Consider the following 43300-nt stretch of genomic DNA (forward strand, 5'->3'; position numbering starts at 1 on the left):
TGGCCGAGGTCGCGCTCAAGATCCCGTACCTCCAGATGCTGCTGAAGGAGTACGGCGTCTCCGACGAGGAGGCCGAGGCCTTCGTACAACTGGCGTAGGACGCCAACCGGCCCGGCTGGTGGCAGCGCTTCCACGACATCCTGCCCGGCTGGTTCTCGATGTACGTCAGCCTGGAGGGTGCGGCCTCCCTCATCCGCAGCTACGAACCCCACTTCGTCCCCGGACTGCTCCAGACCGAGGACTACGCACGCGGCGTGCTGCGCTCCGGGGCCATCGGGCAGACCCGGCCCGAGGACATGGAGCGCCACGTCGACCTGCGCATGCAACGGCAGGAACTGCTCACCCGCAAGGACGCGCCCCGGATGTGGGTCGTGATGGACGAGACCGTGCTCCGCCGCCCGGTCGGCGGCCCGGAGGTGATGCGTGCACAGATCGACAAGTTGCTCGAGGCCACGAAGCTGCCCAATGTGACGCTGCAGATCGCCACGTTCGCCGGTGGGCCCCATCCCGGCACGTACGGGCCGTTCGTGCTGTTCCGATTCGCCATGCCCGAACTGCCGGACATGGTCTACAGCGAGTACCTGACCGGCGCCGTCTACCTGGACGCGCGCGAAGAGGTGGCGACCCACCTCGAGGTCATGGACCGCATGGCGGCGCAGGCCGCTACGGCACATCGCACGAAGGAGATCCTCCGGGATCTCCGCAAGGAGCTGTGAATGGAACTCATGGAGCCCCTGAACCCCCTGAAGTCCCCGCCCCGCCCGCGGGTGCGCACCGGAAGGATCTACAACGGCATGCCCGCGCGGGAACTGGGCAGCGAGGGCTGGCACAAGCCGTGGAGCGGCGGCAACGGAGGGAACTGCCTGGAGGCGATGAAGCTCGAGGACGGCCGGATCGCCGTACGCCAGTCCACCGACCCGGACGGGCCGGCGCTCATCTACACCTCCGCCGAGATGACGGCCTTCATCGAGGGAGCGAAGGCGGGAGAGGCGGATTTCCTCCTGTCCTGAGACCTGTTGCCCGCTCTACCTTTGTTTTCCCCTTCCGGCTTGGCACTGACTTGATCACTAACAGTTGCAATTGCAGTTGCAGAGACTTATGGAGTCCTTCATGACCGGGCAGCACCCCGTGGAGATCGACACGAGCAGGCCGCACCCCGCGCGGATGTACGACTGGTACCTCGGAGGCAAGGACAACTACCCGGTCGACGAGGCCATGGGGAAGCAGATGCTCGCCCTCGACCCGCGGGTGCCGGTGATGGCGCGGGTGAACCGCGCGTTCATGCAGCGGGCCACGCGCTGGCTGGCCGGGCAGGGCGTACGGCAGTTCCTCGACGTCGGCACCGGCATCCCCACCGAGCCCAACCTGCACCAGGTGGCGCAGAGGACCGCGCCCGACGCCCGCGTCGTGTACTGCGACAACGACCCCATCGTGCTGGCCCACGCGGCGGCCCTGCTGCGCGGTACGGACGAGGGGGTGACCGAGTACCTCCAGGCCGATGTGCGCGATCCGGACGTCATCCTGGAGGGCGCGCGGAAGATCCTCGACTTCGACGAGCCGATCGCGCTGTCGCTCATCGCGCTGCTGCACTTCGTCTCCGACGAGGACGGGGCGCACGAGCTGGTCGGGCGGCTGCTGGACGCGCTGCCCTCAGGCAGCTACCTGGTCGTCACCCACGCGACGTCCGACTTCACCCCGGAGGAGTCGAAGGCGGCCACGGAGAAGCTCAAGGCGGCGGGCGTCACCCTGGCGCTCCGCTCCCGCGAGGAGTTCACCCGCTTCTTCGACGGCCTGACCCTCGTCGAACCGGGCGTCCAGGTCCCCCACCACTGGCACCCCGAACTGGGCGACCCGATCCCCGGCCAGGACGACGACATCATCCCCGGCTACGGCGCGGTGGCCCACAAGCCATAACCCCGGCACCGGCGGCCCGCTGCGTTGTGTGCAGCGGGCCACCGCTGCCGCCGCCCTCCGCGGGCAGTCGTGCCGCTGGGGCGGCACGGGTGGGCGCGACGGCACCCCGGCAGCGCCGGGCCGCGCAACCCCACCCCCGGCCCACACCCACGCCGGGCGCCCCGCAAGCGCCGGGCCGCGCAGCCCACCCCGGTCGGCGCCAACCCCCGCATGACGCCTGGCCGGCCCTCCCCGGACACACAACCCGCAGGGACCGGTTCACGCGGTCATCGGACGGTCATAGGGACCGATCGGTGCCGGCAGCCGACTCACCTCACCCGTCAGACAGCGATCGACCGCCGCAGCCACCGCCCGCCCCTCGGCGATCGCCCACACGATCAGCGACTGCCCCCGCGCCGCATCCCCCGCCGCGAAAACCCCCGGCACATTCGTACCGAAGCCCGCATCCCGCGCGACCGTGCCACGAGGCGACAACTCCACCCCGAGCTGGGCGAGGAGCCCATCCCTCTGTTCCGGCCCGGAGAACCCCAGCGCGAGCAGCACAAGATCCACCGGCAGCATCCGCTCGCTCCCCGGCACAGGCCGACGCCCCGCGTCCACCCCCACCAGGTGCAGCGCACACACCCGCCCATCCCCGTCCCCGGCAAAGCGCAGCGTGGACGCCGCGAACAACCGCGCATCCGCGTCCACCACCGGCGCCGTCCGCAACACCCCGGCCTCCTCGTGCGCCGCAGACAACCGGTACAACTTCGGATACGTCGGCCACGGTTCGGCATCCTCGTCACGCTCGTCCCCCGGCCGGCCGTAGATGTCGAGCTGGGTGACCGACGCGGCTCCCTCCCGCACCGCCGTCCCCAGACAGTCCGCCCCCGTGTCACCACCACCGACGATGACGACATGCCGCCCCGCGGCCGACAACGGTGACGACTCCAGATCCCCCTCACGCACCCGGTTCGCGAGCGGCAGGTACTCCATCGCCTGGTGAATCCCCGCCAGTTCACGCCCCGGCACGGCAAGCTCCCGCCACGCCGTCGCCCCCGTCGCGATCACCACCGCGTCATACCGCGCCCGCAACTCCGCCGCGTCCACATCCCGCCCGACCGTCGTGGACGTACGGAACTTCGTCCCCTCGGCCCGCATCTGCTCCACCCGCCGCTCCAGATACCGCTTCTCCATCTTGAACTCGGGGATGCCGTACCGCATCAGCCCACCGACCCGGTCGTCCCGCTCGTAGACGGCGACCGTGTGCCCCGCCCGGGTCAGCTGCTGGGCCGCGGCCAGCCCGGTCGGGCCCGAACCGATGACCGCGACCGTCCGGCCGGAGAGTCGCTCCGGCGGCGCCGGCGGGGCGAAACCCTCCTCCCAGGCCCGGTCGGCGATGGCACACTCGACGTTCTTGATGGTGACCGCCGGCTGGTTGATGGCGAGCACACATCCCGCCTCGCAGGGCGCCGGACACAACCGGCCGGTGAACTCCGGGAAGTTGTTGGTGGCGTGCAACCGCTCCGCCGCCGCCCGCCAGTCCTCCCGCGAGACCAGCTCGTTCCACTCGGGGATGAGATTGCCGAGCGGGCAGGCCTGGTGGCAGAACGGCACACCGCAGTCCATGCAGCGGTCGGCCTGTGCACTGACGATGGGCAGCAGCGCCCCCGGCACGTACACCTCGTTCCAGTCGCGGACCCGTTCCTCGACGGGCCGGCGCGGCCACTCCTCGCGGGGCGTGGTCAGGAAACCCTTGGGATCGGCCATGGCCGTGTTCCTTGCGTGCGCGGGTGACAGGCCGTGCGTCGTCGGGCAGCACTCCTCCGGCCACGATACGTCCGCTCACCCGCCCCCGCAGAGCGCCGGGACAGCGCTTTCCCGGAAACCCGCCGACCGCTCGCCGGCCGCCCGCCGACCGGGTCCCTCAGACGAGGGCCAGGAGGTACGCCACCGCCGCCCCGGCCGAGGCGAACGCGCGGACGTGGTTCCACATCGTCCACTCGCGCACATAGACCGGCCAGTACGCGACCGCCTCCGGGCCACCCGGTTCGAGCCGGTCCAGCGCCTCGTTGCGCGGTATGTTCGCGACCACGGTCAGCCCGAACGAGCCGACCAGGTACAGGACACCACCCACCAGCAGTTCGACCGTCCCCTCGTCCGGCCACAGCACGAACGTCACCACCGTGACCACCGCGCACAGCATCGCCGTACCGAGGAACAGCAGCATGAAGGCCGGCCGCACCGCCGCCACGTTGACCGCCCGCATCGCGGCCGCCCCCTGCGCCGGCGGCAGCGCCGCGAGCCCTCTCATCACGAACGTCGAGAAGGCGCAGAAGACCCCGGCCACCAGCCCGGTCCCGAGCACACCCAGCACCGTCAGCACGAAGTACGGCCCGCCGATCATGTCGTCATCCCCGTTCCCGGCCGGGCCCCTTCCCGGCCACCACCGTCATCACCAGTGAAAGCGCCCCTTGGCACCCCGGCCATGGCCCAGGAGCGCGGACGCATGCGCGAACGTCCAAGGACGTCGAACGCCCCGGGCGTCACCCCTCCCTCCAGGCGGCCGGGCACCGGGCGCCGAACCCGTACAACCGGGAGACCCGGACAGCCGGGAGACCCGCGCGGCCGGACGGGCCGCAGGCGCATCATGGCCCTGTGCGACTTGAAGCGATCACCTGGGACCGGCTCGGCGACCTCCTCGCCGAGCGCCTGCTGGAGCTGAGGACGGCCGACGGCGGACCCTGGCCGCGGGTCGCCCTCGACGGCGCCCCCGCCGCGCGTCCGGGAGACCTCGCCGAGCGGGTCGCCGAGGCGCTGCGGATACGTGGCCGGCCCTCCCTGGTCGTCGGCACCGAGGGCTTCCTGCGACCCGCCTCCGTCCGGCTCGAATACGGCCACCGGGACCTGGAGTCCTACTACGGCGGCTGGTACGACACCGGCGCCCTCTGGCGCGAGGTGTTCGGACCCCTCGAACCCGGCGGGAGCGGACGCGTCCTGCCCGACCTGTGGGACCCCGTCACCGACCGCGCCACCCGCAGCCCCTATGTCCGACTCCCTCCCGGCGGCGTGCTGTTGCTGCACGGCCCCCTCCTCCTGCGCCACTGGTTCCCCTTCGACCTGAGCGTCCACGTCCTCCTCTCCCCGGGCGCCCTGCGCCGCCGTACCGCCGAGGACGGGCACTGGACCCTCCCCGCCTTCGAGCGCTACGAGCAGGAGACCGACCCCGCCGGCACGGCCGACGTACTGGTACGGGCCGACGACCCCCGCCATCCGGCCTGGCGCGGCTGACCCCGTCTCCCCGCCGGGGGTGCAGAGCAGCGGGTCTCAGAGCCAGCGGCTGCGCCGGAACGCCCGGTACAGCAGCAGGCACGCCACGGATATCACCCCGATGACCATGCCGTAGCCGTACCGCCAGTGCAGCTCCGGCATGTGGTCGAAGTTCATGCCGTACATCCCGCAGACCATCGTCGGCACCGCCACGATCGCCGCCCAAGCGGTGATCTTGCGCATGTCCTCGTTCTGCGCGACCGTGACCTGCGCCAGATGCGCCTGGAGAATGGAGTTCAGCAGCTCGTCGAAGGCCGCTATCTGCTCCTTCGCCCGCAGCAGATGGTCGGAGACGTCACGGAAGTACGCCTGTGTCTCCGGGGCGACCACCCGGATCGGCCGGGTGGCGAGCTCCTCCAGCGGCCGGCCCAGCGGCACCACCGCCCGCTTCAGTTCGAGGAGTTCACGCTTGAGCTGGTAGATGCGGCCCGGATCGACCCGCGCGCCGTGCTCCGCGAACACATCCGTCTCGACCTGGTCGATGTCATGCTGGACCGAGTCGATGACGGTCAGATAGTCGTCGACCACATGGTCCGCGATCGCGTGCAGCACCGTGGACGGGCCCTGGGCGAGCTGCTCGGGATCGGACTCCAGCCCCTCGCGCAGCGGACCCAGCGAGCCGTGCCGGCCGTGCCGCACCGTGACCACGAAGTCCTTGCCGAGGAACACCATGATCTCGCCGGTGTCCACCACCTCGCTGTTCGCGGTGAGTTCCTCGTGCTCGACGTAACAGACCGTCTTGAACACGGCGAACAGCGTCTCCCCGTACCGCTCCAGCTTGGGCCGCTGGTGGGCCTCGACCGCGTCCTCCACCGCCAGCGGATGCAGGTCGAACAGCTCCGCGATGCCGGCGAACTCCCGGGTGGTCGGCTCGTGCAGCCCCAGCCAGACGAAACCCTCCCCGCTCTTGCGCACCTGCCTCACCGCGTCCACCAGGTCCCCGCGCGCGCCGGTGCGGTGGCCGTCCCTGTACGTCACGCAGTTGACCACCGAGGAGCCCAGCGGGGAGCGGGCCGGATGACTCAGGTCCACACGGGGCCGCCGCCGCGCCAGCCGCGCCACCCGGCGCAGCCCGCCGACCCTGCCGAGGCCCGTGACCTTCCGCAGATTCCCTGCCATGGACATCCGGTTCTCCTTGCGTGGTTCCCCCGCGCCGTCCTGCTTCCCGCGCTCCGGATCGCCAGTCTGCCAGGCCCGGACGAGTCGTGTGCGAGCCTGTGGGAAGAGGGAATTCCGCTTTGTTCCCGCCTGTGGACAAAGGAAGTTCGCCCATTGCGGCGCCCGTTCGTCAGGCGGGTGCCGGCGGACGGCCCCCTATGTGTTCCACCGCCTGCGCGCCCGCCCGGCAGCCCTCCCGTGCCGCCTGCTCCGGGTCGGCTCCCGCGAGCAGGGCCGCGAGGAACGCGCCCGTGAACGCGTCACCGGCACCCGTGGTGTCCCGTGGCACAGCCGGTACGGCCGGAACGCGGGCGTACACCTCCCCGGACCGCGCGAGCAGCGCGCCCTCGGCACCCTGCTTGGCCACCACCAGCGGAACGTGCCGGCTCAGCCGCGCCGCGGCGTCCGCGACCTCGGACGCCCCCGTGAGCAGGCACGCCTCGTCACGGCTGGGCAGCAGGACGTCCACGTCCTCGACCAGCGACAGGAACCGGTCGACGCCCAGCCGCAAGAGGAACCCCGCCGACGCCGGATCCAGACTCACCGGCACCCCACGGGCCCGCGCCGCCTTCGACGCCACCGCGGCCAAGGCCCTGCTCGGCTCGGTGAACAGCAGATAGCCCGACAGATGCAGCCGCGCCACCCCGTCCAGCAACGCGTCCGACCAGTCGCCGGGGTCCAGCCGCAGCGACGCGCCACTCTCGGTGAGGAACGTCCGCTCGGCCGCCGCGCCCTCGTCGACCAGGCAGATCACCGTCCCCGTCGGCGCCTGTCCGTCCACGACCAGCAGCGGGCGGACCCCGCATGCGGCCAGCTCCCGCTCGTGCCAGTCCGCCGCGTCCTCGCCCACCCGCCCGAGGAGCCGCACCTCCGTACCGTCCCGACACGCCGCCCAGCAGGCCACGTTGGCGCCCGCACCGCCCGGCACCGTCCGGATCGCCGCCGCCGTGTCCGTCCCCGGCGCGAGCGGCGCCCGGTGCCGGGCGACCACATCCGTGATCACATCGCCGACGACCAGCAGCGCCCCGCCCCGCACCGCGTCCGTCACTCCCCGGCGGCCCAGGACGCCGCGACCCGCGCGGCCAGACGTACGTTGCCCCGGACCGCCGCCAGGTTCGCGGCGAGGGAGGCGCCGTCGGTGTGCCGGACCAGGTGGTCGAGCAGGAACGGCGTGACGGCCTGACCGGTGACACCCTCCGCCTCGCACGCGCGCAGTGCCTCGTCGAGCACCCGCGCGTGCAGTCCGGGATCCAACTGCTCCTCCTCGGGGACCGGGTTGGCCACGATCAGCGCCGACTCGGGTCCGCCCAGCGCGTCCTGCGCCCGCATGACCTCCGCGACCTGCGCCGGAGAGTCCAGCCGCCAGTCCACGGGGTGCCCGGAGTCGGACAGGTAGAAGCCGGGGAAGCGGTCCGTGCCGTATCCGGCGACCGCCACCCCCAGCGTCTCCAGCCGCTGCAGGGTCGCGGGCACGTCCAGGATCGACTTCACGCCCGCGCACACCACGGTGATCCGCGTCCGCGCCAGCAGGCCGAGGTCGGCCGACTCGTCCTGGGTCACCGTCCACTGCCGGTGCACGCCACCGAGCCCTCCGGTGGCGAACACCCGTATGCCCGCGAGCGCCGCCAGCAGGGCCGTGGCCGACACCGTGGTCGCCCCGCTCGCCCCGGCGGCCACCGCGAGCGGGAGATCACGATGGCCCAGCTTGCGGATGCCGTCCTCGCCCGCGACCCGCTCCAACTGGTCCTTGTCCAGGCCGACCCGGGGCCGCCCGTCCAGCACGGCGATCGTCGCCGGTACCGCGCCCTCCTGCCGTACGGCCGCCTCCAGTTCCAGCGCCACCCGGAGGTTGCGCGGCCGGGGCAGTCCGTGGGCGATGATCGTGGACTCCAGGGCCACCACCGGGCGGGCCGCGGCGATCGCCTCCCGTACCTCTTCGGACACCATGAGCACCACGTGTCTGCCTCCTGTCTGCCGGTTCTCCCTCATCCCTGGCGAGCCGGGCACCGGGCCAAACCCCCTTGCGCGCGGTCATGGGCGTCGCGGAGGCTGGGAGTCATGACGGACAACACGACTCGCCTCGACCACATCGTCCTGTGGGTGAGCGATCCCATCGCCGCCGCCGGTTTCTACGAGAAGGCCGTGGGCCTGGAGCCCGTCAGGCTCACCGAGTACTCCGTCGGTGAGGCACCGTTTCCCTCGGTGCGGGTCAATGAGGAGACGATCCTCGATCTCATGCCGCGGGCCAAGGCGGAGCGTATGCGGATGCTGCCCGGTGCGGCGGAGAGTTCGGGGCATCCCGTGAACCATGTCTGTCTGTCGCTGACGGCCTCGGACTTCGACGCTTTGCGTAGTCGGCTGGAGGAGGGTTCCGTGCCGGTGTCGGATGTCTCGCGTGACTCCTTCGGGGCGCGGGGGTCGGCGCGGCGCAGCTTCTACTTCCGTGATCCGGATGGCAACGTGTTCGAGGCGCGGCACTACGACTGAGCGGGGGCCGCTGCGCGGCCCGGCGTTTGCGGGGTGCCTCCCTCACTCTCGGCTTCTCCCTCACTCTCGGCTTCGCTCGAGCGGGAGGGACCCCCATGAGCGGGAGGTACCCCCACCGCCCACCCGTGCCGCCCTGCGGCACGACTGCCCGCGGAGAGCGGGGCGGCGGCACGACTGCCCGCAGAGGGCGGAGAGGTGGGTCAGAACAGGGGTTCGGGGAGGATGCCCTCCAAGGCCAGGAGGTGGCGTTTTGTTTTCAGGCCGCCGCCGAAGCCGCCTATGCCGCCGTCGCTCTCCACCACCCGATGGCACGGTACGACCACCGGCAGTGGGTTCGCGCCCATCGCCATGCCCACGGCCTGGGCCGCGCCGGGCCGGCCGACCCGGCGGGCCAGATCGCCGTACCCGACGACCGAGCCGAACGGCACCCCGGTGGCCAGTTCCCGCAGCACCTCGCGGTTGAAGCCCGAGATCAGCGACCAGTCCAGCGGCAGCTCGAAGTCCCGCCGCTCACCCGCGAAGTACGCCTCGACCTGCCGTATCGCCTCGGCCAGCAGCGGGGAGCCGGGCTCCTCGGCGGGCTCGGTGCCGAGCCGCGACGCCAGCCGCTCCAGCGCGCTGCCGCGCACCTCGTCGGTGGCGTGGAACACGACGTTGACCAGGCCCTCACGGGTCGCGGCCAGCAGCAGCGGGCCGATGCCGGTGCCGACGACGGCCCACACCACCCGCTGCTCGTACTGCCCATGGCTGTCCATGCGCACCACCGTACGGCCCGCCACTGACAACGCCCCGGGCGGACGCCTCAGCCGCGTACCGCGTCCCGCACCACGTCGGGCGTGTTGGTGATGATCCCGTCGACCCCGAGCCCGGCGACCCGCCGGGCGGCGGCCGCGTCGTTCACGGTCCAGGTGCACACCTCCAGCGGCTTGCCGCGCGCCCCCTTGAAGGCGTGCACGGCGGCGACGTAACCGGCGGAGAGGGAACCGTACGAGGGATTGATCTGGTCGGTGAAGGCCGCGTACGCGGGCAGGTCCGACACGGGCGGCGTCCCGAGGAAGCCCGTCTTCACCGCGGGCCGCAGATCGTGGACCGTCCGTACGCTGTCCGCGCTGAAGCTCTGCACGACCAGTCGGTTCCGCACATGCCGGCGGTCCAGCCAGCCCTCGTTGCCCAGCACCTCGACGATCTGCCGCTCCATGCCGGGATACAGCTGAGGGTTCTTGATCTCCAGCAGCAGCTTCTGCCGGTGCCGCTCGACGCGGTGCACGAACTGCTCCAGTGTCGGCACGCGCGCGCCCGCGTACGTGGAGCCGAACCAGCTGCCCGCGTCCAGCCGGGCGATCTCCGCGGCGGTGAAGTCCTTCACCTTCCAGGGGGCCCGGTCGGGGAAGACCTCCTCGACGTCGGTGGTGCGCCGCAGGCTGTCGTCGTGCAGGACGACGAGTTCACCGTCCCTGGTGCGCTGGACGTCGTTCTCCACCCAGTCGACGCCGAGCGCGGCGGCCTTGTCGACGGCCTCCAGGGTGTTCTCGGGCGCGTACGCGGACGCGCCCCGGTGGGCTATCACCAGGGGCCGCGCGGAGTTCTCCGCGGCCCGCGCGGGGGAGAGCGGGAGCAGGAGGGCGGCGGTGCCCAGGAGCGCGGTGGCCGAGGCGGTGACAGCGCGTGCGTGCATGCGTACTCCTCACGTCGAACGGTCACGGTCGGTTCAACTGTGACAGCAGAGGGTCGACGCGAGACGAGTACGGGATGGCCGCGGATCGAACGGTGTCGTCCGGACTCCGCACACCGATGCCACACACCTGGGGCAAGGACGTGTTTCTTTGCCGGATAGTCGTTCGACCATTCCGGTGGGGTCATACTCTCTGCGTCATCCCTGGCCGCCGTCACGGCGCCAGGAGGGGGGTTTATCAGGACGTTGCGGGACATACGTGTCGGGAAAGGCAGCCGCGCATGCAAGGCACGGTCGACGGATTCAGCTACGGTCTGGTCACACCGGTGGTGGCCTTCCTCATGTCCTGTCTCGGCGGAGCCCTGGGCCTGCGCTGCACCACCAGGGCCATCAGGATGTCCCGCTCCTGGCGCCCCGGCTGGCTCGCCCTGGGGGCCGCGACCATCGGCTCCGGCATATGGACGATGCACTTCGTCGCGATGACGGGCTTCACCGTCGAGGGCACGCCGATCCACTACGACCGGCTGATCACGTTCGCGAGTCTGGCCGTCGCCGTCGTCATGGTGGGCATCGGGATCTTCATCGTCGGCTACAAGGGAGCCTCCGGAACGGCCCTGTTCACCGGGGGCACCATCACCGGCCTCGGCATCGCCTCGATGCACTATCTCGGCATGGCCGGGATGAGCTTCGACGGATACCTGGAGTACGACGTCCTCACGGTCGCCGCGTCCGTGGCCATCGCCATGGCCGCCGCCAGCGCCGCCCTGTGGGCGGCCGGACAGGTACGGGGCTTCCTGTGGAGCGTGGGCGCCAGCGCCGTCATGGGGCTCGCGGTCACCGGGATGCACTACACCGGCATGGCCGCGCTCGAGGTGCACGTCCACGGCACGGCCGAGCCCGCCACGGGGGAACCGGCGGCCGCCCTGCTCGGACCGATGATGATCGGCCCGCTCGCCTTCCTCGTCCTCGCGGGCGTCGTGGTGATCTTCGACCCGCTGATGGTCGCCGGCGGGCCCGCCACACCCCCCGCCGAGCACAAGCCCGGCGTCCCCGCCCACTCCCCGGCCCACCACTCCCCGGCACGCCCGCGGCTGCGGGCCCGCGGCCCCGTGGAACACCGCTCCCGGACCCCGCAGCGCCGCTGATCCGGACCCGTTGTCAGTGGAGGGCCGTACGGTGGATGGCATGCGGCCCGTTTCCCAGATCGAACGCACGGTGGCGCCCTTCGAGGTCGTCAGTCCCTACCAGCCGAGCGGCGACCAGCCGACGGCCATCGCCGACCTCGCCCGGCGCATCGAAGCAGGTGAGAAGGACGTCGTCCTGCTCGGCGCGACCGGTACCGGCAAGTCCGCCACCACCGCGTGGATGATCGAGAAGCTCCAGCGCCCCACCCTGGTCATGGCGCCGAACAAGACCCTGGCCGCCCAGCTGGCCAACGAGTTCCGCGAGCTGCTGCCGAACAACGCGGTCGAATACTTCGTCTCGTACTACGACTACTACCAGCCCGAGGCGTACGTCCCGCAGTCGGACACCTACATCGAGAAGGACTCCTCGATCAACGAGGAGGTCGAGCGGCTGCGTCACTCCGCGACCAACTCGCTGCTCACCCGCCGCGACGTCGTCGTGGTCGCCTCCGTCTCCTGCATCTACGGCCTGGGCACCCCGCAGGAGTACGTGGACCGCATGGTCCCCCTCCGCGTCGGCGACGAGCTCGACCGGGACGAGCTGCTGCGCCGCTTCGTGGACATCCAGTACACGCGCAACGACATGGCCTTCACCCGCGGCACCTTCCGCGTCCGCGGCGACACCATCGAGATCTTCCCGGTCTACGAGGAGCTCGCCGTCCGCATCGAGATGTTCGGCGACGAGATCGAGGCGCTCTCCACGCTCCACCCGCTCACCGGCGAGATCATCAGCGACGACCAGCAGCTGTACGTCTTCCCGGCCTCCCACTACGTCGCGGGCCCCGAGCGGCTGGAGCGCGCGGTGGGTGACATCGAGAAGGAGCTCGGCGAGCGCCTGACCGAGCTGGAGAAGCAGGGCAAGCTCCTGGAGGCCCAGCGCCTGCGCATGCGCACCACGTACGACATCGAGATGCTCCGCCAGATCGGCTCCTGCTCCGGCGTGGAGAACTACTCGATGCACTTCGACGGCCGCTCGCCCGGCTCCCCGCCGAACACCCTGCTGGACTACTTCCCGGACGACTTCCTCCTCGTCATCGACGAGTCGCACGTCACGGTCCCGCAGATCGGCGCCATGTACGAGGGCGACGCCTCCCGCAAGCGCACCCTCGTCGACCACGGCTTCCGGCTCCCCTCCGCCCTGGACAACCGGCCGCTGAAGTGGGAGGAGTTCCAGGAGCGCATCGGGCAGGCCGTCTACCTGTCGGCCACCCCCGGCCAGTACGAGCTCTCCCGCGCGGACGGCACCGTCGAACAGATCATCCGCCCCACCGGCCTCGTCGACCCCGAGGTCGTGGTCAAGCCCACCGAGGGCCAGATCGACGACCTGGTGCACGAGATCCGCACCCGCGTGGAGAAGGACGAACGCGTCCTGGTCACCACGCTCACCAAGAAGATGGCCGAGGACCTCACCGACTACTTCCTGGAACTCGGCATCCAGGTGCGCTATCTCCACAGCGACGTCGACACCCTGCGCCGGGTCGAGCTGCTGCGTGAGCTGCGCGCCGGCGAGTACGACGTCCTCGTCGGCATCAACCTGCTGCGCGAGGGCCTCGACCTGCCCGAGGTGTCCCTGGTCGCCATCCTCGACGCCGACAAGGAGGGCTTCCTGCGCTCGAGCACCTCCCTGATCCAGACCATCGGCCGCGCGGCGCGCAACGTCTCCGGCCAGGTCCACATGTACGCCGACAAGATCACCCCGGCGATGGAGAAGGCCATCGACGAGACCAACCGCCGCCGGGAGAAGCAGGTCGCGTACAACAAGGCGAACGGCATCGATCCCCAGCCGCTCCGCAAGAAGATCAACGACATCGTCGCGCAGATCGCCCGCGAGGACATCGACACCGAGGAACTGCTCGGCTCGGGCTACCGCCAGGCCAAGAAGGACGGCGGTACCAAGGCGCCCGTGCCCTCCCTGGGCACCAAGGCGGCCAAGGGCGCGAAGAGCGCCAAGAGCGCCAGGGGCAAGGCCGCCGAGACCGTGCCGACCGACCGCCCCGCCGCCGAACTCGCCGAGCAGATCGAGGAGCTCACCACGCGGATGCGGGCCGCCGCGGCCGACCTGCAGTTCGAGATCGCGGCCCGGCTGCGCGACGAGGTCTCCGAGATGAAGAAGGAGTTGCGGCAGATGCAGGAGGCCGGCCTGTCCTGACGGCCGCGTACGCGATGTGTTGCAAGAACGACACAAAGTGCGGTCCCGGGTACGTCGCTGTCAGTGCCCCTGCGTAGGGTTCTGGTCAACCGCGATCGCGCGGTAACAGGGGAAGTTCGAGAGGGGAATCAGCGCGTGACCGTCAACATGACCAAGGGTCAGGCCATCAGTCTGCAGAAGAACGACGGTGGCAGCCTGACTGCGGTGCGCATGGGTCTCGGCTGGCAGGCGGCTCCCCGTCGCGGCCTGTTCGGCTCGCGCACCCGGGAGATCGACCTGGACGCCTCGGCCGTCCTGTTCGCGGACAAGCAGCCGGTCGACGTCGTCTTCTTCCGCCACCTGGTGAGCGACGACGGCTCCGTGCGCCACACCGGTGACAACCTCGTCGGCGGTGTCGGCCAGGGCGGCGACGACGAGGCCATCCTCGTCGACCTCTCGCGCGTCCCGGTCCACATCGACCAGATCGTCTTCACCGTGAACTCCTTCACGGGCCAGACCTTCCAGGAGGTGCAGAACGCGTTCTGCCGCCTCGTCGACGAGACCAACGGCCAGGAGCTCGCCCGCTACACGCTGGCCGGTGGCGGCGCCTACACGGCCCAGCTCATGGCGAAGGTGCACCGCACGGGCTCGGGCTGGACGATGACGGCCCTCGGCAACCCGGCCAACGGCCGCACCTTCCAGGACCTGATGCCGGCGATCCTGCCGGTCCTCTAGGTACCACGGGCGATACGAGCAGCCACCACCGCGACACAGGGGGACGAAGGCGATGACGGCCGAGCTGGTGCGGGGACAGAACCACCCGCTCTCCCAGTCCCGTCTGGAGATCAGGGTCTCGGCCGGCACGCCGGTCGTGGCCGTGGCCGCGCTCGGCGACGAGAACGGCCGGATCCACGGAGTGGAGTGGGTGGCCCACCCGGGCGCCCCCACCCAGCCCGGTCTGGAGGTGTCGCGGCAGGCGGCCGCCGACCACCGTCTCGCGGTGGACCTGGACGCCATGACGGACGCGGTGCACCGCGTCAGTGTGCTGCTCGCCCTGCCCGCCCCGGGCGGTGGCCCGGGACCCGCCCGGTTCGGCGCCGTGGCCGCCCCCTTCGTCGCCGTCACCGGCCTGGACGGCGGCGAGATCGCCAGCTACACCATCACCGGCCTGGAGGCCGAGTCGGCCGTCGTCGCGCTGGAGCTCTACCGGCGGCAGGGTGCCTGGAAGGTGCGCGCCGTCGGCCAGGGCTACGCGGGCGGCCTGGCCGACCTCCTCACCGACCAGGGCCTGCCCGAGGCCGTACCGCTCGCGGGCACCATCAACGAGGCGGTCGCGCGGGGCCTCGCCCGCTCCGTGCAGGCGCCCCCGCCCCGTCCGGCCGACGGTGACCGCTCCCGTCAGCCGGCCGCTCCCGCCCTCGGCCCCGACCAGGGCGGCACCGCACCGCAGGGTGTCCCCGGCCCCGTAGCGCCGTCGTACGGCGGGCAGCCGGCCGGTGGGCCGGGACAGACCGGACCGCAGCCGGCGTACGGCGGAGCCGGTGCCGCGGACCCGTCCGCCGCCACCGGCGGCCCGATCGACTACAGCCACCCCGGCCGCCGGAACTCCGCCCCGCCGCCGCCCCCGCCCACCGCGCCGCCGGCGCAGCCCGGACAGCCCGCGCAGCCCGTCGCGGGGGACGCCACCGGCTGGTCCATGGAGGAGCGGCTCTACAACCAGGTCTGGGGCATGTTCGAGGACCTGGCCCGCACCACCGCCGCCTACCGCAGCGCCGTCGACTTCGCCGAGTCCCGCATGGACAAGGAGCTGGAGCAGACCCTCTCCGACCCGCGCAGCCGGATCGGCGGTCAGGGCGACGCCGCCCGCGAGGCCGCCCGGGCCCGGTACACACACCTCGTCGACCAGGCGCGAGAGGTCCTCGACCGGGACCTCGTCCAGCTCGTCGCCGAGGCCGACGTCGTCGAACCCGCGCTGCCCCCCGCCTTCGCCCGCTGGGACAACCCCGCCTGGCACGCCTACCGGGTGCCGATGGAGATACCCATGGCACTGCGCCTGGGCGACCTGCGGCTGCCCGAGGCCGACCGGATCCGCATCCCGATGCTGCTCCGGCTGCCGCTGGAGCGCGGTCTGTGGATCGACAGCGGACGGGCCGACCCGGTCGACGGGTCGTTCACCGACTCCCACGACATGCGGCGCCTCGCCATGGAGACGGCGGTGGCGCACGCGGCCCGGCTGCTCGCCGTCTACCCGGCGGGCGAGTTCACCGTGCACGTCATCGACCCGGCCGGATCCGGGGCGCAGCCGCTGGCGCCGCTGACGCAGACCGGTGTACTGGCGGCCCCGCCCGCCCAGGGCGCCGCGGGTGTGACGGACGTGCTGGGCCGGCTCACGCAGCGGGTCGACCTGGTGCAGATGGCGCTGCGCGGAGGTGCCCCGGACGCGCTGCCGCCCGGCTTCGACACCTCCCAGCAGTTGCTGATCGTCAACGACTTCCCGCACGGCTTCGACGACCGGGCCGTGAACCAGTTGCGTTACCTCGCCGACGAGGGTCCGGCCGTCGGGGTCCATCTGATGATGGTCGCCGACCGCGAGGAGTCCGCGGGCTACGGTCCGCTCCTCGACCCGTTGTGGCGTTCGCTGCTGCGACTGACCCCCGTGCCCGATGACCATCTGGCCGACCCGTGGGTCGGCCACGCCTGGACGTACGAGCCGCCGCTCGTGCCGCCGGGCAGCCAGGTCCTCCACCAGGTGCTCACCCAGGTGGCGGCGGCCCGCCGCTCATGGGACAGGTGACGTCCCGACACCTTTGACCAAGCTCGCGTAAAGCCCCTTCACCTGGGGCTTTGTATCTTTCTTTACCTGCCCCTTTACCAATCCTTGGTGATTGGGTAATCTTGACCGCACGGAGGGGAGTACTCCCTGTCTGTGCGGCGACCCCGTCAATACGGATCAGGCCAGATCCCGGGGCGTCGGCCCGAAGGACCGTCCGGACGCAGTCAAGCGCCGGAGGCCCGGGTGGAAGAGACCTCCGGCAGCGACGACGCTGACATTTGCCGTGTGACGTATCTGCCGGAGGCGCAGTGGATGTTTCCCTGACCCTATGGGTCCTGACGATCGTGGGCCTGTGCGCCCTCATCGCGGTCGACTTCTTCATCGGCCGCAAACCGCATGACGTATCCATCAAGGAAGCCGGAATCTGGACCATCGTCTGGATCGTCCTGGCCGCGCTCTTCGGACTCGGCCTGCTGATCTGGGGCGGAGGCCAGGCCGGAGGCGAGTTCTTCGCCGGCTACATCACCGAGAAGTCGCTGAGCGTCGACAACCTCTTCGTCTTCGTCCTGATCATGGCGAAGTTCGCGGTGCCGTCGCAGTACCAGCAGCGGGTACTCCTCGTCGGCGTCCTCATAGCCCTGGTGCTGCGCGCGATCTTCATCGCCGCGGGTGCCGCGATCCTCGCCAGCTTCTCGTGGGTGTTCTACATCTTCGGCGCCTTCCTGATCTGGACCGCCTGGAAACTCATCCAGGAGGCCCGGGCCGACGAGGAGGACGAGGAGTACGAGGAGAACAAGCTGCTCAAGGCCGCCGAGCGCCGCTTCGGCGTGGCCGACCGATACCACGGCACCAAGCTGTGGATCGAGCAGAACGGCAAGCGGGTCATGACCCCGATGCTCGTCGTCATGCTCGCCATCGGCACCACGGACATCCTGTTCGCGCTCGACTCCATCCCCGCGATCTTCGGCCTGACCCAGGACCCGTACATCGTGTTCACGGCGAACGCGTTCGCGCTGATGGGCCTGAGGCAGCTGTACTTCCTCATCGGCGGCCTGCTGAAGAAGCTGGTCCACCTGTCCTACGGCCTGTCGATCATCCTCGGCTTCATCGGCGTGAAGCTGGTGCTGCACGCACTGCACGAGTCCGGGGTACACGTCCCCGAGATCAGCATCCCGGTCTCGCTGGGCGTCATCTGCGCGGTCCTGATCGTCACCACGATCACCAGCCTGCGGGCCTCCCGCAAGCAGGCGGAGGCCGAGGCGGCGGCAGGCCGGGGCGAGGACCCCGTGAAGAACAACATCGACGTCTGACCCTGTCGGACACCGGAACGCCGGTACCGGGAGCGGAGGTCAGCACATCGCCGACCACCGCTCCCGGTCCCGTTCGTCCCCACCCCGCGCCGTCCGCCGGCGCCGACCGAACACGACTCGTACGAGGAGGCCATGCGTGACCATGATGACCCCGAGACGATCAGGATCGCGGAGCGGAGGGGCACGCCGTGCGGCGGTGACACCCCCCGCGCCCCCCACGATCGGCCGGTGGTCGGAGGGCTGTGGTGAGGTGCGCCGCCCGTTCACGTCTGCGACGATCGCCCCATGACCGCTCGGCTCAGGTCACTCGCGGCCCAGTGGACGACCCTGGTGCCGGCGTTCGCCGTAGTTCTGCTGATCCTGACCTGGGGACGCGAACTGCCCGGCTGGCTCGTCGTACTGGTGACCGCGGTTCTCGCGGGATCCGTGCTGGCGGCCGTGCACCACGCCGAGGTGGTCGCGCACCGGGTCGGTGAACCCTTCGGCTCCCTGGTTCTCGCGGTCGCCGTCACCGTCATCGAGGTGGCGCTCATCGTCACGCTGATGCTCGACGGCGGGGACAAGAGCGCGACGCTCGCCAGAGACACCGTGTTCGCAGCCGTGATGATCACCGTCAACGGCATTCTCGGACTGAGTCTGCTGGTGGGCTCACTGCGCCACGGCACGGCGGTGTTCAATTCGGAAGGCACCGGCGCGGCCCTCGCCACGGTCGCGACCCTGGCGACCCTCAGCCTCGTGCTGCCGACGTTCACCACGAGCAAGCCGGGCCCGGAGTTCTCCACCGTGCAGCTCACGTTCGCGGCGGTCTCCTCACTGACCCTCTACGCCTTGTTCGTGGCGACCCAGACCGTCAGACACCGCGACTACTTCCTGCCGATCGTCAAGCAGAGCGAAGCGGCAGCCGCCGAGCAGGAGCACGCCGAGGCACCCTCCACGCGCACCGCCCTGATCAGCCTCGGACTGCTGGGCCTGGCCCTGGTCGGAGTGGTCGGGCTGGCCAAAGGGGTCTCGCCCACGATCGAGTCCGGAGTGGACGCCGCCGGGCTGCCCCACTCCGTCGTCGGTGTGATCATCGCCCTGCTGGTCCTGCTCCCGGAGACCATCGCCGCGGTGCGCGCCTCGCGCCGCAATCAGGTGCAGACCAGCATGAACCTCGCGCTCGGCTCGGCGATGGCCAGCATCGGCCTGACCATCCCCGCCGTCGCGCTGGCCTCCCTCTGGCTCCCCGGGCCGCTCGTCCTCGGGCTCGGCAACACCCATATGGTGCTGCTCGCCCTGACCATGGTGGTGGGCGCCCTGACCGTGGTCCCCGGGCGGGCCACACCACTCCAGGGCGGCGTGCACCTGGTGCTGCTCGCGGCCTATCTGGAACTGGCGCTCAACCCCTAGTAGTGCTTCGCCCGGCGGCGCAGGACGCGCTCCCCGGCGCTCATGGGCCGCCCGGAGGCCTGGTTCTCCGGGCGGCCCCTGAAGTAGTGCCGGAAAGGGCCCGGAGCACGACCGTGCTGTCGCCCGGTGCGGGCCGGGGCAGGGCTCAACGGCCGTACGGCGCAGCGTGATAAACCGGTCCGAGCAGCGGTTCCGGCGAGGACCGCCCCACCCCGACGGACCGGAGGAACCGTGCCCCGCAATCTGGCCAACGCCCCCATCATGATCCTCAACGGCCCCAACCTGAACCTGCTGGGACAGCGCCAGCCGGAGATCTACGGCTCCGACACGCTGGCCGACGTGGAGGCGATGTGCGCCAAGGCGGCGGCGGCACGGGGCGGCACGGTGGATCTGCGCCAGTCCAACCACGAGGGCCAGTTGGTGGACTGGATCCACGAGGCGCGGTCGAACCACTGCGGGATCGTCATCAACCCCGGCGCCTACTCGCACACCTCCGTCGCCGTCCTGGACGCCCTCAACGCCTGTGACGGCCTGCCCGTGATGGAGGTCCACATCTCCAACATCCACCGGCGCGAGTCCTTCCGGCACCACTCCTACGTCTCCCTGCGCGCCGACGGGGTCATCGCGGGATGCGGGGTGCAGGGGTACGTGTTCGCGGTGGAGCGGATCGCCGCGCTGGCCGGCCCCGGAGTGGCCGAGGCGTAAGCCCCGTCTCACCAGCCCCGCGCGCGCCACTCCGGCAGGTGCGGGCGTTCCGCGCCCAGGGTGGTGTCGTTGCCGTGCCCGGGATAGACCCAGGTCTCGTCCGGCAGAACCTCGAAGATCTTGGTCTCGACGTCATGGATCAGACTGGCGAACGCCTTCGGATCCTTGTGGGTGTTGCCCACACCGCCCGGGAACAGGCAGTCCCCGGTGAACACATGCGGATGCCCGTGGGGGTCGTCGTAGACGAGGGCGATGGAGCCGGGGGTGTGACCGACCAGACGGCGGGCGGTGAGTTCCACCCGGCCCACGCGGATGGTGTCGCCGTCGTCGACCGGCACGTCGGTCGGCACGGGGATGCCCTCGGCGTCCTCCCGGCCCGCGTGGGTGCGGGCGCCGGTGGCGGCGACGACCTCGGCGAGTGCCTGCCAGTGGTCGCCGTGCCGGTGGGTGGTGACGACGGACGCGATGCCGTCGTCACCGATCGTCCCCAGCAGGGTCCCCGCGTCGTTGGCCGCGTCGATCAGCAACTGCTCGTCGGTGGCCCGGCAACGCAGCAGATAGGCGTTGTTGTCCATGGGGCCGACCGCGACCTTGGTGATCATCAGGTCCTTGAGTTCGTGCACGTCGGCTGGGCCGCCGACCGTCACCCGACCGCTGTACGTCATGGCCGCCAGCCTATAGCGGGAACCCGCGTGGGACAGGTGCTACAGCGGGGGAAGCGACGGGAGATCGCCGCCCTTGACCGTCAGGGCGGCGCCGTCCCGGCGGCCGGCCAGCCAGCCGAGCAGGTCGGCGGCCGTCCCCTCGACCGCGACCGGGCCGCCGTCCGCCCCGCCGCCGGTCGTCCAGGTCCGGCCGTCCACGGCGGCCAGGGCGGTCGACGGCACGTCCGGGTGGCCGGCGAACCGTGCCGCGAGGAAGCCGATCTCCCGCTCCGTGAAGTCCGCCGGCAGGTCCTCCAGCTCGTAGCCGATCCCGAGGTCCACGTGGTGCAGCTCCACCTCGATCCACCGCCGGAACGGCACCCGCTCCGCCCGGTCCGTGACCCCGTTGCGCAGTTCCACCGTGCGCGACGGGTCCGCCGGGGCCGCGCCCACCGCGCGGAAGCGCTCCCCGCTCTCCCGCAGGTCGGCGAGGTGCGCGTCGAGGGGGCGCGGCGCGTCCCGCTCGATGTCGGCGTCCCGGGCCTCGCCGGAGACGTACATGGGCCGGCCCTCGAGGACGTTCGCCAGGGCGTCCGCGTTGCGGGCCAGGTGGGCCAGCACATGACCGCGGGTCCAGCCGGGCAGCCGTGACGACTGGGTCACAGCCGCGTTGTCCAGTGCGGCGACCGCGGTGAGCAGCCGCTCGGTCGCTGCTTGTACAGACGCCAGGTCATCAGCGTGATCAATCATGGTGCTGACCCTAGCTCCGTCACACCAACGGGTGAAGGTGGTGAAGCCGCGCCCTAAATCGAATGCACGTGCTATATGGTCGTGTTCGGCGTCGGGCATGCTGGAGAGCCGGGGTTTGTTGACAACCCGTGAATCCGAACCGGCGTTGTCAGTGGCTCCCCCTAGTCTGAGAAAGACGGGGGCCCCGCCCCTGTCACTTCTCTCAAGAAAGGTGCGGACCGGCGTGGCCGACCGTCTCATCGTCCGTGGAGCGCGCGAGCACAACCTCAAGAACGTCTCGCTCGATCTCCCGCGCGACTCGCTCATCGTCTTCACGGGCCTGTCGGGGTCGGGCAAGTCCTCGCTGGCCTTCGACACGATCTTCGCCGAGGGGCAGCGGCGCTACGTGGAGTCCCTCTCCTCGTACGCCCGGCAGTTCCTCGGCCAGATGGACAAGCCGGACGTCGACTTCATCGAGGGCCTCTCCCCGGCGGTCTCCATCGACCAGAAGTCGACCTCCCGCAACCCGCGCTCCACGGTCGGCACCATCACCGAGGTCTACGACTACCTGCGCCTGCTCTTCGCGCGCATCGGCAAGCCGCACTGCCCCGAGTGCGGCCGCCCGATCGCGCGCCAGTCGCCGCAGGCCATCGTCGACAAGGTCCTGGAACTGCCGGAGGGCAGCCGCTTCCAGGTGCTCTCCCCGCTGGTGCGCGAGCGCAAGGGCGAGTTCGTCGACCTGTTCGCCGACCTCCAGACCAAGGGCTACTCCCGCGCGCGGGTGGACGGCGAGACCGTCCAGCTCTCCAACCCGCCCACGCTGAAGAAGCAGGAGAAGCACACCATCGAGGTGGTCGTCGACCGCCTCACCGTCAAGGACAGCGCCAAGCGCCGCCTCACCGACTCCGTCGAGACCGCCCTCGGCCTGTCCGGCGGCATGGTCGTGCTCGACTTCGTCGACCTCCCCGAGGACGACCCCGAGCGCGAGCGCATGTACTCCGAGCACCTGTACTGCGCGTACGACGACCTGTCCTTCGAGGAGCTGGAGCCCCGCTCCTTCTCCTTCAACTCGCCCTTCGGCGCCTGCCCCGAGTGCACCGGCATCGGCACGCGCATGGAGGTCGACCCCGAGCTGATCGTCCCCGACCCGGACAAGAGCCTCGACGAGGGCGCCATCCACCCGTGGTCGCACGGCCACACCAAGGACTACTTCGGCCGCCTGATCGGCGCCCTCGCGGACGCGCTGGGCTTCCGTACCGACATCCCGTTCGCCGGACTGCCGCAGCGCGCCAAGAAGGCCCTGCTGCACGGCCACAAGACCCAGGTCGAGGTCCGCTACCGCAACCGCTACGGCCGCGAGCGCCGGTACACCACGGCCTTCGAGGGCGCCGTCCCCTTCGTCAAGCGCCGGCACAGCGAGGCCGAGAGCGACGCCAGCCGCGAGCGCTTCGAGGGCTACATGCGCGAGGTGCCCTGCCCCGCCTGTGAGGGCACCCGGCTCAAGCCGGTCGTCCTCGCCGTCACGGTCATGGGCAAGTCCATCGCCGAGGTCTCCGGGATGTCCATCAGCGACTGCGCGGACTTCCTGGGCGAACTGAAGCTCACCGCCCGCGACAAGAAGATCGCCGAGCGCGTGCTCAAGGAGGTCAACGAGCGGCTGCGGTTCCTGGTCGACGTCGGCCTGGACTACCTCTCGCTCAACCGCGCGGCGGGCACCCTCTCCGGCGGCGAGGCCCAGCGCATCCGCCTGGCCACCCAGATCGGCTCCGGACTCGTCGGCGTCCTCTACGTCCTCGACGAGCCCTCCATCGGCCTGCACCAGCGGGACAACCACCGGCTGATCGAGACCCTGGTCCGGCTGCGCGACATGGGCAACACGCTCATCGTCGTGGAGCACGACGAGGACACCATCAAGGTCGCCGACTGGATCGTCGACATCGGCCCCGGCGCCGGCGAGCACGGCGGCAAGGTCGTGCACAGCGGCTCCCTCAAGGAGCTGCTCGCCAACGCAGAGTCGCAGACCGGCCAGTACCTGTCCGGCAAGAAGGCCATCCCGCTGCCCGACGTCCGCCGCCCGCACGACCCGTCGCGCCGGCTCACGGTGCACGGCGCCCGCGAGAACAACCTCCAGGACATCGACGTGTCCTTCCCGCTGGGCGTCTTCACCGCGGTCACCGGTGTGTCCGGATCCGGCAAGTCCACGCTGGTCAACGACATCCTGTACACCCACCTCGCCCGCGAGCTGAACGGCGCGCGCAGCGTCCCCGGCCGGCACACGCGCGTGGACGGCGACGACCTCGTCGACAAGGTCGTCCACGTCGACCAGTCGCCCATCGGCCGCACCCCGCGCTCCAACCCGGCGACGTACACGGGTGTCTTCGACCACGTCCGCAAGCTGTTCGCCGAGACCACCGAGGCGAAGGTCCGCGGCTACATGCCGGGCCGCTTCTCCTTCAACGTCAAGGGCGGCCGCTGCGAGAACTGCGCGGGCGACGGCACCATCAAGATCGAGATGAACTTCCTCCCGGACGTGTACGTCCCGTGCGAGGTCTGCCACGGCGCCCGCTACAACCGGGAGACCCTGGAGGTCCACTACAAGGGCAAGTCCATCGCCGACGTCCTGAACATGCCGATCGAAGAGGCCATGAACTTCTTCGAGGCCGTTCCGGCCATCGCCCGCCACCTGCGGACGCTCAACGACGTCGGTCTCGGCTACGTCCGGCTCGGCCAGTCCGCGACCACCCTGTCCGGCGGTGAGGCACAGCGCGTGAAGCTCGCCAGCGAGCTGCAGAAGCGCTCCACCGGCCGCACTGTCTACGTCCTGGACGAGCCGACCACCGGTCTGCACTTCGAGGACATCAGCAAGCTGCTGAAGGTCCTGTCCGGCCTGGTCGAGAAGGGCAACACGGTCATCGTCATCGAGCACAACCTCGACGTGATCAAGACCGCCGACTGGGTCGTCGACATGGGCCCCGAGGGCGGTTCCGGCGGCGGCCTGGTCGTCGCGGAGGGCACCCCGGAGCAGGTCGCCGGCGTCCCGGCCAGCCACACCGGCAAGTTCCTGAGGGACATCCTGGGGGCGGAGCGGATCAGCGACGCCGCGCAGGCGCCGGCCCCGCGCAAGACGGCGGCGAAGAAGACGGTCGCCGCCAGGGCCACCACCAGGAAGACGGCCACCAAGGCGATCGACGGTACGGCCGAGAAGAAGACGGCCGCCAGGAAGCCGGCCACCAAGGCCGCCGCGAAGAAGACGACGCGGGCGACCAAGGCCTGACCGGCCCGCACTCCCACGCGCCGTGCCGCACGGAAACCCCGTGCCGCACGGCGCGTGCGTGCGTCAGACGGCCTCCGGCTCCAGCTCATGGGCGTACGGCGGTTCCGCGCCCGCGCGTGAGCAGGTGACCGCCGCCGCGCGCGCCGCGAAGCCGAGCAGGCCCGCCCAGCCCTCACCGCCCAGTGCGGCCACCCCCGCGTCACTGAGCGCGTCCCGCACCGCGAGTCCGTGCAGCAGCGCCGCGTTCACCGTGTCACCGGCGCCGATCGTGTCCACCACCTCGACCCGCTCACCCGGCACGGCGTACTCGCCGCCGTCGCGGGTGAACACGGTCAGCCCGTCCCCGCCCCGGGTGACCACGACCGCCGCCGGACCGGCCGCCAGCCACTCCTTCGGCGACCCGCCGAGCCACTCGGCGTCCTCCGCGGACAGCTTCAGCAGCGACACCGATGGCAGCCAGCTCCGGAACCGGGCCCGGTAGGCGTCGGCGTCGGGGATGAGACCCGCCCGGATGTTGGGGTCCAGCGCGGTGAAGACGCCCCGCGCGGAGGCGGTGCGCATCAGCTCCTCGTACGCGCTCGCGCCCGGCTCCAGCACGAGGGAACAGGTCCCGAAGGACACCGCGCGGGTGTCGGCCGGCAAGGTGCCGGGGGCCGTGAACAGGCGGTCCGCGGTCCCCTCCACATAGAAGGAGTACGCCGCCGAGCCGTCCGTGCCGACCGTGGCGACGGCCAGCGTCGTCGGCTCGTCGCCGCGCTGCACCGACGACACGTCCACGCCGGTCTCCCGCAGCCGGTCCAGCAGCGCCGTACCGAAGGCGTCGCGCGACACGCGGGAGCAGAACGCGGTGGGGGAGCCGAGGCGGCCCAGTGCCACCGCCGTGTTGAACGGGCCGCCGCCGAGCGCCGGCGTCAGCGCCGCGAGCGGGCCCGCGCCGCGCGGTACCAGGTCGATCAGTGCCTCACCGGCCACGACGATCACGAAGGGTTCCCTTCTCCGAAGGTCTCCGAAGGTCTCCGAAGGGCCGGGCTCCACGACCCGCCGACTCCGCACAGCCGTGCACCACGTGCCGCTTCTCGGGTGGGGACCGTATCCCATCCGCCGGACGTGCGTAAACGCTTGCGGACGCCTGCCCGGCCCCCCACGACAGCCCCCGCCCACAGCCGGAACGATCACTCCCGGTATCGTCCCCGATGTCCGCCCGCGCACCGCCGTCCCACCCGTGGAGCCCTCATGCCCACCCGCCGACCCGCCGCGACCCGCCGTACCGTCCTGCGAGGCGCGGCCCTGACCCCCGTGGCCGGACTGGGCCTCACCGCGTGCGGAAGCACCGAGAAGGGCGCCGCCCCGCTGACCGGCCCCGTCGAGCTGGGCCCCGAGAGCGAGGTCGCCGAGGACGGCGCGAAGCTGTACCGGGACCACAACGTCGTGGTCAGCCGGAGCGGGGACGGCACCCTCAAGGCGTACAACACCGTCTGCACCCACGCGGGATGCCCCATCAACAAGCTCGAGGGCACGAAGCTGATCTGCCCCTGCCACGGCAGCGAGTTCGACGCCACCACCGGCAAGGTGCTGCGCGAGCCGGCCGTGGCGCCTCTGAAGACGCTGGCCGTCGAGGTGAAGAACGGCACGCTGGTCGTCAGGCCGCAGACCTGACCGGGGTCACTCCCAGTCCCAGGCGATCCCCACGTAACCCGACCGCACGCGCGGTTCCACCAGGTGCACCGAGCGGTGACGCCCGCTGAGCACCAGCTCCTGGTGGCCGCCGCGCGGTGCCGCCGCCGAGTGCTGGGTGAACCGGTGGCAGCGCGCCGGGAGCGTCCCGGAGCCGAAGCACACCTGGAGCGCGTACTGGCCGCCGGGGGACTCCGTCCCGCGCACGTACTCGCGCGAGACACCCGCCGTGCCGTCCTCGACGGCGTAGCGGAAGAGGAAGGTGTCACCGGTCCGCAGCCGGGTGTCGAAGAGCAGTTCGGCCGCGAGCACCCCGGTCTCGTGGTGCCGGAGCACGCGCCCGGTACGGCAGTTCTCCAGCGCCCGCACGGTCATCCGCTCCGGCACGGCACCGGGGTCGCCGTGGTGGACGGCCACATAGCGGTCGACGCCGTCCCGGTAGGCACGCACGATGTGGTGCGACTCGCGCTCCGCCAGTTCGCGGCGCGCTCCGATCCGTATCCGCTCGTGGTGCCCCAGGGTGTGCAGCCCGCTGTCGCGCGGGGCGCCGAATTCGGCCAGCAGCCGTTCCCGTACGCCCGAGGCCTCGACCAGGGAGCGGTAGGACCGTCCGGGGGAGTGGCGGTCCGCCGTGGGCTCGTCCGGCTCGGCGAGCAGCCGGATCAGCGACTCCTCGGGCAGTCGCAGGATCTCCTCCAGCGCCCGTACGGCGCGCAGCGACTCCGGGCGCTGCGGGCGGCGGGCCCCCTGTTGCCAGTAGCTCAGACTGGTGACGCCGACCTTCACGCCGTGGCGCGACAGATGGTGCTGCACCCGTTGCAACGGCAGCCCCCGCGCGGCGATCGCCGCGCGCAGGGCGACGTGGAAGGGGCCGCCTTGCAGGGCCGAGTCCAGTTCCGCGGTGACGAGGTCCGCGTGCGGTGTGGCGTGCGGCATGCAGGGGCCTTTCTGTGAAGTCCGCGACGGCTGGTCGGGCCGTCGCGCGGGCACCCCGGAGCCGCCCCCCGCCGGCGCGGCGGAGTCTTCACATCCGTACGCCGCCGTTCAGGGCCCGGAGTTCCCCCGCATTGAAGCGTGTTGACCAAGTCCCGACAACACCTGACGCCCAACAGCGGCCCACGACGGCGGCACACGCCCTCCCTACGACGTGCCGGCCCCGTCCCCGCCCGCCGGCCGCGCCCGCAGGCGCTTCGCGCGCACGATGTCGGGATCGCGTGGGTCGAGGGAGCCGGCGAGGCCGGACGTCTCGTCCGCGTACCGGCGGGTGCGGGCCGGCCGTCGTGGTTTCTCGATCCGCGTCTGTCGCATCCGACCAGCCCTCCGACTCGTGACCGCCCTCGTGGCCGTCCGCCGATCACCCGAGGGACGGACCCCCCACCTTCCCGCTTCCCGTACGCCGTAACCCATCCGGACCCGGCCGGGGCCCGCCGTCCACAGGCCCGCCGCGGTGTCGGTCCCCGCCAGTAGGGTGTGAGACATGGCCGACCCCTCCAGCTACCGCCCCAAACCGGGTGAGATCCCCGACTCGCCGGGGGTCTACCGGTTCCGCGACGAGCACAGCCGGGTGATCTACGTCGGAAAGGCGAAGAGCCTGCGCCAGCGCCTGGCGAACTACTTCCAGGACCTGGCCGGGCTGCACCCGCGCACCCGCTCCATGGTCACCACGGCCGCCTCCGTGGAGTGGACGGTGGTGTCCACGGAGGTCGAGGCGCTCCAGCTGGAGTACTCCTGGATCAAGGAGTACGACCCCCGGTTCAACGTCAAGTACCGCGACGACAAGAGCTACCCGTACCTCGCGGTGACGATGAACGAGGAGTTCCCGCGCGTCCAGGTGATGCGCGGTCACAAGAAGAAGGGCGTACGGTACTTCGGCCCGTACACGCACGCGTGGGCGATCCGGGACACCGTGGACCTGCTGCTGCGCGTCTTCCCGGTGCGCACCTGCTCGGCCGGGGTCTTCAAGAACGCCGCCCGCACCGGCCGCCCCTGTCTGCTCGGCTACATCGACAAGTGCTCGGCGCCGTGCGTGGACCGCATCTCCGCCGAGGACCACCGCGCGCTGGCCGAGGAGTTCTCCGACTTCATGGCCGGCCGCACGGGCGCCTACCTGCGCCGTCTGGAGCGGCGGATGACGGAGGCGGCCGAGGAGATGGAGTACGAGCGGGCCGCGCGCCTGCGCGACGACATCGGGGCGCTGAAGAAGGCCATGGAGAAGAGCGCGGTCGTGCTCGCCGACGCGACCGACGCCGACCTGATCGCGGTCGCCGAGGACGAGCTGGAGGCCGCCGTCCAGATCTTCCACGTGCGCGGCGGACGCGTGCGCGGCCAGCGCGGCTGGGTCACCGACAAGGTCGAGGAGATCACCACCGGCGCCCTCGTCGAGCACGCGCTGCAGCAGCTCTACGGCGAGGAGACCGGCGACGCGGTCCCCCGGGAGGTCCTGGTCCCCGCCCTGCCCGACCCGGTGGAGCCGGTCCAGCAGTGGCTGACGGAGCGGCGCGGCTCCGGCGTCTCCCTGCGCATTCCGCAGCGCGGCGACAAGAGGGCCCTGATGGAGACCGTGGAGCGCAACGCCCAGCAGGCGCTCGTGCTGCACAAGACCAAGCGCGCCTCCGACCTGACCACGCGCTCGCGCGCGCTGGAGGAGATCACCGACGCCCTGGAGCTGGACAGCGCCCCGCTCAGGATCGAGTGCTACGACATCTCGCACCTCCAGGGCGACGACGTGGTGGCCTCCATGGTCGTCTTCGAGGACGGACTGGCCCGCAAGAGCGAGTACCGCCGCTTCCAGATCAAGGGTCGTGTCGGAGACACGCAGATCTGGCACGGCGCCGGTCAGGACGACGTCCGCTCCATGCACGAGGTGATCACCCGCCGCTTCCGGCGCTACCTCGCGGAGAAGGAGCGCACGGGGGAGTGGACCGACGGCGAGGACCCCGGCGCCGAAGGCCCCCCCGGAGGCCTCGCCGAGCCGCCCGAGAACACCCTCACGGAGGACGACGGCCGCCCCAGACGCTTCGCCTACCCGCCGCAGCTCGTCGTCGTCGACGGCGGCGCGCCGCAGGTCGCGGCGGCCCGGCGGGCGCTGGACGAGCTGGGCATCGACGACATCGCGGTGTGCGGCCTCGCCAAGCGGCTGGAGGAGGTCTGGCTGCCGGGCGAGACCGACCCGGTGGTGCTGCCGCGCACCAGCGAGGGCCTCTACCTGCTCCAGCGGGTCCGCGACGAGGCCCACCGGTTCGCCATCACCTACCAGCGCGTCAAGCGCGCCAAGCGCTTCCGCGCCGGCCCGCTGGACGACGTGCCCGGCCTCGGCGAGACCCGCAAGCAGGCGCTGATCAAGCACTTCGGTTCGGTGAAGAGGCTGCGATCGGCGACAATCGACCAGATCTGCGAGGTTCCGGGCATAGGCCGCAAGACGGCCGAGACGATCGTCGCGGCCCTCGACCGGGCGGCACCCGCCGCCCCCGCCGTGAACACGGCGACGGGCGAGATCATGGATGACACGGAAGAACCCGGGCAGGCGACGGGTTCTCCCGGGGAGCCCGTCACCACGGGCGCCCCGGACGAACGACGGGGGCAGGAGCGATGACCGAGCACGAGACGGGATCCGCGCCGGAGCGGGACCGGACACAGCAGCAGGAGGCGGGCGGGGACGGCACCGACCGGACCGCCCGCCAGGACGACGGAGCACAGGTGAGTACGGGCAAGGAAAAGGCCGGGGTGCCCGAGACGGCCATCCCCGAGCTGGTGATCATCTCCGGCATGTCCGGGGCCGGCCGTTCGACGGCCGCGAAGTGTCTGGAGGACCTCGGCTGGTTCGTCGTGGACAACCTGCCGCCCGCGCTGATCCCCACCATGGTGGAGCTCGGCGCGCGCTCCCAGGGCAACGTGGCGCGGATCGCGGTCGTCGTCGACGTCCGCGGCCGGCGCTTCTTCGACAACCTCCGCGAGTCCCTCGCCGACCTCGACTCGCGGGGCGTCACCCGGCGGACCGTCTTCCTGGAGTCCTCCGACGACGCCCTGGTGCGCCGCTTCGAGTCGGTGCGCCGCCCGCACCCCCTGCAGGGCGACGGCCGCATCGTCGACGGCATCGACGCCGAGCGGGAGCTGCTGCGCGAGCTGCGCGGCGACGCCGACCTGGTGATCGACACCTCCAGTCTCAACGTGCACGAGCTGCGCGCCAAGATGGACGCCCAGTTCGCCGGCGAGGAGGAGCCCGAGCTGCGGGCCACCGTCATGTCCTTCGGCTTCAAGTACGGCCTCCCGGTCGACGCCGACCTGGTCGTGGACATGCGGTTCCTGCCCAACCCGCACTGGGTCCCCGAGCTGCGCCCGTACACCGGCCTCAACGAGGAGGTGGCGTCGTACGTCTTCAACCAGCCCGGCGCCAAGGAGTTCCTCGACCGGTACGCGGAGATGCTGCGGCTGGTCGCCGCGGGCTACCGTCGTGAGGGCAAGCGCTACGTGACCATCGCCGTCGGCTGCACCGGCGGCAAGCACCGGTCGGTCGCCATGTCGGAGAAGCTCGCCGCCCGGCTCGTCGCCGAGGGCGTGGAGACGGTGGTGGTCCACCGGGACATGGGACGGGAATGACACCACGTACTCCGCGGCTGAGCCGGCTGCGCAGGGCGGTCCCCGAGGGGCGCGCGAGCCGGCCGGCCGAGACCCGTGGCGCGAGACCGCGCCGCCGGGGCGCCCAGCCCAAGGTCGTCGCCCTCGGCGGCGGCATGGGCCTGTCCGCCTCGCTCGCCGCGCTGCGCCGGATCACCGGCGACCTCACCGCCGTCGTCACCGTGGCCGACGACGGCGGCTCCAGCGGGCGCCTGCGCGACGAGCTGGGCGTGCTGCCGCCCGGCGACCTGCGCAAGGCCCTGGCCGCGCTGTGCGGCGACGACGACTGGGGCCAGACCTGGGCCCGCGTCATCCAGCACCGCTTCCAGTCCCGGGGCGACCTGCACGAGCACGCGGTCGGCAATCTGCTGATCGTCGCCCTGTGGGAGCAGCTCGGCGACCACGTCCAGGCCCTCGACCTGGTGGGCCGGCTGCTCGGCGCGCACGGGCGGGTGCTGCCCATGTCCGCCGTGCCGCTGGAGCTCCAGGCCCTGGTCAAGGGCCACGACCCGGAGCGGCCCGACGAGGTCGGCACCGTCCGCGGTCAGGCCACCGTCGCGCTCACGCCGGGAGAGGTGCAGTCCGTGCACCTCGTGCCGAACGACCCGCCCGCCGTCCCCGAGGCGGTCGCGGCGGTCCTCGACGCCGACTGGGTGGTGCTCGGTCCCGGCTCCTGGTTCTCCTCGGTCATCCCGCACCTGCTCGTGCCGGAACTGCTGGACGCCCTCATCGAGACCAAGGCGCGCCGGGTACTCTCCCTTAACCTCGCCCCGCAGCCAGGAGAAACCGAGGGCTTCTCCCCGCAGCGTCATTTGGAGGTTTTGGGACGACACGCCCCTAAACTCGCCCTGGACGTGGTGCTGGCCGACGAGGCCGCCGTGCCCGACCGCGACTCCCTGACCGATGCCGCCGAGCGGTTCGGCGCCGCGGTCGAGCTGGCCCCGGTGGCCAGGCCCGACGGAAGCCCCCGGCACGACCCGGAGCTGTTGGCCGCCGCGTACGACCGTATTTTTCGGATGCATGGAAGGATCGGCCCATGGCGATGACGGCAGCGGTGAAGGACGAGATCTCCCGGCTCCCCGTCACCCGTACCTGCTGCAGAAAGGCGGAGGTCTCCGCCATCCTGCGGTTCGCCGGCGGCCTCCACCTGGTGAGCGGGCGCATCGTGATCGAGGCGGAGCTGGACACCGCGATGGCGGCCCGCCGCCTCAAGCGGGACATCCTGGAGATCTTCGGCCACAGCTCCGAACTGATCGTGATGGCCCCGGGCGGACTGCGCCGCGGCTCGCGCTACGTCGTCCGGGTGGTCGCGGGCGGCGACCAGCTCGCCCGCCAGACGGGCCTGGTGGACGGCCGCGGCCGTCCGATCCGCGGTCTGCCCCCGCAGGTGGTCTCCGGGGCCACCTGTGACGCCGAGGCGGCCTGGCGCGGCGCCTTCCTGGCCCACGGTTCCCTCACCGAGCCCGGCCGCTCCTCCTCCCTGGAGGTGACCTGCCCCGGCCCCGAGGCCGCGCTCGCCCTGGTCGGTGCCGCCCGCCGGCTGTCGATCGCCGCCAAGGCGCGCGAGGTGCGCGGCGTGGACCGGGTCGTGGTCCGTGACGGCGACGCGATCGGCGCGCTGCTCACCCGGCTCGGCGCGCACGAGTCGGTGCTGGCCTGGGAGGAGCGCCGGATGCGCCGCGAGGTGCGCGCCACGGCGAACCGGCTGGCCAACTTCGACGACGCCAACCTCCGCCGCTCCGCCCGCGCGGCCGTGGCCGCCGGCGCCCGCGTCCAGCGCGCCCTGGAGATCCTCGCCGACGACGTCCCCGAGCACCTCGCCGCGGCCGGCCGGCTGCGCATGGAGCACAAGCAGGCCTCCCTGGAGGAGCTGGGCGCGCTCGCCGACCCGCCGCTCACCAAGGACGCCGTGGCCGGCCGTATCCGCCGGCTGCTGGCGATGGCCGACAAGCGCGCCTCCGACCTGGGCATCCCGGGCACGGAGGCCGGCATCGGCGAGGAGCTGGACGACAAGCTCATGGTCTGACAGGCGGTCAGTGGACCGGCGCCGGCGCCCACTCGGGTGACCGGCGCCGGTTTTCGCGTGTCGTGGTGGCACCCTTGACTCGATCATGTTGTGTCATGAGCCTGGCATCTGTTCGCTGCTGTGGCGGACCATTTCCAGGGGGGCTCATGAGACACAGAGCGAGATCGATCCTCGCTGTCGGCACGCTCCTGATCGGCGGAGCGAGCTTCGCACCCATCGCCCAGGCACAACCCGGAAACCCCACGGCCTCCGACACCGACGAGGTCAAGGTCTTCCGCGCCGACGTCACCAAGCAGCAGGTGTCCCTGCTGCTCGCGGCGGGGCAGGACGGCCACGAACTCGGTGAGCGGGTGCCCGACAAGGGCACGGCCACCGTGGAGGTCTACCTCACCGAGGGGCAGGCCGAAAAGCTGGAGGAACAGGGCGTCGACCTCACCGAGCACGCGCTCTCCGCCCGCGCGGAGACCCGCGTCGAGGACGCCGCCGAGGGCGTGTTCCGCCCGTACAGCGGAGCGGGCGGCCTGCGGGAGGAGATCCTGCGCACCGCGCGGGAGAACCCCGACCTCACCAAGGTCGTCTCCATCGGAAAGACGGTCAAGGGCCAGGACATCCTCGCCCTGAAGCTCACCAAGAAGGCCAAGAAGACCAAGGACGGCTCCAAGCCCTCGGTCCTCTACATGTCGAACCAGCACGCGCGCGAGTGGATCACGCCGGAGATGACCCGGCGGCTGATGCACCACTACCTGGACTCGTACCGCACGGACAAGCGGATCAAGAAGATCGTGGACACCACGGAACTGTGGTTCGTCCTCTCCGCCAACCCCGACGGCTACGACTACACCTTCGCCGACGACGACAACCGCCTCTGGCGCAAGAACCTGCGGGACGTCAACGGCGACGGCGTCATCAGCACCGGCGACGGCGTCGACCTCAACCGCAACTTCCCCTACAAGTGGGGCTACGACGACGAGGGCTCGTCCCCCAACCCCACCAGCCAGACCTACCGCGGCGCGACCCCGGGCTCCGAGCCCGAGACCAAGGCCGTCGACGCCTTCGAGAAGCGCATCGGCTTCACCTACGGCATCAACTACCACTCCGCGGCCGAACTCCTCCTCTACGGGGTCGGCTGGCAGGTGGCCACGCCGACCCCCGACGACGTCCTCTACGAGGCCCTCGCCGGCACGCCCGACAACTCCGCGATCCCCGGCTACCACCCGCAGCTGTCCTCCGAGCTGTACACCACCAACGGTGAGGCCGACGGCCACGCGGCCAACGTCAACGGCATGGCGATGTTCACCCCCGAGATGTCGACCTGCCAGACCGTCTCCGAAGCCGACCCCGACGACGAGTGGAACGCGAGCGACTGCCAGTCGGGCTTCAACTTCCCCGACGACGAGAAGCTGATCCAGCAGGAGTTCGCGAAGAACATCCCGTTCGCGCTCTCCGTCGCCGAGACCGCCGCCCACCCCGACCGGCCGTCCTCCTCCGTCGGCCTGGAGGCCGCGGACTTCACCCCGGCGGCCTTCGGCACGTCGTACGCGCGCGGCGCCGACCAGGAGGTCTCCGTCGTCGTCCGCAGGGCCGTGCGCGACAAGGAGCTCAAGTACCGCGTCAACGGCGGCCGTACGCACGACGCGGACCTCGAACGGTGGAAGGGCGGCGAGCGGTACGGCGGTGAGGACAACCTCTACTTCGACGAGTACCGGGCCGAGGTGAGGCACGCGGACCCGGGCGACAAGGTCGAGGTGTGGTTCACCGGCGAGGCCCGCGGGGGCCGGGACGTCTCCAGTGAGCACTTCACCTACACCGTCGCCGAACGGCCCCGCGCGGACGTCCTCGTCGTCTCCGAGGAGGGCGCGAAGGCCACCCAGACCCAGAAGTACGTCGACGCGCTGAAGGCCAACGGCCGCCGCGCGGCGGTCTGGGACGTCGCCGAGCAGGGCACCCCTGACGCGCTCGGCGTGCTGAGCCACTTCGACACGGTCGTCCACCACACCGGCGCCGCCACCCCGGGCATCGCCACCCAGCTCCAGCTGCGGGCCTTCCTCAACGAGGGCGGCCGGCTGATCGAGGCGGGCGAGCAGGCCGGCGGCAGCGTCGACCTCGGCGGCGGCACGCTGTCCGACGACTTCAGCCAGTACTACCTGGGCGCCTACTCGCGCACCTCCACCCCGGGGGCCACGGCGTTCACCGGCTCCGGCGGCCTGGGCGGCTTCACCGGCCCGCTCGGCGACGCACCCGGCAACCCGCTGGACAAGGCCGGCACCTACGGCGTCACCTCCGACGAACTGCCCGCCGACACGTACCCGCAGTTCGCGAGCGCCGGCGCCGGACAGTTCCCCGGCACGGTCAACCCGTACGGGCCCTACGCCGGCTCCTCCATGGCCGCCGCCGTGCACACCGACGACGGCTACAAGCGCCTCACCCGCACCATCGACCTCACCGGCACCGCCGCGGCCGACAGGCCCACCCTGCGCACCCAGCTCCTGTGGGACACCGAGCCGGGCTACGACAACGTCATCGTCGAGGCGCACACCACCGGCGCCGACGACTGGACGACCCTGCCCGAGGCCGGCGGCGCGACCCGCACCACCGTGCCGGCCGAGTGCGCGGCCGGGTTCTACATGGGCGAGCACCCCTGGCTGGAGCACTACCTGACCCTGGGCGACGGCAGCTGCGCGGCGACCGGTACCACCGGCGCCTGGAACAGCCTCACCGGCTCCTCCAGCGGCTGGCAGCAGGTGGAGTTCGACCTGAGCGCCTACGCCGGGAAGACGGTCGAGGTCTCCCTCGCCTACGTCACCGACCCGGGCAGCGGCGGCCACGGCGTCCTCGCCGACCAGGCCTCGCTCGTGGTCGGCGGCACCGCGGCCGACACCGAGGGCTTCGAGAGCTCGCTCGGCGCCTGGACGGTCTCCGGACCGCCCGCGGGCAGCCCGGCCGTCCTGAAGGACTGGACGCGCACCGGGGCGCTGTTCCAGACCTACGGAGCGGTCACCACCGGCGACACCGTGCTGCTGGGCTTCGGCCTGGAGCACCTCACCTCCGCGGCCGACCGGACCGCGCTGCTGAGGAAGGCGCTGGCCGCCCTGGACGGGTGACACCTCGCGTCAACGCACACTGACGATCCGTGACGAAATCGAGTGACGGCGGAGCGTCGGACGGGGCGGTCCGCACCCTACTGACGGGTACGGACCGCCCTGCCGGGTATGGGGCAACTCGATGTCACGGCCGGGGCCCCGGAGAGGTAGGGTCGGCAGTGGTCGGGGACATCCCAAATACAGCTCGCCGGCACATCGGGCCGGCGTACCAACGAGGAGATCGGTTCGTGACGATCCGCGTAGGCATCAACGGCTTTGGCCGCATCGGTCGCAACTACTTCCGCGCGCTGCTGGAGCAGGGCGCGGACATCGAGATCGTGGCTGTCAACGACCTGGGTGACACCGCGACCACCGCCCACCTGCTGAAGTACGACACCATCCTGGGCCGCCTCAAGCAGGAGGTCACCCACACCGCCGACACGATCACCGTCGACGGCAAGACGATCAAGGTGCTCTCCGAGCGCAACCCCGCCGACATCCCGTGGGGCGAGCTGGGCGTCGACATCGTCATCGAGTCGACCGGCATCTTCACCAAGAAGGAAGACGCCGAGAAGCACATCACCGGCGGCGCCAAGAAGGTCATCATCTCCGCCCCGGCGAAGAACGAGGACATCACCCTCGTCATGGGCGTCAACCACGAGCAGTACGACGCGGCCAACCACCACGTCATCTCCAACGCCTCCTGCACCACCAACTGTGTGGCGCCGATGGCGAAGGTGCTCGACGAGAACTTCGGCATCGTCAAGGGTCTGATGACCACGGTGCACGCGTACACGAACGACCAGCGCATCCTGGACTTCCCGCACAAGGACCTGCGTCGCGCGCGTGCCGCCGCCGAGAACATCATCCCGACCACCACCGGTGCCGCCAAGGCCACCGCCCTGGTGCTCCCGCAGCTCAAGGGCAAGCTGGACGGCATGGCCATGCGCGTCCCGGTCCCGACCGGCTCGGTCACCGACCTGGTCGTCGAGCTCTCCCGCGAGGTCACCAAGGAAGAGGTCAACGCCGCCTTCCAGAAGGCCGCCGAGGGCGAGCTGAAGGGCTACCTCGAGTACACCGAGGACGAGATCGTCTCCTCCGACATCGTCAACGCCCCGGCGTCCTGCACCTTCGACTCGTCCCTGACCATGGTCCAGGACGGCAAGAGCGTGAAGGTCATCGGCTGGTACGACAACGAGTGGGGCTACAGCAACCGCCTCGTCGACCTGACGGTCTTCGTGGGCAACCAGCTCTGATCGCGGAGCGGGCAGCCTGATATGAGTGCAGGGCTCGGCCGGTGCGGCAACGCGCTGGCCGAGCCCTGACGCACGTATCGGAACGGTCGCCCTCTTTCGATCACGAGCGATCACGAGCGATCACGAGCGAACACGTCGCTGAACATGTCGCTCTAGCCAGGGAGCCCTTATGAAGACGATCGACGAACTCCTCTCCGAAGGCGTCGCGGGCAAGCGGGTCTTCGTCCGCGCCGACCTCAACGTGCCGCTGGACGGCACCACCATCACCGACGACGGCCGTATCCGCGCCGTGCTGCCCACCGTCAAGGCCCTCGCCGAGGCGGGCGCCCGCGTGGTCGTCGCCTCCCACCTGGGCCGCCCCAAGGGCGCCCCGGACCCCGCCTTCTCGCTCGCCCCGGCCGCCGCGCGCCTCGGTGAACTCCTCGGCGCCGACGTCGCGTTCGCGACCGACACCGTCGGCGAGTCCGCGACCGCCACCGTCGCGGGACTGGCCGACGGACAGGCCGCGGTCATCGAGAACCTGCGCTTCAACGCCGGTGAGACCTCCAAGGACGACGCCGAGCGCGGCGCCTTCGCCGATCAGCTCGCCGCCCTCGCCGACCTGTACGTGGGCGACGGCTTCGGCGCGGTGCACCGCAAGCACGCCTCGGTCTTCGACCTCCCGGCGCGGCTGCCGCACTACGCCGGTCACCTCATCGCCACCGAGGTCGGCGTCCTGACGAAGCTCACCGCCGACGTCAAGCGGCCCTACGTCGTCGCCCTCGGCGGCGCCAAGGTCTCCGACAAGCTCGCCGTCATCGACGAGCTGCTCGGCAAGGCCGACCGCATCCTCATCGGCGGCGGCATGGCGTACACCTTCCTCAAGGCCCAGGGCCACGAGATCGGCACGTCCCTGCTGCAGGAGGACCAGATCCCGGCCGTCCTGGAGTACCTGGAGCGCGCCGAGAAGAACGGCGTCGAGCTGCTGCTGCCCGTCGACACGCTGGTCGCCGCGGAGTTCCCCGACATGAAGACCAAGGCGCCGTCCCACCCCACCAACGTCGCCGCGGACGCCATCCCGGCCGGCCACATGGGCCTGGACATCGGTCCGGAGACCCGCAAGCTGTACGCCTCGAAGCTCGCCGACGCCGCCACCGTCTTCTGGAACGGCCCCATGGGCGTCTTCGAGCACCCCGATTACGCCGAGGGCACCAAGGCGGTCGCCCAGGCCCTCATCGACTCCCCGGGCTTCACCGTGGTCGGCGGCGGCGACTCCGCCGCGGCCGTCCGCATCCTGGGCTTCGACGAGCAGGCATTCGGCCACATCTCGACCGGCGGCGGCGCCTCCCTCGAATACCTCGAGGGCAAGACGCTCCCCGGCCTCGCCGCACTGGAGGACTGACCTCAATGACCACCCGCACGCCGCTGATGGCGGGCAACTGGAAGATGAACCTCAACCACCTCGAGGCCATCGCCCACGTCCAGAAGCTCGCCTTCGCCCTCGCCGACAAGGACTACGAGGCCGTCGACGTCGCCGTCCTGCCGCCCTTCACCGACCTGCGCTCCGTGCAGACCCTGGTCGACGGCGACAAGCTGAAGATCACGTACGGCGCCCAGGACATCTCGGCGCACGACGGCGGCGCCTACACCGGCGAGATCTCCGGCCCGATGCTGGCCAAGCTGAAGTGCACGTACGTCGCCGTCGGGCACTCCGAGCGCCGGCAGTACCACGCCGAGACCGACGAGATCGTGAACGCCAAGGTGAAGGCCGCCTACAAGCACGGCATCACCCCCATCCTCTGCGTCGGCGAGGAGCTGGAGGTCCGCGAGGCGGGCAACCACGTCTCCCACACCCTCGCCCAGGTCGAGGGCGGTCTGAAGGACCTCCCGGCCGAGCAGGCCGAGACGGTCGTGATCGCCTACGAGCCGGTGTGGGCCATCGGTACCGGCAAGGTCTGCGGCGCCGAGGACGCCCAGGAGGTCTGCGCGGCCATCCGGGGCAAGCTCGCCGAGCTGTACAGCCAGGAGCTGGCCGACAAGGTCCGCATCCAGTACGGCGGCTCCGTCAAGTCCGGCAACGTCGCCGAGATCATGGCGCAGGCCGACATCGACGGCGCCCTGGTCGGCGGTGCCTCGCTGGACTCCGACGAGTTCGTCAAGATCGTTCGTTTCCGCGACCAGTGAGTATGCGCTAGCAGCGATCCGTCGTACCCTTGCGGGGTCCAGCACTGCGCTGGGCCCCGCGTCGTCCATCCGAATCCGAGGAAGTTGGTCCAGCCGTGGTTATGGGGTTCTCCATCGCCCTGATCGTCTTCAGCCTGCTGCTGATGCTGCTGGTGCTGATGCACAAGGGGAAGGGCGGCGGCCTCTCCGACATGTTCGGTGGTGGCATGCAGTCCTCCGTCGGCGGCTCCTCGGTCGCCGAGCGCAACCTCGACCGGATCACCCTCGTGGTCGGTCTGCTCTGGTTCGCGTGCATCGTCGTGCTGGGCATCACCATGAAGGTCAGCAACTGACCCGAGGGCGCGTCAGGCACCCATTCCCCAAGCATTCCGCACGTAAGGCCCCATGTTCGGTACGCGCAGCAGAGCGCGGCCTATCATGGGGCCTGCGTCTGGATACGGGGGCGGTAACTCCCCACACTGGACGTGCGTTGGGCCTTACGTAGACTGAGGCGCTCGCAGCGAAGCGGCACGCCGACTCGCTTCGCGGCACCATCACGCAGGGAGTTACGACCGTGGCAAGTGGCAACGCGATCCGGGGAAGCCGGGTCGGGGCGGGCCCGATGGGCGAGGCCGAGCGCGGCGAGTCCGCGCCCCGGCTGCGCATCTCCTTCTGGTGCTCCAACGGGCACGAGACGCAGCCGAGCTTCGCGAGCGACGCGCAGGTGCCCGATACCTGGGACTGCCCCCGCTGCGGATTCCCGGCCGGCCAGGACCGCGACAACCCGCCGGACCCGCCGCGCACCGAGCCCTACAAGACGCACCTCGCCTATGTGCGGGAGCGGCGCAGCGACGCGGACGGCGAGGCGATCCTCGCGGAAGCCCTCGCAAAGCTGCGAGGCGAGATCTGAGCGCTCCGCGGGGCAGTACGGCGTCTGCGGCGCCGTCGTGGCCGGTCGCGCCCACGCGGTGGTAGCCGCACGTCGGTACGGTCCCGCGCCCCTTCGGGGCGCTTCCGAACCGTAGCGATTTCCTTTCGTCTTCTCCTTCCGTTCTGTTCATTCCTGATCAATTAGGTTGGACACAGCGGGGCCACCCAAGGAAGAAGGCTGAAGTCCGAGATGAACGCAGACGGTCGTACCAGGCTCAACCAGATGCCCGAGTGGACCGCACTGGCCAAGCACCGTGAGGAGCTCGGCGAGGTGCGGCTGCGCGAGCTGTTCGCCGCCGACCCCGACCGCGGCACCGGGTACACCCTCCGGGTCGGCGACCTGTACGTCGACCACTCCAAGCACCTGGTCACCGACGAGACGCTGCGGCTGCTGCGCGAGTTGGCCGTCGCCACCGATGTGTTCGGGCTGCGCGACGCCATGTTCCGCGGCGAGAAGATCAACACCACCGAGGACCGGGCCGTCCTGCACACCGCCCTGCGCGCCCCTCGGGACGCGGTGGTCGAGGTGGACGGGGAGAACGTCGTCCCGGCCGTGCACGCCGTGCTCGACCGGATGGCCGACTTCGCCGGCCGCGTCCGCTCCGGCGAGTGGACCGGTCACACCGGCAAGCGCATCCGCAACGTCGTCAACGTCGGCATCGGCGGCTCCGACCTGGGCCCCGCCATGGCGTACGAGGCGCTGCGCGCCTTCACCGACCGCTCGCTGACCTTCCGGTTCGTGTCCAACGTGGACGGCGCCGACCTGCACGAGGCGACCCGCGACCTGGACCCGGCGGAGACGCTGTTCATCGTCGCCTCCAAGACCTTCACCACCATCGAGACGGTCACCAACGCCACCTCCGCGCGGACCTGGCTGCTGAACGCCCTCAAGGACGAGGCCGCCGTCGCCAGGCACTTCGTCGCCCTGTCGACGAACGCTGGGAAGGTCGCCGACTTCGGCATCGACACGGCGAACATGTTCGAGTTCTGGGACTGGGTCGGCGGACGCTACTCCTTCGACTCCGCGATCGGCCTGTCGCTGATGATCGCCATCGGCCCGGACCGCTTCCGGGAGATGCTCGACGGGTTCCGGATCGTCGACGAGCACTTCCGCACCGCCCCGGCCGAGTCCAACGTGCCGCTGCTGATGGGTCTGCTGGGCGTCTGGTACGGCAACTTCCACGACGCGCAGTCGCACGCGGTACTGCCGTACTCGCACTACCTGTCGAAGTTCACCGCCTACCTCCAGCAGCTCGACATGGAGTCCAACGGCAAGTACGTCGGCCGGGACGGGCACGAGGTCGACTGGCAGACGGGACCGGTGGTGTGGGGCACGCCGGGCACCAACGGGCAGCACGCCTACTACCAGTTGATCCACCAGGGTACGAAGCTGATCCCGGCGGACTTCATCGGCTTCGCCGAGCCCGTCGCCGAGCTGGGCGACGAACTCAAGGCCCAGCACGACCTGCTGATGGCCAACTTCTTCGCCCAGACCCAGGCCCTCGCCTTCGGCAAGACCCCCGAGGAGGTGCGCGGCGAAGGGGTGCCGGAGGAACTGGTCCCGCACAAGACGTTCAAGGGCGACCACCCCACGACCACGATCCTCGCGCGCGAGCTCACGCCGTCCGTGCTCGGCCAGCTCGTCGCGCTCTACGAGCACAAGGTGTTCGTGCAGGGCGCCGTCTGGAACATCGACTCCTTCGACCAGTGGGGCGTCGAACTCGGCAAGGTCCTCGCCAAGCGCGTCGAACCCGCCCTCACCGAGACGTCGACATCAGCCGCTGACGCGGCGGGCTCCGTGCCGGGCCTGGACGCCTCCACCAAGGCCCTCGTCGCCACCTACCGGGAGCTGCGCGGACGGCGGTGAGCCCGGTGCGGGAAAGCGGGCGGCGTGACGCCGTCCGCTTCCCGTAGAATCCCCCGCGATCATCACAGCGAGCGCTCGGGGGAGCACAAGGTGACACGTACGTCCGGGAGTTGGACCGGCGGCACGCTGAGGGTCCGGACCTTCCTGAAACCCCATCACGTCGCGAGGGCGGTGTTCCACCCCGCGTGGATCCCGCAGTCGCTCGACCCGTCCATCGAGCGGCTCAAGCGCTTCAGGGTCATCGCCGGGGCGATCGCCTCCGTCGGCGTCTACACCGTCCTGGAGGGCGGCTTCGACGTCACGGAGCTGCTGGAGAACGCGCTGACCGCCTCGGCGGTGCTGCTGTTGCTCACCCCGCTGACGGTCGGGGTGATGCTCTTCGTCTGGCGGCGCACCGGCACCGTGCGCCAGCTTCGGGTGCCGCTGCTCAACTCCCTCAAGCTGCTCCTGCTGTTCATCGGCTGCGTGGTGGCGATGGTGGTGCTGGTGCAGTGGACGAACGGCTCGAACAGCATGTTCGCGATCATGGGCGTCGGTCTGACGATGATGTGGATGCTCGTCTTCGTGGCCTCCGGGGCCGTACGGGTCTCCGGCAACTTCTTCGGCACGGCCGCCGTGCACCGCTGTCTGCCGGCGCTGCTGGCCACGGTGACCAGTTGGCTGATGGCGATCCCGGACCTCGTCACCGGCGATCTGCACGGGCTCAGCCTCACCATGGGCATCGTCTTCATCCTGGGCGCCCCGGTGACCGTCACGGCGATCGCCCTGGCGGAGACGGGCCGGCTGAAGCGGCGCTACGGCATCCGGCTGGGCGCCCACCCGTCGAGCCTTCCGCCGCTCCCGGGCCCCGTCCCGCCGATGCCGCCGATGCCGCCGACCATGCCGCCGACGGGACTGCCCCACGTACCGCCTCAGGGGAACCCCTACGTCCGCGGTTGGGGCAGCTGACGCCGTCGCGCCAGGTGTGTTTTCGCCCCCGCCGCCCCTTCCCGTCCCGAACCTGGGGCTCCGCCCCAGACCCCGCTCCTCAGACGC

37 protein-coding genes and 1 pseudogene are annotated in these 43300 nt (G+C 71.0%); 26 read left to right on the plus strand and 12 right to left on the minus strand.

Annotation, left to right across the window (positions count from 1 at the left end; translation table 11 throughout):
- From ACFV5H_RS32625 to ACFV5H_RS32635, 3 genes and pseudogenes are all read left to right on the plus strand, one after another.
- Positions 1 to 716, plus strand: a pseudogene (locus ACFV5H_RS32625) (DUF5753 domain-containing protein); the annotation flags it as partial.
- Between the two features lie 9 nt (positions 717 to 725).
- Positions 726 to 1010 (plus strand): DUF397 domain-containing protein, encoded by a 285-nt coding sequence (locus tag ACFV5H_RS32630; protein WP_385052113.1) that lies wholly within the window; start codon positions 726 to 728, stop codon positions 1008 to 1010.
- A 100-nt stretch (positions 1011 to 1110) separates the two neighbouring features.
- Positions 1111 to 1914, plus strand: coding sequence for an SAM-dependent methyltransferase (locus ACFV5H_RS32635; RefSeq protein ID WP_385052067.1), 804 nt, complete (start codon positions 1111 to 1113; stop codon positions 1912 to 1914).
- Positions 1915 to 2172: 258 nt separating this feature from the next.
- Here the strand turns inward: ACFV5H_RS32635 and ACFV5H_RS32640 are convergent, their stop codons facing one another.
- The gene (locus ACFV5H_RS32640; RefSeq protein WP_385198466.1) at positions 2173 to 3663 is read right to left on the minus strand and encodes a glutamate synthase subunit beta; all 1491 of its coding nucleotides are present in this window, start codon (positions 3661 to 3663) and stop codon (positions 2173 to 2175) included.
- A 157-nt stretch (positions 3664 to 3820) separates the two neighbouring features.
- On the minus strand, positions 3821 to 4300 hold the full coding sequence (locus tag ACFV5H_RS32645; RefSeq protein WP_385198468.1) for a DUF1772 domain-containing protein: 480 nt from the start codon (positions 4298 to 4300) through the stop codon (positions 3821 to 3823).
- A gap of 251 nt (positions 4301 to 4551) precedes the next feature.
- On the opposite strand from ACFV5H_RS32645, the gene ACFV5H_RS32650 reads away from it, so the two are divergent.
- Positions 4552 to 5184, plus strand: coding sequence for a uridine kinase (locus tag ACFV5H_RS32650; protein ID WP_385052058.1), 633 nt, complete (start codon positions 4552 to 4554; stop codon positions 5182 to 5184).
- A gap of 36 nt (positions 5185 to 5220) precedes the next feature.
- Here ACFV5H_RS32650 and ACFV5H_RS32655 read toward each other — a convergent pair whose 3' ends face one another.
- The 3 genes from ACFV5H_RS32655 to ACFV5H_RS32665 all read right to left on the minus strand — a co-directional run bounded on the left by ACFV5H_RS32655 (position 5221) and on the right by ACFV5H_RS32665 (position 8337).
- Positions 5221 to 6348 (minus strand): magnesium and cobalt transport protein CorA, encoded by a 1128-nt coding sequence (locus tag ACFV5H_RS32655; protein ID WP_385052055.1) that lies wholly within the window; start codon positions 6346 to 6348, stop codon positions 5221 to 5223.
- Positions 6349 to 6511: 163 nt separating this feature from the next.
- Positions 6512 to 7444 carry a carbohydrate kinase family protein gene (locus ACFV5H_RS32660; RefSeq protein WP_385198488.1) on the minus strand — a complete coding sequence of 311 codons (933 nt, stop codon included), beginning with the start codon at positions 7442 to 7444 and terminating at the stop codon, positions 6512 to 6514.
- Positions 7426 to 8337 (minus strand): pseudouridine-5'-phosphate glycosidase, encoded by a 912-nt coding sequence (locus tag ACFV5H_RS32665; RefSeq protein ID WP_385198469.1) that lies wholly within the window; start codon positions 8335 to 8337, stop codon positions 7426 to 7428. Before ACFV5H_RS32665 ends, ACFV5H_RS32660 begins: the two co-directional genes overlap by 19 nt.
- Positions 8338 to 8439: 102 nt before the next feature.
- Here ACFV5H_RS32665 and ACFV5H_RS32670 point away from each other — a divergent pair, with 102 nt between their 5' ends.
- Positions 8440 to 8868 carry a VOC family protein gene (locus tag ACFV5H_RS32670; RefSeq protein ID WP_385052049.1) on the plus strand — a complete coding sequence of 143 codons (429 nt, stop codon included), beginning with the start codon at positions 8440 to 8442 and terminating at the stop codon, positions 8866 to 8868.
- Positions 8869 to 9068: 200 nt separating this feature from the next.
- On the opposite strand, the gene ACFV5H_RS32675 is transcribed toward ACFV5H_RS32670, so the two are convergent.
- Both ACFV5H_RS32675 and ACFV5H_RS32680 read right to left on the minus strand, forming a co-directional pair.
- The gene (locus ACFV5H_RS32675; RefSeq protein WP_385052046.1) at positions 9069 to 9623 is read right to left on the minus strand and encodes a methylated-DNA--[protein]-cysteine S-methyltransferase; all 555 of its coding nucleotides are present in this window, start codon (positions 9621 to 9623) and stop codon (positions 9069 to 9071) included.
- Positions 9624 to 9670: 47 nt separating this feature from the next.
- The gene (locus ACFV5H_RS32680; protein WP_385198471.1) at positions 9671 to 10543 is read right to left on the minus strand and encodes a glycerophosphodiester phosphodiesterase; all 873 of its coding nucleotides are present in this window, start codon (positions 10541 to 10543) and stop codon (positions 9671 to 9673) included.
- A 278-nt stretch (positions 10544 to 10821) separates the two neighbouring features.
- Between ACFV5H_RS32680 and ACFV5H_RS32685 the strand changes: the two genes are divergently transcribed.
- From ACFV5H_RS32685 to aroQ, 7 genes are all read left to right on the plus strand, one after another.
- Positions 10822 to 11685, plus strand: coding sequence for an MHYT domain-containing protein (locus ACFV5H_RS32685; RefSeq protein WP_385052041.1), 864 nt, complete (start codon positions 10822 to 10824; stop codon positions 11683 to 11685).
- Between the two features lie 40 nt (positions 11686 to 11725).
- A complete protein-coding gene (uvrB, locus tag ACFV5H_RS32690; protein ID WP_385198473.1) occupies positions 11726 to 13873 on the plus strand; it encodes an excinuclease ABC subunit UvrB in 2148 nt (715 codons plus the stop codon).
- A gap of 135 nt (positions 13874 to 14008) precedes the next feature.
- On the plus strand, positions 14009 to 14587 hold the full coding sequence (locus ACFV5H_RS32695; protein ID WP_385052035.1) for a TerD family protein: 579 nt from the start codon (positions 14009 to 14011) through the stop codon (positions 14585 to 14587).
- 52 nt (positions 14588 to 14639) lie between these two features.
- Positions 14640 to 16646 (plus strand): TerD family protein, encoded by a 2007-nt coding sequence (locus ACFV5H_RS32700; RefSeq protein WP_385198474.1) that lies wholly within the window; start codon positions 14640 to 14642, stop codon positions 16644 to 16646.
- A 287-nt stretch (positions 16647 to 16933) separates the two neighbouring features.
- Positions 16934 to 17935 carry a TerC/Alx family metal homeostasis membrane protein gene (locus ACFV5H_RS32705; RefSeq protein WP_385052030.1) on the plus strand — a complete coding sequence of 334 codons (1002 nt, stop codon included), beginning with the start codon at positions 16934 to 16936 and terminating at the stop codon, positions 17933 to 17935.
- 285 nt (positions 17936 to 18220) lie between these two features.
- Positions 18221 to 19324, plus strand: a complete 1104-nt coding sequence (locus tag ACFV5H_RS32710; protein WP_385052027.1) for a calcium:proton antiporter — start codon at positions 18221 to 18223, stop codon at positions 19322 to 19324.
- A gap of 231 nt (positions 19325 to 19555) precedes the next feature.
- Positions 19556 to 20029 carry a type II 3-dehydroquinate dehydratase gene (gene aroQ / locus ACFV5H_RS32715; protein WP_385052025.1) on the plus strand — a complete coding sequence of 158 codons (474 nt, stop codon included), beginning with the start codon at positions 19556 to 19558 and terminating at the stop codon, positions 20027 to 20029.
- A gap of 8 nt (positions 20030 to 20037) precedes the next feature.
- On the opposite strand, the gene ACFV5H_RS32720 is transcribed toward aroQ, so the two are convergent.
- Together ACFV5H_RS32720 and ACFV5H_RS32725 are read right to left on the minus strand one after the other, a co-directional pair.
- On the minus strand, positions 20038 to 20694 hold the full coding sequence (locus tag ACFV5H_RS32720; protein WP_385198476.1) for an MBL fold metallo-hydrolase: 657 nt from the start codon (positions 20692 to 20694) through the stop codon (positions 20038 to 20040).
- A gap of 39 nt (positions 20695 to 20733) precedes the next feature.
- Entirely contained in the window at positions 20734 to 21423 is a 690-nt protein-coding gene (locus tag ACFV5H_RS32725; protein WP_385198477.1) for a maleylpyruvate isomerase family mycothiol-dependent enzyme, read from the minus strand.
- A gap of 223 nt (positions 21424 to 21646) precedes the next feature.
- Here ACFV5H_RS32725 and uvrA point away from each other — a divergent pair, with 223 nt between their 5' ends.
- Positions 21647 to 24676 (plus strand): excinuclease ABC subunit UvrA, encoded by a 3030-nt coding sequence (gene uvrA / locus ACFV5H_RS32730; RefSeq protein WP_385052016.1) that lies wholly within the window; start codon positions 21647 to 21649, stop codon positions 24674 to 24676.
- Positions 24677 to 24739: 63 nt separating this feature from the next.
- On the opposite strand, the gene ACFV5H_RS32735 is transcribed toward uvrA, so the two are convergent.
- Complete coding sequence (locus ACFV5H_RS32735; protein WP_385198478.1) at positions 24740 to 25657, minus strand: carbohydrate kinase; 918 nt, start codon at positions 25655 to 25657, stop codon at positions 24740 to 24742.
- 252 nt (positions 25658 to 25909) lie between these two features.
- Here ACFV5H_RS32735 and ACFV5H_RS32740 point away from each other — a divergent pair, with 252 nt between their 5' ends.
- Complete coding sequence (locus ACFV5H_RS32740) at positions 25910 to 26332, plus strand: Rieske (2Fe-2S) protein (protein WP_385052011.1); 423 nt, start codon at positions 25910 to 25912, stop codon at positions 26330 to 26332.
- A gap of 6 nt (positions 26333 to 26338) precedes the next feature.
- Here the strand turns inward: ACFV5H_RS32740 and ACFV5H_RS32745 are convergent, their stop codons facing one another.
- Together ACFV5H_RS32745 and ACFV5H_RS32750 are read right to left on the minus strand one after the other, a co-directional pair.
- On the minus strand, positions 26339 to 27286 hold the full coding sequence (locus ACFV5H_RS32745) for a hypothetical protein (protein ID WP_385052008.1): 948 nt from the start codon (positions 27284 to 27286) through the stop codon (positions 26339 to 26341).
- Between the two features lie 204 nt (positions 27287 to 27490).
- A complete protein-coding gene (locus tag ACFV5H_RS32750; protein WP_385052006.1) occupies positions 27491 to 27658 on the minus strand; it encodes a hypothetical protein in 168 nt (55 codons plus the stop codon).
- A gap of 169 nt (positions 27659 to 27827) precedes the next feature.
- Here ACFV5H_RS32750 and uvrC point away from each other — a divergent pair, with 169 nt between their 5' ends.
- The 12 genes from uvrC (at position 27828) to ACFV5H_RS32810 (ending at position 43213) form a co-directional block, all read left to right on the plus strand.
- Complete coding sequence (gene uvrC, locus ACFV5H_RS32755; protein ID WP_385198480.1) at positions 27828 to 29942, plus strand: excinuclease ABC subunit UvrC; 2115 nt, start codon at positions 27828 to 27830, stop codon at positions 29940 to 29942.
- Positions 29939 to 30946: an RNase adapter RapZ gene (rapZ, locus tag ACFV5H_RS32760; RefSeq protein WP_385052000.1), complete on the plus strand. Its 1008-nt coding sequence runs from the start codon at positions 29939 to 29941 to the stop codon at positions 30944 to 30946. Before uvrC ends, rapZ begins: the two co-directional genes overlap by 4 nt.
- Positions 30943 to 32010: a uridine diphosphate-N-acetylglucosamine-binding protein YvcK gene (gene yvcK, locus ACFV5H_RS32765; protein WP_385051997.1), complete on the plus strand. Its 1068-nt coding sequence runs from the start codon at positions 30943 to 30945 to the stop codon at positions 32008 to 32010. Before rapZ ends, yvcK begins: the two co-directional genes overlap by 4 nt.
- Positions 32001 to 32990 (plus strand): DNA-binding protein WhiA, encoded by a 990-nt coding sequence (gene whiA / locus ACFV5H_RS32770; RefSeq protein WP_385051995.1) that lies wholly within the window; start codon positions 32001 to 32003, stop codon positions 32988 to 32990. Before yvcK ends, whiA begins: the two co-directional genes overlap by 10 nt.
- A gap of 146 nt (positions 32991 to 33136) precedes the next feature.
- Positions 33137 to 36091 carry a M14 family zinc carboxypeptidase gene (locus tag ACFV5H_RS32775; protein ID WP_385198482.1) on the plus strand — a complete coding sequence of 985 codons (2955 nt, stop codon included), beginning with the start codon at positions 33137 to 33139 and terminating at the stop codon, positions 36089 to 36091.
- A 227-nt stretch (positions 36092 to 36318) separates the two neighbouring features.
- On the plus strand, positions 36319 to 37326 hold the full coding sequence (gap, locus tag ACFV5H_RS32780; RefSeq protein WP_385198484.1) for a type I glyceraldehyde-3-phosphate dehydrogenase: 1008 nt from the start codon (positions 36319 to 36321) through the stop codon (positions 37324 to 37326).
- A gap of 169 nt (positions 37327 to 37495) precedes the next feature.
- Positions 37496 to 38707: a phosphoglycerate kinase gene (locus ACFV5H_RS32785; protein WP_385051987.1), complete on the plus strand. Its 1212-nt coding sequence runs from the start codon at positions 37496 to 37498 to the stop codon at positions 38705 to 38707.
- 5 nt (positions 38708 to 38712) lie between these two features.
- A complete protein-coding gene (gene tpiA, locus ACFV5H_RS32790) occupies positions 38713 to 39489 on the plus strand; it encodes a triose-phosphate isomerase (protein WP_385051985.1) in 777 nt (258 codons plus the stop codon).
- Positions 39490 to 39590: 101 nt separating this feature from the next.
- On the plus strand, positions 39591 to 39821 hold the full coding sequence (gene secG / locus ACFV5H_RS32795) for a preprotein translocase subunit SecG (RefSeq protein ID WP_179167131.1): 231 nt from the start codon (positions 39591 to 39593) through the stop codon (positions 39819 to 39821).
- 269 nt (positions 39822 to 40090) lie between these two features.
- Positions 40091 to 40378 carry an RNA polymerase-binding protein RbpA gene (locus tag ACFV5H_RS32800; protein WP_004002138.1) on the plus strand — a complete coding sequence of 96 codons (288 nt, stop codon included), beginning with the start codon at positions 40091 to 40093 and terminating at the stop codon, positions 40376 to 40378.
- A gap of 210 nt (positions 40379 to 40588) precedes the next feature.
- Complete coding sequence (pgi, locus tag ACFV5H_RS32805) at positions 40589 to 42265, plus strand: glucose-6-phosphate isomerase (RefSeq protein WP_385198485.1); 1677 nt, start codon at positions 40589 to 40591, stop codon at positions 42263 to 42265.
- Positions 42266 to 42355: 90 nt separating this feature from the next.
- Positions 42356 to 43213 carry a hypothetical protein gene (locus ACFV5H_RS32810; protein WP_385198486.1) on the plus strand — a complete coding sequence of 286 codons (858 nt, stop codon included), beginning with the start codon at positions 42356 to 42358 and terminating at the stop codon, positions 43211 to 43213.
- The last annotated feature ends 87 nt before the right edge of the window (positions 43214 to 43300 follow it).

Origin of the sequence: Streptomyces sp. NPDC059787 (genome assembly GCF_042732315.1) — a bacterium.
Lineage (GTDB): Bacteria > Actinomycetota > Actinomycetes > Streptomycetales > Streptomycetaceae > Streptomyces > Streptomyces atrovirens.

What these genes read in the sequence shown, in the direction of transcription:
- ACFV5H_RS32630 (WP_385052113.1), top strand. Translation starts at nt 726, where the DNA reads ATGGAGCCCCTGAACCCCCTGAAGTCCCCGCCCCGCCCGCGGGTGCGC.
- ACFV5H_RS32635 (WP_385052067.1), top strand. Translation starts at nt 1,111, where the DNA reads ATGACCGGGCAGCACCCCGTGGAGATCGACACGAGCAGGCCGCACCCC.
- ACFV5H_RS32640 (WP_385198466.1), bottom strand. Translation starts at nt 3,663, where the DNA reads ATGGCCGATCCCAAGGGTTTCCTGACCACGCCCCGCGAGGAGTGGCCG.
- ACFV5H_RS32645 (WP_385198468.1), bottom strand. Translation starts at nt 4,300, where the DNA reads ATGATCGGCGGGCCGTACTTCGTGCTGACGGTGCTGGGTGTGCTCGGG.
- ACFV5H_RS32655 (WP_385052055.1), bottom strand. Translation starts at nt 6,348, where the DNA reads ATGTCCATGGCAGGGAATCTGCGGAAGGTCACGGGCCTCGGCAGGGTC.
- ACFV5H_RS32670 (WP_385052049.1), top strand. Translation starts at nt 8,440, where the DNA reads ATGACGGACAACACGACTCGCCTCGACCACATCGTCCTGTGGGTGAGC.
- ACFV5H_RS32675 (WP_385052046.1), bottom strand. Translation starts at nt 9,623, where the DNA reads ATGGACAGCCATGGGCAGTACGAGCAGCGGGTGGTGTGGGCCGTCGTC.
- ACFV5H_RS32680 (WP_385198471.1), bottom strand. Translation starts at nt 10,543, where the DNA reads ATGCACGCACGCGCTGTCACCGCCTCGGCCACCGCGCTCCTGGGCACC.
- ACFV5H_RS32685 (WP_385052041.1), top strand. Translation starts at nt 10,822, where the DNA reads ATGCAAGGCACGGTCGACGGATTCAGCTACGGTCTGGTCACACCGGTG.
- uvrB (WP_385198473.1), top strand. Translation starts at nt 11,726, where the DNA reads ATGCGGCCCGTTTCCCAGATCGAACGCACGGTGGCGCCCTTCGAGGTC.
- ACFV5H_RS32700 (WP_385198474.1), top strand. Translation starts at nt 14,640, where the DNA reads ATGACGGCCGAGCTGGTGCGGGGACAGAACCACCCGCTCTCCCAGTCC.
- ACFV5H_RS32710 (WP_385052027.1), top strand. Translation starts at nt 18,221, where the DNA reads ATGACCGCTCGGCTCAGGTCACTCGCGGCCCAGTGGACGACCCTGGTG.
- ACFV5H_RS32720 (WP_385198476.1), bottom strand. Translation starts at nt 20,694, where the DNA reads ATGACGTACAGCGGTCGGGTGACGGTCGGCGGCCCAGCCGACGTGCAC.
- ACFV5H_RS32725 (WP_385198477.1), bottom strand. Translation starts at nt 21,423, where the DNA reads ATGATTGATCACGCTGATGACCTGGCGTCTGTACAAGCAGCGACCGAG.
- ACFV5H_RS32740 (WP_385052011.1), top strand. Translation starts at nt 25,910, where the DNA reads ATGCCCACCCGCCGACCCGCCGCGACCCGCCGTACCGTCCTGCGAGGC.
- ACFV5H_RS32745 (WP_385052008.1), bottom strand. Translation starts at nt 27,286, where the DNA reads ATGCCGCACGCCACACCGCACGCGGACCTCGTCACCGCGGAACTGGAC.
- ACFV5H_RS32750 (WP_385052006.1), bottom strand. Translation starts at nt 27,658, where the DNA reads ATGCGACAGACGCGGATCGAGAAACCACGACGGCCGGCCCGCACCCGC.
- uvrC (WP_385198480.1), top strand. Translation starts at nt 27,828, where the DNA reads ATGGCCGACCCCTCCAGCTACCGCCCCAAACCGGGTGAGATCCCCGAC.
- rapZ (WP_385052000.1), top strand. Translation starts at nt 29,939, where the DNA reads ATGACCGAGCACGAGACGGGATCCGCGCCGGAGCGGGACCGGACACAG.
- yvcK (WP_385051997.1), top strand. Translation starts at nt 30,943, where the DNA reads ATGACACCACGTACTCCGCGGCTGAGCCGGCTGCGCAGGGCGGTCCCC.
- whiA (WP_385051995.1), top strand. Translation starts at nt 32,001, where the DNA reads ATGGCGATGACGGCAGCGGTGAAGGACGAGATCTCCCGGCTCCCCGTC.
- ACFV5H_RS32775 (WP_385198482.1), top strand. Translation starts at nt 33,137, where the DNA reads ATGAGACACAGAGCGAGATCGATCCTCGCTGTCGGCACGCTCCTGATC.
- ACFV5H_RS32785 (WP_385051987.1), top strand. Translation starts at nt 37,496, where the DNA reads ATGAAGACGATCGACGAACTCCTCTCCGAAGGCGTCGCGGGCAAGCGG.
- tpiA (WP_385051985.1), top strand. Translation starts at nt 38,713, where the DNA reads ATGACCACCCGCACGCCGCTGATGGCGGGCAACTGGAAGATGAACCTC.
- secG (WP_179167131.1), top strand. Translation starts at nt 39,591, where the DNA reads ATGGGGTTCTCCATCGCCCTGATCGTCTTCAGCCTGCTGCTGATGCTG.
- ACFV5H_RS32800 (WP_004002138.1), top strand. Translation starts at nt 40,091, where the DNA reads ATGGGCGAGGCCGAGCGCGGCGAGTCCGCGCCCCGGCTGCGCATCTCC.
- pgi (WP_385198485.1), top strand. Translation starts at nt 40,589, where the DNA reads ATGAACGCAGACGGTCGTACCAGGCTCAACCAGATGCCCGAGTGGACC.